The sequence below is a fragment of the Rubrobacter aplysinae genome, from assembly GCF_001029505.1.
GTDB classification, from domain to species: Bacteria; Actinomycetota; Rubrobacteria; order Rubrobacterales; family Rubrobacteraceae; genus Rubrobacter_A; species Rubrobacter_A aplysinae.
The window spans coordinates 57,672-114,523 of record NZ_LEKH01000008.1 but is presented as its reverse complement, the minus strand read 5'-3'; the positions used below and the strand labels follow the sequence as shown (position 1 = coordinate 114,523).

The window sequence follows — 56,852 nt, the reverse complement described above, 5'->3', positions numbered from 1 at the left end:
GACTAGGACGTACCCTGGGTACGCTGTTCGCGGTGTTTGCCGCAATCGCGGCGTTCGGTATAGGTAACGCCGTGCAATCTTTTGAGACCTCTTCAGCGGTAAACCAGGCATTCGGAGTCCCCCTCTGGATCACCGGACTTGTGCTAACTGTGGGCGCCGGAATCGTGATCCTGGGCGGCATACGCTGGATAGGAAGGTTCACCTCATTCTTTGTTCCTCTCATGGCAGTCCTCTACATACTCTCAGCCGCTCTGATAATTTTGCTCAACATAACCCAGGTTCCAGGGGCCATCGCGGTCGTGGTATCCGACGCTTTCACTGGCACCGCAGCTGTCGGCGGTTTTGCGGGAGTTAGCTTCGTCGCGGTGCTCTCTTCTGGTGTTGCCCGGGGCATCTTCTCCAACGAGTCTGGTCTCGGTACCGGCGGGATAGCTGCGGCGGCGGCCCAGACCACCTCGTCGGTGCGTCAGGGGGCGGTCTCGATGACCCAGACCTTTATAGACACGATAGTAGTCTGCTCGTTTACCGGTCTTGCCATAGTTACCGCTGGAGTATGGAGTGGCAGTGGCTACGAAGGCTCCGGTGCTAGGGTCACGCAAGCGGCGTTCTCCGAGTCGCTTGGGTCCTTTGGCACTGTGCTGCTCGCCGTCGGGCTTGCTCTCTTCGCCTTCTCTACACTCATCACCTGGGCCTACTACGGAGAGCGCAACATGGTGTACCTGTTCGGCCGCGGCGGCGTGCTACCTTACCGTCTGGTCTTTATAGCCGTTATCTTTATTGGGGCGCGGTTTGGCTCCACTGAAGGTGCCCTTAGCCCCGCTTGGCTTTTCGCCGACGTTATGAACGGCCTCATGGCGTTGCCGAACCTTGTAGGTCTCCTGATACTCGCCGGGGTCGTGGTTAGAGAGACGAGGAGCTACTTCAGAGGAGGTAACACGCTACTCTCCGAAACCTCGGGTGAAGACGGCCCCCGGGTAAGGTAGAGCCTCGAGCCCGCGAAAGGCCGTATCTCCGTGGGACGGGGCCGTGCATCCGCGCGCGGCTCCCGCTCCCCGCCGTCCACCGGGTTCCGCCTCCCGGAAAACGGGTAGAATGAGGCTCGAAGGAGGGCCCCGGGCGGACACCGGAGCAGGGCTTTGGGTTTGATTCACAGTCTGCGCTCGACGCTCTCGTATAATCTTGTAGTATATTTGTAACGAAACATTACGTGCGTGAGCGTCTTTTGAGGCACTAAACGGAAAAGCTGCGACCCAAAGAGCCGATGGAGGTCTCTAAATGAGCAAGTTGGTGAACACCGGTCTGGCGGTAGGCGGGACCGCGCTGGCATTCGGGGCTCTCAGGAGGGCTTTGAACCCGAGCCCCCGCTACGCGCCGTGGGAGAAGCCCCGGTATGATCAGTTCGAGGAGAAGGTGCTGGTCGTGGGGGGTGGCTTCGGGGGTTACTCGGCGGCCACGAAGCTCATGGAGAAGATCAAGTCGCGCAACGACGTGGGCGTCCTGGTGCTCGCTAAGGACAACTTCTTTACCTTCTGGCCGATGGTGCCGGGCATCGTCTCCAGCGACATAGATAGCCGGAACGTGGCCCAGCCCCTGAGACGGGCTCTGGTCTTCGCCGGGGCGAGCTTCCGGCGGGCCGAGCTGCAGAGCGTGGACACGGAGAACAAGACCGTGACCGCCGGGGGCCGGGACTTCCCGTATGACCATCTCGTGCTTTCTCTCGGTGGCCAGCCCAACTTCTTCGGCATACCGGGTGTGGAGGAGAACAGCCTGAAGATGAAGGGCGTCGAGGACGCAGAGCGAATCCGCAACCGCGTGATCGAGCGCTTCGAGGAAGTCTCGATGATGCGGGGCGACGTGCCGGACTCCAAGCTGACCTTCGTCGTGATAGGCGCCGGAGCGACGGGCGTGGAGACCGCATCCGAGATCCACTCCCTGGTCCACGAGGCGCTCGCCCCGGATTACCCGAACATAGACGCCAACCGGGTCAGGATCATCCTGCTCGAAGGGCTGCCGAACATCCTGCCGGAGATAGACCCCGCCCTGCAGAACGCGGCCCGGGGGCAGCTCGTACACAAGAGGATAGAGGTCCGTACCGGGACGCTGGCGCGGGAGATCACCGAGGACCGCGTAAAGCTCAACGACGACACCGAGATCTACACCGAAAACGTGGTATGGACCGCCGGAAACCGGCCAAACTCCGCGATCTCCGAGCTCGGCCTGCCTTACGACGAGCGCAACGGCATCAAGGTGGACGAGTACATGCGCGTGGAGGACACGCCGGGCGTGTGGGCCATCGGCGACTGCGCCGCCGTGCCGGACGGCAAGGGCAACTTCTCGCCGCCCACCGCGCAGGCCGCCAACCAGCAGGGCTACGCCGTCGCGGATAACATCCTGAAGACGATAGACGGCCGCGAAGAGGAGATGGCCCACTTCGAGTACAAGCCTATCGGTCAGCTCGTCGAGATCGGCGGGGATTTTGCCGTCAACGAGGTCATGGGCGTCCGCTTCACCGGCCTCTGGGCCGCGCTTTTCTGGAGGGCGGCCTACCTGTTCCGCCTCCAGAGCCCGCAGAGCAAGGCCAGAATCGCGGCGGACTGGATCCTCGGCCTCTTCATGCGTCCCGCTGTTACCCAGCTCCGGGGCTCCGACGAGTAGGTCGTGCCGGTTGTTTAACCCTCTACCGTAACCTTACGTCGAGGTTGATAAGGGCCGGATCCCATCCTCCGGATAGGGTCCGGCCTCTTGAACCTCTTGAGCGTTTCGGCCAAAGGTGCTAGCTTGGACATGTTCGACGCGTCCAAATAGTTTCGCAGGGCTAGCAGGGGATGGTTTCGAGACGGCTTTGAGAAGTGTGCGTGTTACGGGTGATACACGAGAGCCAGAGACGGCAGGGATAGGATGAATCTCGCCAATCAGCTAACGGTCGCGCGTCTTGTGGGAGTCGCGCCAATCATGCTGGCCATCTACATACCGTTCCCCGGCGCGTTGACGCTGGCGGTGGTTCTGTACGTCGCGGCTTTGATCACCGACTACCTGGACGGCGTGGCGGCGCGCAGCAGCGGCAAGGTGACCAACTTCGGTAAGCTGATGGACTCCATAGCCGACAAGGCGCTGATCGTGTCCCTGTTCTTCGTGCTCGTCGGTGAAGGAGTAATGGCGGCCTGGATGGCGGCGATCATGGTCATCCGGGAGTTTGGAGTTACCGGTCTCAGGATGGTCGCCCTGGAGAGCGGGGAGGTTATAGCGGCCAATAGCTGGGGCAAGGCCAAGATGAACTCCCAGAGCCTCGCGGTGTTCGTTCTGCTCGTCGGCTACGCCGGTATCGGACCGGCGGACACCCTGCTCACCGTAGGCTGGATCCTGATGCTCGTCGCGGTCGTGCTCACCGTGATCTCCGGCTGGTCCTACTTCAAGGACGCCCCGAGGATCTTCGCCGCTGCGGCTGGCGAGAGCCGCTAGGCGCTCCGGGTTGCGAGAGCGGCAAAACGGTTCCAAAAGTCCTAAAAGCCCTAAAAGCCCCGAAGATAAGGGCGTGCGCCTCGGACCGGCAGAGGCGGAGGCGGTTCTGCGGAGGGCCGTAGAGCTCAACGCCGTTGGTATGAGCGGTGGTCCACGCGGTGGCAGACGTTCCCGGGGCATTTCCCCGGAAGCTCTCGCCGAGGCCGCGGATCGCGCCGGAGTACCCAGAGAGCGCGTGTGGGAGGCCATATCGGAACGTGCCAGCGGGCGGTATGCGGAGGCTCAAACCCTGACGCACAGGCTTTACGGCCACTCCCGCGTGAGGATAGAGCGCCAGCTCGGGACGCCGCCTCAACTGGCACGCGAGCGCCTGGAGCATCTACTGCGTGCGGAGCAGGGGCTCAAGATGCGGCGCAGCACGGACTCCGGCTCCCTGTGGGACCCGGGCGACGCCCTGGGCATGCTACGGCGGGCCCTGGATCTCCCGGGAGAAAGACCCCTGCTAAAGGCCCGTTGCATAGAGCTGGTCGTGGACGAACGTCCGGGGGGATGCGGGGTCGAGATGACCGCCGATCTCTACGAGCAGCGGGGAGAATACCTTTCACTCGCCGGGATACTGGGCGCCACCCTTTCGATACCGGCGGCCATAGCCGGCGTCTACGAGCCGCTGTACCTCCTGGCGCTCCCGCCGGCGGTGGCTGTGCCCGGGCTGGGCTTCAAGCTGGCCTACGGCAGCGTCCGGGAGGAAGCCCGGAGGGTGATGAATACCCTGATTGAGACCTCGGAACGTCCGGTGGAGGCCCCGGTCGGCCAACGTGATAGGCACCGGGGCGGCACCCAGGAGCGCCGCCAGGCCCCGCGCTTCTCCAATAGCCGGCAGGCCGCGCGTCGGGAGCGTAACCGACAAGAGCGGGACTGAGGTATCGAGGCTCACCAAAGCCCGGATCTCCACGAGATGCACGGGGCACGTAGCACCGAGGATATGCCGCGCAAGGTCCTAAAAGAGGTCTTTGGCTTCGACTCCTTCCGAGAGGGGCAGGAGGAGGTAATACAGGCGGTACTCTCCGGCAAGGACACCCTCGGGGTAATGCCCACCGGAGGCGGCAAGAGCCTCTGCTACCAGATACCGGCGCTCATGCTGGACAGCCTGACGGTAATCGTCTCGCCGCTGATCTCCCTGATGAAAGACCAGGTTGACTCTCTGCTTCAGAGTCAGGTAGAAGGGGCGGCCGCGCTGCACTCCGGGCTAACCCCGGAGGAGCGCTGGGAGGTAGAGCGCCGTGTGCGCAACGGGGAGATCAAGATGCTGCTCGTGGCGCCGGAGAGGCTGCGTTCGATGGAGTTCGTGCTCTCGCTGCGGGGCGCGGCCTCCGGGGTGGGGCTTTTCGTCGTCGACGAGGCGCATTGCATCTCCGAGTGGGGACACGACTTCCGCCCGGATTACCTGTTTCTGCCGAAGGCGATAAGGGATCTTGGGAGCCCGCCCGTCCTGGCCCTGACGGCCACGGCCACCCCGCAGGTGAGACAGGACGTGCTGCGGGCGCTCGGGATGCGCGAGCCGGAGGTGGTCGTAACCGGTTTCAACAGACCAAACCTCACGTACAGGGTTATACCGGCAAAAAAGAAGGCCGAGAAGCTGCCGCTGGTGCTCGAAACGGCGCGGGCCTCGGGTGGCTCCGGGATCGTGTACTGCTTCACCCGTAAGGAGTGCGAGGAGCTGGCGGCGGAGTTGCGGCGGGCCGGGCTCGACGCCGAGCATTATCATGCCGGCCTCGGCGACGGGGAGCGCTCGGGGGTGCAGGAGCGTTTCATGACCGACGAGCTCTCCGTGGTGGTCGCGACGGTGGCTTTCGGGATGGGGGTGGACAAGCCCAACGTGCGCTTCGTAATACACGCCGCCGCTCCGCCCAGCCTGCCGAATTACCTGCAGGAGTCCGGGCGGGCCGGCAGGGACGGGGCCCCCGCGACGTGCGTCCTAGTCTACCGCGGCGAGGACCTGGGGAGGCGGAAGCGGCTACTGGGGGTGAGTGGCGGCGAGGACGAGGCCGGGGAGTTCTTTGCCGCGCTGGCCCGGGCCGCCGGAGACGATGGGCACGTGAGCCTGCCTCCCGGGTCGCTGGATGGCCTTGGCGGGGTGGAGCGGGACATGGCGGGCGTGCTGCTCGCGGGGCTGGAGGACGCCGGCCTCCTGCGGCGGGGCTATGATCTGTGGGCCGAGCTCGAGGTGCGCCGGGTCGAGGAGGAGCCGGGTGAGATGCGCCCCGAGATGTCCGCCGTACACGCCGCGATGCCCGGCGGCGGTGATATAGGCTTGCCAGAGCTCGCCCGGCGCGCCGGGGTCCGTCCGGCGGTTGCCCAGGCCTCCGTGTACCGGATGATGGCCTCCGGAGTCGCGGAGGCCGTGCCCCGCGGGGCCCTGGTGGACGTGAGGCTGCGCCGGAACCACCTCGACGGCCCGAGCCGGCGGGACGTTTCGAGCCGGCTCAAGCGCCGTAAAGGAAGAGCCTACGACCAGCTCGACGAGGTGAGAGCCTACGCCGAGCTCGATAGCTGCCGGCGGGAGCATCTACTGCGGCGCTTCGGGGATCAGGAAGAGGTCGCTCCCTGCGGCGGGTGCGACGTGTGTCTCGGAGAGAGTCGCGGAGGTGCCCGCACGGAGATACGTACAGAGGCCCGAGGAGAGGCGCTGGCCGCGCCGGTGGTGCCTGACGCGGTCCCCGGCGGTTCGGGGGCGGGAGGCGGCCCCGAACCGGACCCGGAGCTTTTCGAGCGGCTGCGGCGCTGGCGCTCCGAGCAGTCCAGCCGGCAGAAGGTTCCGGCGTACGTCGTGCTCCACAACTCTCACATAGAGGAGATCTCGGCCCTCAAGCCGCGAACCACCCACGAGCTCGGCGCGATAAAAGGTGTCGGGCTGCGCCGGGCGGCGCGATACGGCGAGGAGATACTGGCCCTCGTCCGGGGTGAGGAACCCGAGGAGCCCAAAGAGGCCGGAGCGGACGCCGGGGGCGGGGGTGATCCCCACAGTACCGGTAACGAGGTCAGAGGCTATGAGGTGCATCTAAAACGCGCCGGGAGTCTATTGTCCGAGGGTCTCGGCTCAGAGGCGGTTCCCGAGCTTGCCCGGGCGCTCGAGTCCGGGGGCGAGGAGGCGCGCCGGGAGGTCGACGCGTTGCTTTCCGGGGGTGTCAGGAGCGGTAGGGACGAGGAGAGGAGCGGGCGTGAGGCTACGGGGTAAGAGGGTGGCCGTCCTGGTGGCCGGGGGATTCGAGGATCTGGAGTACTGGGTGACGGTGATGCGTCTCCGGGAAGAAGGTGCGGAGGTCGTCTCGGTGGGGCCGGATCTCGAGCCGGTCTCCGGGAAGCACGGTCTCGAGGGACGGGCGGACGTTACCGCCGGTGAGGTAGATGCGGACGGGCTCGCCGGGCTCGTGATACCGGGCGGCTGGGCCCCGGACAAGCTGCGGCGTTACGAGGAGATCACGACCCTCGTTAGGATGGTGCACGAGGCGGGGAAGCCGGTCGGGATCATCTGCCACGGCGGGCTGGTCGGTATATCGGCCGGTATAGTGGGCGGCGGCCGGGCCACGGGGTCTCTGGGGATAAAGGACGACCTCGTGAACGCCGGAGCCGAGTGGGCGGACGAGGCCGCGTTCCGTGACGGCAACATCGTGTGGGGCCGGGTGGTGCCGGACATCCCGGACTTCTGCCGGGAGCTCGTCGCTGCGCTGGAGGAAGCCGGATAGTACGGGGCCGTGTGCGGCATCTTACCGGGCGGGGGCGGGGCCGCTGTTACAATCTCCCCAGATGAGAAGCCTTATCGCAATCGTGTTCGGTATGATCCTGGCGCTCGTGATCGGGGGCATCGTGCTGCTGGGTATCGTGGCCCCGGTGTTCACGGTCTTCATGGGCATCGAGGGCGCCCGCATGACGCCTTTCATCGGGCTCGTCGTGGCCGTGGTGGTTGGTATGGCTTTCTACTTCGGGGGGATGCTGGCGAGCTACCGGGCCCCTTTCTGGCGCAGGCTGCACGGCGTGGCGGTGGCGGTGATCTCGTTCGCCGTCTCTCTGGCGGTGAACCTCGGCACCCTCCTGTTTTTCGAGACAGAGCAGGACCCTCTCGCGAACCTCAGAACGGGCGGGGAGATACTCTTTACCGCCGCGCTCTTCGCGGTCTCAGTGGCCGCGGCCTACCTGGGGGCGCGGCGCGGGGAAGAGGTGTATACGCATAACCTGGAGGTCTCCCGCAAGAGAGAGGCCCGGGAGCGGGCCAAGTCCAAAAGAGAAGCCGCGAGGCAGGAGGCTTCAGAGGGGGCGGACGCCGAGGGCAAGTAGACCCTGCGCGTCGAGCCGGGCGTTGGGCCCCGGTTCCGGGAGGGGAGGCTGGTGGTCGCCCTCCCCGTATCCGGCGAGGTATACCTTTGGCCCGTCCGCTGCCCGGGGCTCCGACACGTAACGCCGCCAGTTCATGCCGGCCCAGAGGAGCGTTATTATCGTGGTTCCGGACCGGTCTTCCAGCGTCGCGTAGACCTCCGGCTCGCCGAGGGACTTGCAGATTGCGCGTATCACGTTTACGTGCTCGCTCTCGTTGAAGAGCGTGAGCCCTTCTCCGAGCAGGTCGCCGGGGGACCTGACCTCGCCCATCTCCCGCAGTTCCCGCAGAACTTCTTGCACCTTGTGTGTCCTGTATTGATTCTCGTCCCGCGGCCGTTCCTCTTTCTTCTCCAGCTCTCCCGCGGAGCCCGGAGAGCCGGGTAGCTCAGGGTGACGGTGCCCGCCGCGCAGGTAGCCGAGCTCCGCGAGCAGGCCTACCGTTATGGCCTCCTGTTCCTCCAGCTCTTCTTCCAGGACCTCGACGCGTTCCGCGAGCCGGGCGCGCTCCGCCTCATGCTTCTCGCGCAGCTTTGCGACGGCCTCCTCTAGCGAGGTGCGCACCCCGGCGCTATCCCGGGCCAGCTCCTCCAGGCGGCTACCGTAGACCCGGGTCTCGGAGAGCCGCCGGAGACGCAGGCTCTCCAGCTCCTCTTGCTTACGGGCCCTCTCGGTGGCGTGGGTCTGGGTGAGGGACCTGTTATCCGCCTCGCGCTGGGCCCGGAGCGCGGAGATCCTGCGCTCCGCGTCCCGCTTGGCCTCGGAGAGCTTCTCGGCGCTTGCCCGGCGTAGCTCGCTCTCGCGCTCGTAGGCGAGCCGCTTGACCTCTCGCAGTTCCTCGTCGCGGGCCGCACTGGACGTCTCCTCGGCCTCCGCGAGCCGCTGCTTGAGCGACGCTATCTCCTCTTGCTGACGCCGCGACTCCGTGGCGTGCTCCCGCTGGAGATCCAGCTCCCGCCCGGCGGCGGCGACTCGGAGCGTACGTAGCTCGGCGTCCTTCTCCGCCAGGAGCCTTTGCAGATGCTCTTCACGGTTCTGGTTGGGGCTTCGTGACCCTACGGGTTCTCCGGAGCCCCGGCGGACGAGATCCAACTCCCCGCTCCAGCGCCGGGCGGCGTCTCTGAGCGCCTCCGGCCCGTCCGGCTTCCGACTGTGCTCCTGCGACTCACCCGTAGCCTCTTCCCCGGACACCCCTTCCGCGAGGCCGCCGGCGGCCTGCTCTATCTCCCGGATCAACCGGACGAGCCTCTCCTCCCGGCTCAGGGCCTCGTGGTACTCGCCGGGCTCTGGAGCCCCGGAGGGTGGATGCGGCGGGTCTGTATCCTCTGCGGAAGACATGGCGCCGTTCAGGTTAACCCCGGCAAGATTCGGGGTAAAGGCGCGGCCTCGAACGTCCCGCGCAATCGGGGAGCGCGCCGCGTGTCGTGGGATTCTCTAGTGTGGGAGACCCGCCGGGGGGTTAGCTTTCCTTCTGGCAGGCGGGGCAGAGGCCCTCGATAACGAGCGAGACGTTCGTGACCTGGTAGTCCGTGTTCGCGTGCACGGTGTTCTCGAGCCCTCCGTACTCGACGCCGGGCACCTCGTCCACCGCGCCGCACTTCAGGCAGCGGACGTCGGTGTGGGGCACGGTGTTGACGTCGTAGCGAGTCGGGGAGTCCGACCAGCGCTTGGACTCTATGACCCCGACCTCTTCTAGGACTGAGAGTGCCTGGTACACGGTCCCGAGCGCGACTCGGGGGTTGCGCCTCTTGACCAGCAGGTACACGTCCTCCGCCGAAGGATGGCCCGAGGACGACTCAAGGGCGTCCAGTACGGCCCGGCGCTGGGAGGTCATCGTGTACCCCGAGAGCCGCAGCTTATCGCGCACATCTTGCTCGCTGACTACGGCCATCACAGGCTCCCGCGATTCTTGTGGTGTACCCGACTAATAATCATTCTTGAAAAGAGTCTACCATACGGCCTCTGCGATACGGCCTCCGCGCTCCCGCTCCGCCGGGAAGCAGCCCGTTACAACCAGTTACAGTCAGTTACACGGGGCGGGTGTAAGATAGGAGTCTATGTCTGTAATCTCTAGCTTCTTCGCGAACCTCTGGATCCTGCTCTCCAACGTGCGTCGCTCGCTCGGCCGTGCCCCGGAGTATGTGGTTATACAGGTCTCGGGCGCGTTGCCGGAGTTTGCGCCGGAGACGGGGCTTTTGAGGAGGCTCGGGGTTCGCGGCGCGCCGGTCCCGCCGAGCCTGGAGGAGGTCCGGTCCCGCCTGCGTCGCATCTCTGGAGACGGCCGTGCGCGGGGTGTGATCCTCCGGGTCCAAGAGCTCGACGCGGGCTGGGCTGCTCTGGAGGAGTTGCGGCGAGAGATCTCGGCCTTCCGCTCCGGCGGCGGGCGGGTGGTCGTGTATCTGCAGGAGCCGGATACCCGTTCCTACTACATGGCCTGCGCCGCAGACGAGGTGCTCGCATCCCCGCTGTCTACCGTGGGGGTCGTCGGGGTCGGCACGCGGGTCAACTTCCTCAAGGATGCGCTGGACAGGATCGGGGCCGAGGCGGAGGTGGTGGCCGTCTCGCCCTACAAGTCGGCCGGGGACACGTTTACCCGCAACGACTTCTCCCCGGAGGCACGCGAGCAGACCGAGCGGCTGGTCGAGCGCAGGTTCGAGAGCGTAATATCCGCGATCTCCGAGGGGCGCTCGGTGACCGGGGAGCGGGCGCGGGAGCTCGTGGACTCCGCACCTTACAGCGCGGCCGGGGCCGTCGAGGCCGGGTTGCTAGACGGCGCTGTGTACGAGGACGAGCTGCCCGCCCGTCTCGGCGACGAGTCCGGGGCGAGCGTCCGGGAGTGGGAGGCGGCACGGAAGGTACTGCGCAGGCCGTACCGGCGGCTCAGACGGGGTACGCGGGTAGGAGTGGTCCCGTTGTCGGGGGTGATCGTGCGCGGCAGGAGCCGGCGGCTCCCGGTGCCGGTGCCGTTCGTCGGCGGGGAGCAGGCCGGCAGCGAGACCGTGATCGGGGCGTTACGGCGGGCGGAGGCGGCGCGGTCGGTCGGGGCGGTGCTGTTTAGCGTGGACTCCCGGGGCGGCGACGCGCTGGCGTCGGACCTGATTTGGCGCGAGGTAGACCGCATCCGCCGCAAGAAGCCCGTGGTCGTGCTGATGGGGGAGTACGCGGCATCCGGCGGCTACTACGTCTCCGCCGCCGCGAGCAGGATACTCACCCGCCGCAACACCACCACCGGCTCCATAGGCGTGGTCATAACCCGCCCGGTGCTCTCGGGAGTCTACGGCAAGGCCGGGATCACGCCGGTCTCGGTCGAGCGCGGCGCTCGGGCCGGGCTGCTCGATACCACTCGGCGCCCGGACGAAGACGAGCTGTCCGTACTCCGCGCCCAGCTAGGAGGGTTCTACGAGGAGTTCAAGGACAGGGTCGCCCGGGGCCGGGACATGCCCGCTGAGGACGTGGAGCCCCTCGCCGGGGGACGAGTGTGGACCGGGGAGGAGGCTCTCGACAGGGGCCTCGTGGACGATATCGGGGGCTTCGAGGACGCGGTGGAACAGGCCCGCGAGCTCGCCGGGCTGGATGGGAAGGCGGGCTGGATAAAGATAAAGCCTCCCCGCTCCGCACGCCCTTCTCCGGGCACCAATCCGGCGGAGACCTTGTGGGATACCCTGGACTCGGCGCGGGATCTCCGGACGCCCCGGACGTGGACGATACTGCCGTATGAGCTTCTGGAGGAGAGTTGAAGGTGAGCCGGGTGAGCGCCGGGGCGCGTAAGGGTGCAAACGGCGTAAAGGGCGTGGACCGGCGGGCGATGAGCGTGCTGTCCGGCGGCCATCTGTTCACGGACGTGAATCAGGGGGCCGTGGCCGCGCTCTTGCCGCTGCTCGTGGCAGAGCGTGGCATCTCCCTGGCGGCGGCCGGCACGCTGCTGCTAGCGGCCACGATCAGCTCCTCGGTGGTGCAGCCGCTGTTCGGGTACTTCTCGGACGGGCGCTCGCTCCCGGCACTCATGCCGCTCGGGCTGTTGGCAGCCGGGGTCGGGATCTCGCTCGTCGGGGTGGTGCCCGGTTATCCCCTGATCCTGGCCTGTATCGTCCTCAGCGGGATCGGGGTCGCCGCCTTCCACCCCGAGGCCGCGCGCTTTGCGAACTACGTCTCCGGCTCCCGCAGGGCCACGGGCATGAGCTTCTTCTCCGTGGGCGGGAACGCGGGGTTCGCGCTCGGTCCCGTGCTCGCCACCCCGGCGGTACTCGCCTTCGGGATGCCCGGTACACTCCTGCTTTTCCTCCCGGCGGCCGTGATGTCGGCGGTAATGTTCCTGGAGCTCTCGCGCCTGAGGGCTTTCAGGCCCGCACTTGGCAACGGCCCGGAGGCCGCACTCTCGGCGGAAGACTCCGGCGAGAAGCGGGAGGAGTGGCGGCCCTTTACCGTGATGGTCGGGGTGGTGACGGCACGGTCCGTGCTGTACTTCGGGCTGGTGCTGCTCGTGGCCCAGTACTATACGGTGGTCCTCGGCGAGTCGGTGGCCGTCGGGAACGCCGCGCTCTCGGTGATGCTGTTCTCCGGCGCGGTAGGGACGCTCGCGGCGGGGCCGCTGGCCGACCGCTTCGGGCGGCGCACGATACTCGCGGCCTCGATGATCGTGCTCGGGCCGCTGCTCGTGGCTTTTACCTACTCCGGGACCGTCCTGGGCTTCGTGGTGATCGCGCTGACCGGGGCGGCGATCATCGGCACGTTCGGGACCACGGTGGTGATGGGCCAGGAGTACCTGCCGGCCAGGATCGGGCTCGCCGCCGGAATAACCATGGGATTCTCCATCGGGCTCGGCGGCCTCGCGTCGCCGCTGCTCGGGGCGGTGGCCGACGGCGCCGGGGTTCGCGGGGCCCTGCTCGCGATGGCCGTCCTGCCGGTAGTGGGCCTCGTCATGACGCTCACGCTGCCGCGCTCCGGCGACACCGGTGAGAGGCTGCGTAAGGAACCGCGTAAGAAACGAGCCTAGAGCCCGGTTCCGGCGGAACGTGTGATCGCGGCCCCTGTCACTCGTCCGGCTTTGGGTAAGATTACGGCCATGCGAACCTCGACGCCATCTCCGGAGGCCGGAGCTTGAAGGTCTTCGCCGGTCTGGGACACTTTACCTACCGCTACCGGTGGGCCGTCGTGGCGGTGTGGGCGGTGATCATGATCGCCGGCGCGTTCTTCGCGCCGAACCTGGCCGACCGGCTCAAGGGCGGCGGCTTCGACGGGGCGGGGACCGAGGCCGAGCAGGTGCGTGGTGCTCTGGAGGAGGACTTCGGCTTCTCCCCGGCCACCCTTACCGTGGTCTTCGAGGGCGGTGAGAATGCCGACGCCCGCGGCGAAGAGTTCCAGCGCCGAGCGCGCGAGGCTCTCGGAGGCGTGCGCGACATGGAGGAGTCTAGCTCCATTACCACCTACGCCTCCTCGGGCGACGAGCGCCTCGTCAGCGAGGACGGCACCGATTCCTACGCGCTCGTGGGCTTCGACGCCTCTGCAAACGAGACCCAGGACCTCGTCGAGGAGGTCCGTAGCCGGGTGGAGTCGGGGAACGACGGCGAGCTAGAGACCTATGTTACCGGCGCGCCCGCCGTGTACCTGGACATCCAGGAGGCGAGCAACGACGATATCCGCCGGGCCGAGGCCTACGCGTTCCCGCTGGCGCTCGTGATCCTGGTCGTGGCCTTTGGCAGCATCGTGGCCGCCGGGGTGCCGGTGCTCGTCGGCGGGGCGAGCGTTGTGACCACCCTGGCCCTCCTCTACTTCCTATCCGGCACCTACGACATGTCCATCTTCTCGCTCTCCATCGCCACGATGCTCGGGCTCGGGCTCGGCATAGACTACGCCCTGTTCGCCGTGAGCCGCTTCCGCGAAGAGCTAGAGGAGCACGAGCCGGCGGAGGCCGTGCCGCGGACGGTGGCGACGGCGGGACGCTCCATCTTCTTCTCCGGGACGGCGGTCCTGATCGGGCTCTCCGGGCTGCTCTTCTTCCCGTTCATGTTCATGCGCTCTATCGGGGTGGCCGGGGTTACGGTGGTGTTCGTCGCGGTTGCGGCGGCGCTCACCCTCCTGCCGGCAATGCTCGGAATCCTCGGACACCGGGTAAACGCGCTCTCCATTCGCCGCAGGCGCTCGTTCGAGGCCACGGAGGCGGGGTTCTGGGGCCGCAGCGCGGAGGCCGTAATGCGGCGGCCCGTGATTGTGATCGTGGCCGTTGGGGCCCTGCTCGCCGCGCTCCTGTACCCGGTGGAGCACATGAAGGTCGGCGTGCCGGAGGCGAGCGTGCTGCCCCAAAGCTACGAGTCCCGCGCCGGGGACGACCTTCTGAAACAGGAGTTCGACTACGCGGCTCTGAACCCGGTGCAGATACTCGCCGAAACGCCGGACGACCCCCTGAGCGCAGATTCCCTGGCCGCCACGCAGAAACTCGCCGGGCGCGTCGGCGGCCTCGGGGGTGTGGAGAGCGTGGACAGCATCTACGCCGTGGGGGAGGAGGGGGCCCGGGAGTACGCCAGAGAGGTCTCCGAGGCCCGCGCCGACGCCGAGGAACAGGCCGCCCAGAGGGTAGACGAGGAGGTCCAAAATCAGCTGGACGAGGTGGAGTCGCGGCTCGGTACCGTGCCGCCCGGCACGGAGGAGCGGATACGCGAGGAGGCCGAGAGCCGGGCCCAGGAGGGGATCGAGGGGCGGGTCCCGGATCTACCGCAGGGGATCTCGAACGAAGGCGATGGGATACAGGTCACCCCACAGGGCGTGGCGAACTTCTTCGATACTGAGCAGGCCCGGGACTCGGAGGAGATACAGCAGGCATTGGACACCTACGTGGGCGGGGACCGCACCCTGATACAGGCTGTTACCGAGTCGAGCCCCTACGATGAACAGGCCCGCCAGACCGTGGACGAAGTGCGGGACGTCGCGGCCCCGGCGGGCACGAGCTTCCTCGTCGGGGGGTTGTCCGCGGGCCAGGCGGACTTCATAAGCAGCCTTTACGGGACCGCGCCCTACGCCCTCGCCTTCGTGCTCGGCGTGACCTTCCTGGTCCTGTTCTTCACCTTCCGCTCCGTGTTCATACCGCTGAAGGCCGTGATCGTGAACATGCTCAGCCTGACGGCCAGCTTCGGGGCCGTTGTATGGGTCTTTCAGGACGGCCACCTCTCCGGGCTCTTGAACTTCACGCCCCTAGGGTTCGTGGACTCCACCCTACCCATCCTGATGTTCTGTACCATCTTTGGCGTCTCGATGGACTACGAGGTGTTCCTGCTCTCCCGCATGCGCGAGGCCTACGAGAGCGGTGAGCCGAACTCCGTGAGCGTGCGCAAGGGGCTGGTCTCCACGGCGGGGATCATCACCTCGGCGGCGGCGATACTGGTCGTGGTCACCGGGGCGTTCGCGTTTGCCGAGATCATCATTACCAAGGCCATCGGGCTTGGGCTCGCGGTCGCCATCCTGGTGGACGCGACCATAATCCGCATCATGCTCGTACCGGCCCTGATGCGCATCCTCGGAGACTGGAACTGGTGGCCCGGCGGCCGCAAGAAGATCTTCCACGGCGCGAAGCACGACCCCGAGGAGTAGCCGGTCTGGAGCCGCAACCCGGCCCGAGTCCTTCTCGTTTAAGATTAATTCTTGATATTGTTACGCCCTGCGGCTAGACTAGCGGCATGGTCGAGTTCGAGCAGCTACTCAGGGAGAAAGGCTACCGGCTCACGAACCAGCGGCGTGTGATCGTGCGCGAGCTGGAGGGTGAGCGGCACCTGTCGGCGGAGGATCTGTACGACCGGGTAAAGGGACCGCACCCGGAGCTCGGGCTCTCCACGGTTTACCGGACGCTGGACCTCCTGACCGAGCTCGGCGTCGTGCGCAAGGAGGACTTCGGAGAGGGATACTCCCGCTACGAGCTCGCCACCGAGCGCGTACACCACCACGCCCGCTGCCGCGAGTGCGGGCGCGTGATCGAGTTCAACGAAGAGCTCATGGAGTACCTCGCCTTACAGGTCGAGCGCGAGACCGGTTTCGTCACCGACTGGCACGAGATCACACTCCACGGCCATTGCCGCGAGTGCGCCGGACTAACGGGCCAATAGCCCCAGGCGACCCCCTCGAGGAAAGCACCACCCCAACGACGCCCGCCCTGAATGCCCGACGCAACCGGGCTCCGAATACCGCAAGTGTTTGACACTAAAGTTTCCTATATAAGATAATAATGTCTCCGGAGTGGCCGTCCCAAACGGGATCGGCCCCTGGTCGTTACGATAACGAATGACGCTGGTTGATATTGATTGACGTGTCAAGAGTTATGCGAGGTTCTGTATGTGTGCGAGGGTTACACCCGAATTGAGCCCTGTGTTCATGGTAGAAGGCTCCCGGTTTGAGTGAGGCTCACCGGCAGGTGTCGTTGGGGCACCGGGCGAAGGCGAAGTTCGTCGAGGTCTTTAGCGCGGATCTGAGGTCACTCGCCGTGTTCCGCGGCGTGCTGGCGTTGCTGGTGCTCGCCAGTCTCGCCATTCGCTCCACCAGCCTGACGGCTTTCTACTCCGACCGGGGGATCCTGCCCCGCTCCGAGCTATTGCAGAACGACGGGTTCTTTAGCTCGTATTCCTTCTCGTTGAACCTGTTGAACGGTACGCCCGAGTTTCAGGCGGTGCTGTTTGGCGTCACGGCGCTGGCGGCGCTATCTCTGCTACTCGGCTACCGCACGCGCCTCTCTACCTTCGTCGTGTGGTTGCTGGTGCTCTCGATCCAGCTCCGCAACCCGCTGACGCTCAACGCCGGGGATCACCTCCTGCATTTGCTGCTCTTCTGGGGCATCTTCCTGCCACTCGGGGCCGTGTGGTCCTTGGACCGTATCAGGAACAGGGCACGAGAAACGCGTGAGAGGCCCGCGAGGCTCTCTATGCGGTTCTTCTCGATGGGTGTGGTCGCCCTGTTTTTGCAGATAGCCTTTCTGTACTGGTTCACGGCGGTCCTGAAGACGGGTGAGGAGTGGCGGGACGGCACGGCCTTGTACTACACGCTGAGTAACGACCAGCTAACCACACAGCTCGGCTCTTACCTGCTCAACTTCCCCGGCTTACTAATGGTCCTGACGTTCGCCACGATCCTGCTCGAAGCCTTCGGACCTCTACTGCTGTTTAGCCCGCTCTTCAACGGCCTGGCGAGGATGGCGGCCATAGTGTCCTTCATGGGCCTTCATTTCGGCATCTGGCTTACCATGGAGGTCGGCATGTTCCCGTTCGTTAGCGCGTTCTGTATGGTCTGTTTCCTACCGGGAGCGTTCTGGGACAGAGTCCTTCCGTGGTTACGAAGCCTACTTTCCGGACGGCTCGCCCCTGCGCGCTTTGGAAAGCCTCCCGGAAAGCGTCTCGCCGGGCACCCGCAAGCCGGGTTCCTCCGCGCGGCCCGGAGCTATCTCGACTCCCTCTGGAACTGGATCTCCTCACCGGTGGGGATGAGAAACTCGTACGTCTACAGCCTGGCGGGACGAAACGGCCTGGTTGAGGACGCCGCCGGCCAGGGCCCGCACGCTTCAGAGGACTCTCGCTCTTTAGACTTTTCAGATTCGTCGGGCTCGTCCGGTTCAGATGAAGCGGGCGATAGGAATCCTGACGAACGGTGTGGGCGGGACGGAACGGCGTCGGGGGATTTGGCGGTCTCGCTAAGGTCCTCGCTCGCAACCAACGTACTCGCGCTCTTGCTCGTGGTCTACGTTTTCTCTTGGAACGTTAGCACGGTTTCTTCGTTCTCCATGCCGACGCCCGCATACCCGCTTGGTCCCTTCCTAGGACTGTCACAGAGCTGGGGGATGTTCGCCCCCAGCCCTCCCAGGGACGACGGGTGGTGGGTGATCCCCGGAGAGCTCGACAACGGAGGGCAGACGGACTTACTCTCCGTCGTCCGCGGAGATTACGGTATCCAGAAGGTCTCATACGATAAACCCCGGGATATCGCGGGCTCGGTAGGGAACGAGCCGTGGCACAAGTATCTGGAGTTCCTGACCATCACCGGATACGAAGACTCCTGGAGGAGTCAGAGCCTACAGAGAGAGCAACGCGAGAACTTCGCCAGTTACCTCTGCGGCTCGTGGAATACGCGACACTCTGGCGGAGATACACTGGAGAGCCTGCGACTGGTGTACATCAAGGAGACGACTCTACCGCGTGGCCAGACACCGACGACCGAGAGGCTGACACTGGACGAGCATTCTTGCGGGTGATCTCCACCCGTAACCACGCTGGGCTGGATGACACGTGCGGAGCAAAGAGGCAGGCGTTAGTAACGTATCGGGCTCGGGCCGCTAAAGCGTCGCACGAGATACTTACCTCAAGCTCCTCCAATACAGTCGAGCCCCGGTACAGTCTGAACCTTCTCCGGCTTCCAGCGACTCTATAACCCTTACCTAGAGGGTTAGCTCTAGGCCGTCGCTCGCGACGATCACCTCCCCGGCATAGCCCCGGCCCACCTCGGATACGAGGTCCAGCTCGTCCGCCGGGGGGAAGATGTGGGTGAGCACTACCCGGCTTACGCCCGCCTCGCGGGCCATCCCGGCGACTCCTTTGGGGGTAAGGTGGCCGGGCACCGGTGAATCGTCCGGGAAGGAGCACTCTACGATCATGGTGTGTGCCCCGCGTGCCAGATCGACTACCGACTCCGAATACTCCGTGTCGCCCGTGTACACTAGGCTTTCGCCGCCCGGCTCTTCGATACGGTAGGCGATGCTCTCGGGGCGGTGCTGCGCCGGGGCCCAGCTCAAATGGTAGCCGCCGAACTCTCTCTGTTCGGAATGTTGTACCGGTAGTTCAAGCGTGGCCTGGTAGTCTCCCGAGAGCCAGCCATTGTAGGCTTGGCCAATAAGGTCCCAGAACTTGGCAAAGCCCTCGGGACCGGCTAGCATTAGAGGCCGTTCTCTGGGGTTGGCGGGGTCGCTGTAGTTCGTGGAGAAGAGTAGCGGGATCAGTTCCGAGGTGTGGTCGGGGTGGAGGTGGGTAAAGAAGATCCGGTCCAGGCTGAAAGGGTCTAGGCCGGCGTGAAGCATCCCGTGTATCGCCCCGGCGCCCAGGTCCAGGGCTATGGTCTCACCACCGCAATTCACCACGACGCAGCTCTGGCGCCGGTCCAATCGGGGCACCACCGTCCCCGAGCCCACCACGGTTACTCTCACCTTACACGCTCCTTGTGCTGGATTCTAGAATCGGCTCCGCTCCCCCGACTGTACCGGCCAAGCGCCCAGGCCAGGGCTGCGGCCCCGAGGAGCGCGCCGCCCACGACGTCCGAGGCCCAGTGTACGCCGAGGTACACCCGGGTAGCCGCCATCGCTACCACGAGCATTACCGCCGCCGTCCGCACCGGGCGTGAGGGCCACAGCGACGCGACGGCCCCGGCCAGAAAGACGCACCTCATCATGTGGCCGCTCGGATACGGGTTCGGCAGGCTTACTATAAGGTCTTCCGGGCCTGCGCGTAGATACTGTAGCGGGAGGGGCGGCACGGGCAGATACAACTTCAGGGCGACCTCGATCACGCTCGCCGCCACGAAAGCCGCCGCGAGCCGGCTCGCGAGCGCTCGTCTACCGCGCACGTAAAGGACCGTGACCAGCGCGCCGGTGAGGGCTACTGTCACGAAGATCCCGCCGGCGAGCGAGAAAGCCTCCGAGATCGCGTCCAGCAAAGCGGAGGCCGGAGCCTGGGACGCCCTCAGGACCAGCATATCCACGCCGCGCATCCAGCCCGCTCCGGTCACGGCGGAGAGCAAGATGAACGCCGCGATGGAGCCCCGGAACGCTTTGCGGTAGGATCGTGGCAAGATCCGGCGAGACTATCAGAGTCCGGGTGGAGAGACACGAGAGGGACCGGAGATGCCTCCGGCCCCTCTGATGGCGGAAAATGTTGGTTCTATCTAGGGTTAAGCTATATCTAAGCTACGGCGTCGCGCAGGATGCGCCCGTACTCGCCGCCTTTCAGGATGCGCTCCGCCTCGCGCTGGAGCTGGCGTACCCGCTCGCGGGAGATGTCCAGCTCGTCGCCGAGGTCTGCGAGGGTGGCCGGATCGCGGTCGTCGAGGCCGTATCGGCGGACCAGCACGTAGCGGGCACGCTCGGGAAGTCGCTCGATGGCCTCCTTGAGCTGCACGGTCTCCATGTCCTTCATTACCGTGTCCGGGGTGTCGGAGACCTTGTCGTCCTCTATGAAGTCCCCGAGCTGGGAGGCCGTATCCTCACTGGAGACCGGCTGGTCGAGGCTCGTGGCGTCCGGCATCGCGCTCATGGTGATGCGGACCTCGTCCATGCTCCACTCTAGCTTCTTGGCGACCTCTTCCTCGGTGGGCTCGCGCTCGAACTCTACGGAGAGCTCGTTGTAGGCGCGGCCAACCTTGCGGATCTTCTCCGTCATGTGTACCGGCACCCGGATCGTCCGGCCCTTATCGGCGACGGCGCGCTGCACGGCCTGCCGGATCCACCACGTCGCGTACGTCGAGAAGCGGTAGCCCCGGTCGGGGTCGAACTTCTCGACCGCCTTCATCAGGCCAATGTTACCCTCCTGTATAAGGTCCTCGAAAGGCAGCCCGTAGCCCCGGTACTTCTTGGCGACGCTCACCACCAGCCGGAGGTTCTTCTCGATCAGGCGCGCCCGGGCACGCCCGTCGCCCTGCTCGGCCCTCTGGGAGAGGTCGATCTCCTCGGCGTGGGTCAGCAGGTTGCCCTGGCCGATGTGCGCCAGGTACTTCGCGAGCAGCTCGGGCGTCTCGGCCTCTCTGGCCGCTTTCAGGCTCTCCATCTTCTTCTCAAGGCTCTTCTCCGTGCTACTCTTAGTACTCAACCCAGGCCTCCCGTGGCTGAAAACCCCTGGCCCGCCTCCCGGCGTTCCACGTTACCGAAATCAGTTTCAGGAACTACTATTAACTTTACCACCGCTACTCCGCTCCTAAACCACCTTGGCGCTCGTTTTACCGGGCTTTTGGGTTGCGGATCACATTTACCGCACATTCTTTCTCACATCGCTTTCTCACATCCCGCGCGCCCGGAGGCGTTATGCTCGTTATCTTCAACTACGCACGGGCTTATACGCATGGATCATCACGAAGGTTTCCTGCAGTCTCTCTGCAATCTTTCGCGACAGCCGCCGCTGCCGAGGCTCCCATAAGGGGCACCCTCCGGAGGAAGATATACTAAAGGTCGGAGGACGGCTAGTCCAGGTTAGTCTAGAACCCGCCTGACCTGATTTTCAGGATTTTATAAAGTCTATACTTTCACCAGCATCTTTGCGGCCCAGAATCACACGGCCGCGCCGGGCTGGAGGCCAGAGAAGGAGTTTGGATGATAGCTATTACCAACCGTTTGCCGGTAAAAGAAGGCAGGGCCGACGAGGTGGTGGAGAGGTTCTCGGGAAGTCGGGGCGACGTGCAGGATTTTCCGGGGTTCGTCTCGATGGAGGTGCTCCGCTCGCAGGACGAGACCGAGGTACTCGTGATCACCCGCTGGCAGACCCGAGAAGACTTCGATGCCTGGGTCCAGAGCGACTCTTTCCGGGCCGCCCACAGGGGGAGCGGAGACTCCGGATTTCTCTCCGGACACCCGGAGATGGGCTCCTACGAGATCGCCGTGGAGCGTGAGCCGGGCGGCGGCTCAGTCTAGAGAGGCCGGGGCCACCAGCGCAACCTCCGGACCCGTACCCGACATACCTTCCTCCGAGGTCGGAGGCTGGTACTCTCCCTTGCCCAGTATCGCGAACACGAATGCGATGAGGAAGATCAGCACGCCGACCAGTATTCCGATTGATAGCCGCTCGCGCACCCTGTAGCTCCCCTTTAGCCGTCGCCTGTGTGGACCTTTGTAGACTAGATACCTATTATAGACTACTCGCCGTCTCTCTGGCGGGAGTGTGGTTGGTAAATTCGTATCTTGCGTTTCTTGGAGCCTTGGAGTCCCACGGTCCTCGCAGGGGCTGGCGAGGGACCGTGCGCGAGGCTCGCCCGTAGTTGGCTCGTAATGTACACTACCCTCTTATGCACCGATTTATGTATCAAATCTACTCCGCACGTCATGCGAGTCATGCAGCCTCCGGCTGCCCGGCCCCGAACGCGTCCAGGGGAGGACGTCTTGGAGGCTGAGTTCTCCTGGCCGGAGATCAAGGAGCTGCAGGAGCAGGAGTGTCGCGGGCTCCTGGGGCTGCTACAGGAGATGGGGGTCGCCTCGGCCGACCGCACGTATCCGCCGGGGGAGGCCATATACCGGGAGGGAGAGTACGGCGACGCGCTGTACATCCTCACCTCCGGGGTGGTGAAGCTGTTTAGTCCCTACTCCGGCACCAAGGAGGCTACCCTGCGCCTTTTGAAGCCGTGGGACATCTTCGGTCACCTGGCCTTCGCCGGAGAGACCGTACAGCTCGCCTACGCCGAGGCTATTACGGAGAGCAAGATCACCAAGGTGCCGAAGGTGTTCATGGAGCGGGCTATTCGTCAGGAGCCGCAGGTCGCGCTCAAGGTCATGACGCTGCTCGAGTTCAGGCTCGTACAGTACGAGGAGCTGGTCAAGTGCCTGCTGCCCCGGGAGACTGAGGTCCGGCTCGCGAACCTGCTCCCGATACTGTCCCGCAAGTTCGGCGAGGGAGATGGCGGGGGGCCGGTGACCATAGACCTCAGGCTCACCCACCAGGACCTCGCCGCCATGGTCGCCTCGACCCGGGAGTCGGTGACCAAGGTGCTCAACGAGCTGCGCAACCGGGATGTGATCTCCATAGAGAGCGGGCGCATAACCCTCAAGGACCATCAGGCCCTCTCCGAGCTCGGGAAAGCCTAGCCCGCGAAACCGCGTGTCTCTTGCCTCGTTTCGCCTCGTTTCACCTCGTTTCACCCTGTTTTGACTGGCGGGGATAACTCTGGTAGCTTCCAGGTTCATGCCAGACTTTGTGGCGACTTTGCGTTTCAGGATCGCGGCGGAGACGCCCGAATGTCCCGGGTGTCTCGGGTGAAAGCGGCCCGGATAAGGCGATTTACCCGGGAGGGATGAGCCCGCGCCGGCCTTCCCTCCGGAGCCCTGCCACGACCGCTGCCGCAACGATTTCTACCACCGGGGCCTCCCGGGTTCCGGTTCAGAGACAGGAGACCTCAGAGTATGACCACCGAGCCCCCGAAGCACGAACCGAGCCACGAACCGAGCCACCAAGAGGGCTACCCCGAGACGGGCTCATCCGAAGAGGCATCTCCGGCGGAGATGGAGGGGCTCAGAGAGGGCATAGACGAGGTGGACGGCGAGCTCGTGCGGCTGCTCGACCGGCGGGCGAGGCTGGCGCGGCGCGTCGGGGAGGTCAAGCATGCCCGGGGGCTTCATGCCTACGCCCCGGACCGCGAGCGTAAGGTCTTCGACCGGGTGGCGAGCCTTAGTGAGGGAGACTTCCCGCGCCGGGGACTGGAGAGCGTGTTTCGGGAGATCATCTCCAGCTCCATCTCGCTCGAAGCCTCGCTGAAGGTCGCCTATCTCGGACCGGAGGCGACCTTTACCCAGGAGGCGGCGCGGCGCTCGTTCGGGCGCAGCGTGGAGCTAGAGCCGGAGTCCACTGTGGCGGAGGTCTTTGCCCGGGTGGAGAGCGGCGACGCCCAGCACGGCGTGGTGCCGGTCGAGAACTCCATGGAAGGCACGGTATCCCACACTTTCGACGAGCTGATGTCGAGCCCCCTGAAGATCTGCGGCGAGGTCTACCTGCCCGTCTCCCAGAACCTGCTCGCCAGGGGCAGCTCGCTTGAGAGCATAGAGACGGTGCGCTCGCACCCGATGGCGCTGTCCCAGGCAGCGGCCTGGCTGCGCCGGGAGTTGCCCCGGGCTAACGTAGAGGAGGTCGAGTCCACCGGAGAGGCCGCCCGTCGGGCCGCCGAGGAGCCCGGCACCGCCGCCGTGGGCAGCCTGCTCGCCGCGGAGTCACACGGGCTGGCGGTCCTCGCCCGCAACATCCAGGATTCCCGGGCGAACGCGACGCGGTTTATCGTGATCGGGCGCGGTTGGGCCGGGCGCACGGGCCGGGACAAGACTACCGTGGTTTTCGCGTTCAAGGATCGTCCCGGCGGCCTGATAGACGCCCTCGGGGTATTCTCGGCCGAGGATATAAACCTCACCCGCATCGAGAGCCGCCCGAGCCGCCAGCGGGCGTGGACCTACGTGTTCTTCGTGGACCTGAAAGGACATCCCGAGGACGAGAAGGTTACACGGGCGCTCGCCGCCCTGGAGGAGCGGTGTACCTACGTGGGCCTGATCGGGGCCTACCCCGAGATGCCCGCCGGCGAGCCCGAGTAGCCGCCGGGGCTTGGACTTCAAGTCCGCGGCCGCCGAGGTGCTGCGCGAGGCCGGCCGCCCTCTGCACTACGCGGATATAACAGAGATAGCTCTGTATCAGGGCTACCTCGACAGTGCGGGGGCGACGCCACAAAACACCATGCGCGCCCGCCTCTCGACCGACGTCCGCGACAATCCCGAGACCCCTTTCCGGCGCACCGCGCCCGGCATCTTCGGTCTTGAAGAGCTTCTGCAGTAGGCTTGTGGTGGGCCCGCGGCAGAGCCGGTAGGGGAGAGGCGGTTGGGGAAGATCGGGCCGGGTTGCTCCGGGGTGCCGTCCGAATGCTGTATATTTACGGCGATTAGTTTACGGTGGCCCTCACGGCGGTTCGTTTACGATGATCCGTGGATTTTGAGGATTTTTAGAGGACTGCAAGCGTACCTGATGGAGAGATTTTGTCGGAGAAGTCTGAGGCGGTCGGGGTGGACCGGGGACTCGAGACCGCGGCCTCGAAGCTAAAGAACCTCGGCGACTACGAGCGGCGGCTGGAAAGAGCGGCCCGCCGGGTAGACGAGGAGATGTCGGAGCACGATCAGGCGTCGCTCGTGATCTACGAAGCCGCGCTCATGCAGGGTGAATGGCCCAGGGATGAGGTGCGTGAGATGGTGCGCGAGTTCCGCCGGACCTACGACGACCCCGAGGAGGAGCTCACCATCCCGCGCGTTAGCGGGCTGATGAATGCCGAAGGCCCGGAGTGGTTCTTCGGCGACGAGGGCCTCCGGCGGCTCGCCGGCAGGCTGCTGGGGCAGTTCCAGCACCGCGTCGCCCAGTACAATTACCTCGAAGAGAGAGAGGTCCTGCGGCGCTGGGCCGACTCCTACGATACCCGCCTCTTTATCCGCCGTCGCATCTACGGTACAGAGCCGGTCGTCGGGGTGGTCTCGGGATTCGACCTGCCCAGGGTCCAGTTTCTGCGGGTCGCCGCCGGGGGCAACACTCTGGAGCCCACGCCCGAGGTCTCCGGGGCGCTGTCCGCGCTGGGTCTGACTATGACTGATGAGTACGAGACGCTGGCGGCCGGAGAGGGCGTCGCGCTGATCCTCGACCTCCCGGCCCCGGTAGTCGGAGCCATGCTGGAGGACCTGTACCGGGAAGGTGTGACGGACTTCCCGGAGCCCGCCAGGGAGGAAGAAACTCCCGTCGAGCCGGATCCCGGAGAGACCGAGGGAGCCGACTGACGCCCGCCGGGCTCCGCTCCGGGCCCGGCCACTTGCCATGCTATTACCCGAAAGTCACCTAGAACATTTTTCGGACTCCCCGGCCCGCCCTGCAACTCGAGGCCCGGGATATGCGTAACGTCAGTCGTCATGTATTACGGCGCATACTGAAAAGGCATGCTTCGGAGTAATTGTTACTCTCCATTTTACGCGGCATTACGGTGTTTGAGGGTGTATGGTGAATGGTAAGATGTAGAAAGAACAAGACGATATTCTGGAGTACCGAGAATTCCAATCGTTTCGAAAATCCGGGGTTCGGATAAAGCCAGGTTAACAGAGGAGTCGGAAAAGTTATGGCAGATTCCAAAAAGCGCATAGCACTAAAACCGCACATGAAGCAGATCCGGGAGTGGGTAGACGCCGGCAAGACGGACGACTGGATCGCGGATGCACTCGGTACGAGCGCCTCCTCGGTACAGTCTTTCCGGTCCAGAAACGACATCTACCGCCGAGAGCGGGGCTCACGCGAAGGGCTGCCCGGCAACGTCTTCGAGGGCGTTCTGGATCACGGCGACCGCGACGGCTACGGCCTCTGGCTCGACCCCTCCATCTCCGAGGATCCCGTCTGGCAGGAGTACTGGGCCGGTGTGGAGTCCGTACTGGTCAAGATCTCCGAGGACTCGATAGTCCTGGAGATCGACAACGACTCTACCCCGGAGGCGGCGTCGGGCGGTAACGGGGAGGGGATCTCTCTGGCTTCCCTGCTCGGCTCGGCCGGTATGGGTGAGAGTACGGGCGGAGCCGGCTCCGACGGCGGACAGACGGACCCTGCCGGGGAGAACGGCAGGATCAAGTGGTTCGACCCGGACAAGGGCTACGGTTTCATCATCCGGCCGACCGGGGAGGACCTCTTTTTCCACCACTCCGAGGTCAAGGGCGACTCCTCCGCGCTAGAGCCCGGCAGCAAGGTCGGTTACGAGGTCGGCGAGAACGACCGGGGCCCGAACGCCCGCCGCGTGCGCCAGACCGAATAAACCGCATAAGGCCGGGCCTCCAGGGTCAAGGGAGCCCTAACAGGGACTAGCCGCCTGTATTGCCTAGATCATCCAGGTGTGAGGTGTCCGCCAGCTCCAGAAGCTCCGGCTTGTCCTCGGGATCTCCCGGGTTCTTCCAGAAAACCCGGGTGAGGGAGGCGTTCGGCGCCCGGGTATTGGCGGGCAGGACGTCGCCGCCGAAGGTCGCCCGGAGAAACGCCCGGAGCACGCCGCCGTGGGCCACGACGACCGCCCGCGACCCTCTCCCGGCCCCGGAAATGCCCCGTATACTCTGGACGGCTCCGCCGAAACGCTCCATTAGTTGGCGGTCGGTCTCCGCGCCCACGAGAGACCACGCCTCCTCTTCGGGCAGGCCGCGGAACTTCTCTACGAGCTCCGGCCTCTCCGTCCGGGTCTGCTCGAACGAGCGGCCCTGGAGGATACCGCCGTGGCGCTCGGTCAGACCCGCTAGCTCCACGACCTCTCCAGAGAACCCGCCGGACTGCCGCATCTCCTCCGCGATAATATGGGCCGTGTCGGAGGCCCGGGCGAGCGGGCTCGCGTAGACGGCCGAGAAAAGGCCCGTGCGGGCGAGCGCCGCTCCGGCACGGCGCGCCTGCTCCCGCCCGAGCTCCGAGAGCGGAAACTCCAGTTGGCCCTGCCACACGCCCCCGGCGTTCGCCGTGGACTGGCCGTGGCGCACGAAGAAGATCTCCAGGGTGCCGGGCCCGCCAGGGGTGGCCATCAAATGCGTACCGCCCCGGCCGCGCCCGGAAACCTGGGATATTCGGGGTGTGGAGTACCGCTAGCTATAACGCTTGCGCAGCTCGCGCACGATGTTGCTGGAGTCCACGAGCACCTCGTCGCCGATGGTCAGGATCGGTATCGCCCGCTGCCCCGAGAGCTCTATGACCGTGTCCCGGCCGTCGGCGTCGGCGTCCACGGACTCGTAGCCCAGATCCAGCCGGTCTAGCTCTTTCTTCACGACCCGGCAGTAGGGACAGTAGCTCCCCGTGTACAACTTTATGGAACCTTCGCTCTGCTGTGCGACCGCCATCTCCGGCCTCCTCTGCTAATGGTTACGACGTATTTACGAGATATTGCAAAAAGAGTATAACTCACGCCGCCAGGGCCCTGGAGCAGCTCCGGTCTCGAACCGGGGGCCGGGCCCGGAGCGCCTGTATAATATCCTCGCGCCGCCGCTGCAGCCCACGACCGGCCGGAGGGTGTTTTGAGGCTCGGGGAGAGAGCCGTGAGCTATAGCAAGGAAGGCATACCGGCGGGCTTTCTCGCCCGGGGTGAGGCGGAGAAGCCCGGCCGCGTAATCCCCGGCCGGGTGGCCGTCGCAGCCGGTATCTTCGCCGCGCTGCTGTGCGCCCTCGTGGCGGCGGATTACCTGCTCAACTCAAACGAGATACATCGGGGAGTGAGCGCCGGAGAGGTGGATCTTGGCGGCATGACCCGGTCCGAGGCCCGCGCCGCTCTGGAGGATCACGCCTCGGAGAAGCTGAATGAGATAGCCCTGAAAGGCGCCGGAGAGCGGGCGGTGATACCGGCGGGCGAGATCGGGCTCCGCCTCGACGCCGCGACGACCGCCGGGCGGGCGTACGCCGTCGGGCGGGAAGGCGGCGTGTTCGCCCGGCTCCGGCAGCGTGCCGGGGCGGCGCTCGGGCTCACGCAGATACCGCCCGCCGTAGACTACAGGCCGGATGATCTGCGGGCCGAGGTCGAAGGAGTCGCCTCACGTCTCGGGGGCGGCTCTCCGGCCTCTCCGGGTGCTCCAGGGTCTGGAGGCGGCTCCGCGGTCCGGTTGGCGGGCTCCGGTGTCGAGCTTGTCGCATTCCGGGAAGGATACGAGGTGGAGGTAGGCGCGACGGTCGAGAGCGCGGAGCGGGCGATCCGGGACCTCAGCCCGGATGCGGAGCTTGCCGGGCAAAAGACAAAGTCCGGTCTCGACGCTTCCGGTAGGGAAGAGGCCCTGCAGAGGGCGCGCCGGGCGGTGGGGGAGCCGCTGGTGCTGGCCCGGGGCGACAGGCGGTGGACGCTCTCCTCGGAACGGGTGGCGGGCTCTCTGCGGCTCTCGGACGGAGATCTGGAGCTCGACCGTAAGGCTCTCGGCGGAGAGCTCTCCGCCGCGCTCGGGACGCTGGAGCGGGAGCCCGTGTCGGCCCGGCTCGTAAGCGGCGAGCGCGGCGGCGTGGAGGTGGAGCCGGCGGAGAGCGGGCAGGAGGTCCAGACGGAGCGGCTGCTGGATGAGATCGGGGCCGGAATCTTCGAGGGCCGTCACCGCTACGAGGTGCCGGTCTCAACCATGGCGCCGGACTTCACGACGCAGGAGGCGGAGGCCGCGAGGCCGAACACGATGCTCGGGGAGTTCAAGACGAGCTACCGGGTCTACGACGAGCCGCCCCGGGTGGAGAACCTCCGCACCGCCTCCGGCGCGGTGGACGGCACCATCCTGGCTCCCGGCGAGACCTTCTCCTTCAACGCGGCGACCGCCCCGATACAACGCTACGAGCCCTCTGCCGTGATCGTGGACGGCAAGATAGACACCGCCCTCGGCGGCGGACTGTGCCAGGTCGCCTCCACCCTGTACATGGCCGCGAACTACGCGGGTCTGGAGGTGGTGGAGCGTAGCCCGCACTACGCGGAGCTGCCGTACATCCGGCCCGGCTTCGACGCCACGGTGTGGTTCGGGTCCCTGGATCTCAAGCTCCGCAACAACACCGGCGGCTATCTGCTCCTCGAGGAGAGCGTGGAAGAAGAGACCGGCGAGGTCGTCTCCCGGGTCTATGGGCAGCCGACAGACCGTGAGGTGGAGATGTCCTCCCGCAAGCTCTCGGATAACGGTGAGACCACCCGCTGGCGGTCCACCCGGAAGGTAGTGGAGGACGGGAGCGTGGTCGAGAACGGCGCGCTGAACACGGACACCTACAAGCCCCTGGAGCCGGAGGCCCCGGCCCCGACCGGACGCGGAGCCTAGTTACCGGGAGCCGCCGGGCCTTACGCTCAGTCCCCGGAGATCTCCACGACAAGCTCCACCTCTACGGGCGCGTCGAAGGGCAGCTCGGCGACGCCCACCGCGCTGCGGGCGTGTAACCCGGCCTCACCCAGCGCCTCACCGAGCAGCTCGGAGGCTCCGTTCAGCACGGTGGGCTGCCCGTTGAAGCTTGGCGCGGAGGCGACGAACCCCGTTACCTTGACCACGCGCCGTATCCGGTCCAGCGTGCCCGGCCCGGCGGACTCGACCGCCGCCAGGGCGTTCAGGGTGCAGATCTCCGCCGCTTTCTGCGCTTCCTCGGGCGAGACGTTAGAGACGCCGTCGCCCACCTTGCCGGTGTAGGCCGGAGTCCCCTCGACCAGCGGGAGCTGGCCCGCGGTGAAGATCAAGTCCCCGGACCTCACGGCCGGCACGTAGGAGCCGGCGGGGGTGGGGGCCTGCGGCAGCTCGTGCCCCAGCTCTCGCAGACGTTGCTCGACGCTTCCGGAATTGCTCTCGGACATCTAGTTCAGCGCCTCCTCGTACTCGTCGGGGTCGTAGATGAGCTGGGGCTCGTCCGTGTACAGCGTCTCGGCGGCGGTCACCTCGCCGACGAAGACCGTGTGGTCCCCGGCGCGGACGGTGTCCAGCACGCGGCAGTCGAGATATGCCAGGCAGTCCAGGAGAAACGGGGCCCCGGCCGGGGTCTTGCCGTAGGGTATGCCCTGGAACTTGTCGTGGTACTCGCCGCTCGTGTCCCCGAAGTAGGTGGCGACGTTTACCTGATCCTCGCGCAGCACGCTCAGGGAGAACACGCTGCTCTCGGCCACGATGTCGCGGGTGTAGCGGTCGTCTCTAACCGCGACGGCGACGCAGGGCGGCCTCTCCGAGGCCCGGGTCACCCAGGCGGCGGCCATCGCCGTCACCTCGCGGCCGCGCCGGGAGCCGAGCACGTACACGCCGTGGGTGAGATAGCCGAGGGCCCCCGCTATGGATTCGTCGTCTCGAAGATCTTTCTCCACTGTATCCGTCCTATCTAACGCCCCTCACGCTGATCCCGTGGGCCAAGCGTGAGGCGAGCGGGTCGTGGACACCGTTGGTCGGGGACAGACTTCTCTAAATTTCTCTGAACTTCTCCGAGTTTCTCATAAGAGTATACTCCTCCGGGTGGCCGGTTTGTCCCTGAGTCTCGTTATTGGTCCTCGTGGTCCCCGCGGGGGCCGGGTGCCGGCGGGGGCCGGGTGGCGATAAACCTCTCTCTGGCGGGCGCGGGCGTGCTACAGGCGCTCGTGTACCTCTTGTTTATCCGGTCCGTGGACCTGTACGAGCGCGAGGCCCTGCGATACGTGCTGCCGGTTTTCATCTGGGGGTTCTCGGTCGCGGTGGTGTTCTCGCTGCTGTTCAACACGCTCTCCGCCGTCACGCTGACCGAGGTGGCGAGCGTGGACCAGAGGGTGGTGAGCTTCGTGACCGCCGTTTTCGTGGCTCCGGTGGTGGAGGAGTTCTGGAAGGGACTCGCGGTGTTCATAGTGTTCCTGGTCTCTTTTGTGGTGCACCGGCGGCGGGGGGTAGTCGAGTTCTCCGGCGTGATGGACGGGATCGTGTACGGTTCGGCGGTCGGCTTCGGGTTCTCTATAGTTGAGGACCTCCTCTACTACGCCCAGGCCGGGCCGGAGACTTTCGTGGTCCGCCGGCTCTTCGGCGGCTTCGCCCACGCCGCGTTTACCTCGCTCACGGGCATCGGCGTCGGGCTCATACCGTGGGTGCGCTACCGTTCCCTGAAGGTGCTCCTCCCGCTCGTCGGCCTCGGCGGAGCCATGCTCTTGCACGGGACTTTCAACTTCATGGCCTCGGTTTTCGGGCCCGCGGCCTACGTGGTGCTGCTCTTCGTGCTGGCGGGATACGCGGTGCTCATCGCGGCGTGGCTCTGGGTCGAGCGCCGGGTCATAAGAAACGAGCTCCGGGACGAGGTGGGGGGATCTATCAGCGCGGCGGAGTACGGGATATTGCCGACGTACTTCCGCCGCACCCTGTACTACGCGCGGCTCTTTTTCACGGGACACCCGATCGAGTGGCACCGTGCGCGCCAGGTTCACGCGGCGGCCGTGGACCTCGCTTTCACAAAGCGTCTATCGCGCATCTCGCACGCCGCGCCCCAGGAGTACCGGCTCCGGTACCTCAGAGGCCGCATCGCGGAGCACCGGGGGGCCGGCGCCTCCGTGTATGAGCCATGACGCGTGAGACGCGTGAGGCTCGTGAGAAGCGGGCCTCGGGCGTGGTGCTCGCCGGCGGCCAGAGCCGCCGCATGGGCCGTGACAAGCTGGCCCTTACCGTGGACGGCGTGCCGATACTCCGCCGGGTCTACGACGCCCTCGACGAAGTCTGCGAAGAGGTGGTAGTCGTGACCGTCGGAGACGAGGAGCCCGTCGGGTTGCCGGACGGGGCGCGGCTGGCCCGTGACATGCGCCCCGGCGGCCCCGGCGGCGGCGCTGCGGGCGCGGGGCCGCTGGCCGGTCTGGAGGCTGGTCTGCGCCAGGCCCGGTACCCGGCGGCGTTCGTGGCCGCGGGCGACATGCCGTACCTATCTCCGGGTCTCGTCCGGGAGACGCTGCGGCGGCTGCGTGCGGGCGGGGCGCACGCCGTCTTGCCCCGGTACAGAGGGCGTCGGGAGCCGCTGTGCGCCGCCTACGACGCGGGGGCGCTCGTCGCCGTGGGCGAGGCGCTGGATGCGGGGGTGAGCGCAATGCGGGAGCTCATAGAGCGGCTGCCGGAGGTGGAGGAGATCGCCGAGGACGAGCTGCGCCGGTTCGGGGAGCCGGAGCTGCTCCTGATGAACGTGAACTCGCCGGAGGATCTCGCCCGCGCCCGGGCCGTGACCGGGGAGAGAGATGGGTAAGGAGACTGGTAAGGGCTCTACAGGCGGCAGGATCGTCGGCGCCGGACGGGATCTTCTGCTCCTGCTGCGCGTTTACCGGGGCGGGCTGACGGCGCTCCTGCGGAGCAGACTTCCCGGATGCCGTACCCTGACCGTAGTTCTCGGAGCCCAGGTGCGTCCCGGAGGCGTGCCGAGCCGGACGCTGGCCTCGCGGGCCCGGCACGCGGGCAGGATGTACGCGCGGGGGGAGCTTGACGAGGAGGGGTGGATCGTCGTGAGCGGCGGCCTCGGGGACCATCCGCCGAGCGAGGCCGAGGTAATGGCCGGGATACTGGCCGGTGAGGGCGTGCCGGAGGGCCGGATCATCCGGGAGGCCGCCTCGCATAGCACCCGTCAGTCGGCTCACCACGTGGCGGTTATCGCGCGGCGGCTGGCCGTTGAGGAGGTCGTACTGGTCACGGACCCGTTGCACTGCGTGCGCGCGGCCGCGGCATTCCGGGCCGAGGGTCTGCGGCCCCGCCCGGAGCCCGTAACCGGGAGTCCCATGTGGCGGCAACCCGCCAAACGCCGGGCGCAGCTCGTCCGGGAGGCCGGGGCCGCGATCTGGTACCGTCTGTGGCGTCCATCCGGGTAGCGTCCGGCCCGCGCCACGCACAATCAGCCACGCGGCGTGAAAGCTCACAAACCCCCGTGACGGCATGGTGTACCCTGCGCCTGTCGCCGGTGGCGGCTAGAGACTTTCGCAGACGTTCTAGATTTCTGTTAGGAGCTGGAGAAGCTTTTGGGACCGTTCAGGACGGGGATACTCTACGGGATCGTAGCGGTGGTCGTGGCGTTGGCAGCCAATCTTCACTTCCTACTGCTCGACGCCTCGGGGACGCCGGGTTGGATCCTCGCCGTAATAGAGGACTTCCGCACCACGCTCGCGTTGGCCGCGTTCCTGATCATCGGGATACTGGCCGCCTTGCGTACCACCCCCGAGAGGCTGGATGAGGGCGTTTCCTACCGGTCCCTGCTGCTCCGTGACTGTACGCTGGCGGCCACCCTCGTTGCGGTTATAGTCGGCATCGCCCTGATAATCATGGTGTTCTTGCAGGCAACCGTGCTCTCCGGCCCCATGCAGACCTACGCCTCTGACGCCGCGCCGCGCATCGTCGCCTACATAGAGGAGCTCGGCGACCGGTTCTCCGACCCCGCAGAGCCCGTCACAGCGGCCCAGATCGAAGAGGATCTCGCCCCCCCGACGCTCGGGAGCCTCGGCCAGTCTATCTCCAACTTCGTGCTGCGCGCCCTGCTCCTCGGTGTCGCCGGAGCCCTGGTCGGACTACTCCGGGGCCGCCGCCTGGCCCGCTCCGAGGAGGCCGCCCGGAGGCCGTCGCCCGAGGAAACCAGGGACGAGAAGCAGTACCCCTACGAGTACCCCCACGGAGACAACGGTGCCGTCAGCCGTGATGGCGAGGAGGATGGCCGGAAAGAGTAGCTGAGGGGCGAGGGAGGCGGTTATAGAGAGGCCCCGGGGTTCTCCCCCGGGGCCTCAAGTTCTCCGGTTGCGTTCGCCGACGAGCCTACGAGGAGAGGTGATCCCCGGGGTTCAGGGCGTGCATGTCGACGCCGGGTGCGATGGCGTCTAGTTGCTTGCGGAACTCCTGCGGGGTGCCGGTAAACAGCGGGAGCACGTTCGGGTCGTAGTGGACCGGGACGGTGTGCCGGACGCCGAGCAGCCTCGCCGCGTGCGCCGCCTCGTAGGGGCCCATCGTGAGCCGGTCGCCTATCGGGAGTATGGCGAGGTCCGGGCGGTACAGCTCTCCGATCAGACGCATGTCGCCGAACAGGGCGGTGTCGCCCGCGTGATACAGCCTGAAGCCGCTCTCGAACTCGATAACGTATCCCACCGGCTCGCCGCCGTATATCAGGGAGCCGTCGTCATCTTGTATGGACGAGGAGTGGAAGGCGTTTGTCGCCGTGACCTTTATGCCGCCGGCCTGGGCGGTGCCGCCCTTCTGGATGGGCTCTGCGGCCTCTACGCCCTTGCCCTGCAGGTAGGTGTAGATCTCGAAGTTCGACACCGTCCTCGCGCCGGTCTCCTGGGCCAGCGATACGGCGTCGGCGAAGTGGTCGAAGTGGCCGTGGGTGATTAGCATCGTGTCCAGCTCGCCGATGCTCTTGAGCTCCTCCGGCGTGGTCGGGTTGTCCTGGATAAAGGGGTCCACGATGATCTGCTCGTCCCCGGGCGTGGTCAACCTGAACGTCGCGTGCCCGAGGTACGTGATCCTGACCCCGCCAAGCATCTCTTCCACGTGTTACCTCCGTATCGTGGCTGCCATACTCTACCTGTCTTGAAACCTCTCCCGCACGGACCAGACATACCGGAGCCCGGCGTGTGGGCCGTCGCGGAAGTCTGGGCTCCGCCGAATAGCGTACCGTACATTTACAGGCGTTGTGTGGAGCTCTGGTTATCTGGAGCCAGATACGGAGCCGGATGCACCGCCCGGCGGTCTCATCCTCGCCCGGTCTCTGGAGCTCGACGCTGCCTTGCTACACCTTCGAGCGCGCTCTAAGGCAAGTAAAAGTCAAGTGAGGCAAATCTTTGTGCAGCCTGCACAGGGAACTCGCGCAACGCCTCGTCTAGCATGAGCATTATGGTGAGGAGCTCCTATACACGGGACCGGCGCGGCCGGAGGATGCCGGTGCCCGCCGGTGCCCGCCGAGCGGTGATGCTGCTGGTCCTTGCGGTCTGCACGCCGGCCTTCGCGGCGGGGTGCGGGGGCTCTGCTTCGGGGCAGCCCGCCGGGGAGAAGACGCTAACCGTGTTCGCGGCGTCCTCGCTCTCGGACGCCTTCGGTGAGATCGCGGGGGACTTCGAGCGGGAGAATCCGGGGGTGGAGGTGAGGCTGAACTTCGCCGGGAGCTCGACGCTGGCGGCCCAGATCCGCCAGGGCGCGCCGGCGGACGTGTTCGCATCGGCGGATGGTCCCCAGATGCACTCCGTACGGAGTACGGGGTTTACCCGGACCGAGCCGGTGACCTTCGCCACCAACCGTGAGGTCGTGATAGTGCCGGAGAGTAACCCGGCGGGCATAGAGAACTTTGGAGATCTCTCGCAGCCCGGCACGAGGCTCGTGCTCGCCCAGGAGGAGGTGCCCGCCGCCGAGTATGCCGAAGAGATAGTTTCCAGAGCCGCCGGGGAGCCGGAGTATGGCGAGAGCTTCCAGAGGAGCGTACAGGGCAACGTGGTCTCCAGAGAGGCCGACGTGCGGGCCGCGGTGGGCCGGGTGGCCACCGGAGACGCCGACGCGACCTTCGGATACGCCTCTGACGTTACGCCGGAGATCCGGGACGACGTGCGGGTGGTCGAGATCCCCCCCGGTCTCAACGTCCCGGCTTCCTACCCGATAGCCACCCTCGAATCCTCCGAGAGCCCGGCTCTGGCCCGGAAGTGGGTGGAGTTTACGATCTCCGAGAAAGGCCAGGACTCCCTCGATAGCTGGGGCTTCGAGACCGTTGACGGGTAGCTTCGCCCGGCTGCCGGGGACTGAAAGACTTTGAAAAAAGGCGAGAGGCGCGAGCGGGACAATCCACGAAAGCTGCGTAAGCGGCGGAAGCGGGGGCTGTCCGGGGCTCTCTTACGGCGTGAGGGGATCGCCGGCGGGCTCGCGATAGCCGCGCTCGGGCTGCTGGCGGGGTTCATAGCGCTGCCGCTCGTGAGCCTAGTGGTGTGGACGGTGAGCGAGAACGCGTGGGGCGCGATGGCCTCGCCCGTCGCGCTACAGGCGCTGGCCCTGAGCCTGAAGACCACGGCGGCCACGATGGCGATCCTGATCCTACTCGGAACCCCGGCGGCGTATCTGCTTGCCCGGTACGAGTTCCCCGGAAGCCGGGCCCTGAACGCCCTTATAGAGCTCCCGATAGTCCTGCCGCCCTCGGCGGCCGGGATCGCGCTGCTCCTCGCCTTCGGGAGGTTCGGGCTCGTGGGGGAGCCGCTCTCGGCCCTCGGGATAACGGTCAGCTTTACCACGGTCGCCGTCGTGATGGCCGAGCTCTTCGTCGCCGCGCCGTTCTACGTGCGGCAGGCCGCCACGGGCTTCGCCGGGGTCGAGCGCAGCGTTGAGGAGGCGGCGCTCGTGGACGGGGCCGACCGGCTAGCGGCCTTCTTCCGGGTGACGGTGCCGCTCGCATTCCCGGCGCTGGTCGCGGGTGCGATCACGGCCTGGGCCAGGGCGCTCGGGGAGTTCGGGGCGACTATAGTGTTCGCGGGCAGCCTTCCGGGCGTTACCCAGACGGTGCCGCTCGCGATCTACGCCGTGTTCCAGGGCGACCTGGACGCCGCCGTCGCGCTATCCGTGCTGGTGCTCGGGTTCGCCTTCGCCGTGATCTTCACCGTCAGGTATCTGCTCAGGGCCGAGACGACCCGGCTATAGCCTTTGCTTCAGGCGGTGTCTTTAGGCCGTCTCGCCATCCTCGGTCATGAGCATCACGTCGGTGGCCTTTACCAGCGCGACGACCCGCTGGCCGGGCTCGAGACCTAGCTCGTCGGCGCTCTCGCGCGTGATCAGGGACACGATGTGGTTGTCCCCGACCTGGAGCGAGACCTTCGCCGTGGTGTCTCCCTTGACCACCTCGTTTACCGTCCCGGGCATCCGGTTTCGCGCGCTCATCCTGCTCATTTGTCCTCCTCGTCGGTCTCTTCGTGCAGCGCCAGCAGAGCCAGCCTCAGGGCCAGCCTGTCCAGGTTGTCCCTGTAGTCTAGCCCGGTAAGCTCCCGGACGCGCTCCAGCCGGTAGGGGACGCTGTTGCGGTGCAAGAAGAGCCTGTCCGCGGCCTCGCTGGCGTTCTCCGAGCACTCGAAGAAGACGGTGAGGGTCCGGAGGAGGTCGCCGCCGCGCTCGCGGTCGTGGGAGATCAGCGGGTCCAGAAGCCTTTGGAAAGGCTCCAGGCTCGGAGAGCGCGCGAGCTCTTGCAACAGGGAGCCGATATCCGGCAATCGCTCTCCTCTACAGGTCCGGGGACATTCTGAGACCGCCTCCGCGCCACGTCAGCCATAACAGCCGCATCAAGCTACATTAAGCCACATTATATGGGAGCTACGGGAGCCTGCGAGAGGAGTGAGATCCGGGCTCCGGCCGCAAAACGCGGGCCGCCGAGCTAATATGTGCCCCAGGGACAGAATCGGGATACGAGCGGGGGGACCTTGGGTTATCTGCCGATAGAGGATCACGGAGTGATAGGGAACTTGCACACCGCCGCGCTCGTCGGGGCGGAAGGGACCATAGACTGGCTGTGCCTGCCGGCCTTCGACTCCCCGAGCGTGTTCTGCTCTATCCTTGACGACGAGAAGGGCGGGCATTTCTCCCTGCGGCCCACCGAGTACGCCCGCAGCCAGCAGCTATATCTGCCGAACACGAACGTGTTGCTGACCCGCTTTCTCTCACCCGAGGGCGTGGTCGAGATACTGGACTTCATGCCCGTACCCGAGCGGGAGGATGACCGGCACCGCCTGATCCGCAACGTGCGCTGCGTCCGGGGCGAGATGACGCTCGACGTCGAGTGCAGCCCGGCCTTCGACTACGCCCGCGCCGACCATAGCCTCACCTCCGGAGAGAGCGGGCTCGTGTTCGAGGGGGCCGGGCTGCGCCTCGGGCTCTCTGCCGACGTACCCCTCTCGGAAGGCGGAGGTGGCGATACAGGAGGCAGCGCCCGGGCCCGGTTCTCCCTGAAAAGCGACGAGAGCGCGACCTTCGTTCTTTCAGAGCTAGAGGACGGTGAGGGGCCGGAAGCCGCGCTTTTGGAGCAAAGCTTTGAGGAGCTACTGCAGGATACGCTCGACTACTGGCGAGGTTGGATCTCCAAGTGCACCTACCACGGTCGCTGGCGCGAGGAGATATACCGTTCCGCCCTCATGCTGAAGCTCATGGTCTACGCGCCGACCGGCGCCCTGGTTGCCGCGCCCACGATGGGCCTACCAGAGAGCCTCGGAGGCGAGCGCAACTGGGACTACCGCTACGCCTGGCTCCGCGACGCGGGATTCGCGTTGTACGCCCTGATCGCGCTCGGATTCAACGAGGAGGCCGGGAGCTTCATGAACTACCTCCGCGACCGCTGCGGCGACGGCTCCGCGGAGGGGCTCCTGCAGCCGCTATACGGCATAGACGGCCGCTCCCAGATACCCGAAGAGGAGCTAACGCACCTCAAGGGATACCGGGAGTCCAGGCCCGTGCGGGTCGGCAACGACGCCCACGGTCAGCTCCAGCTCGACATCTACGGCGCGGTCCTGGACGCGGCGTATCTGTACAACAAGCACGGCGCGCCCCTGGACTACGACCTGTGGCAGCGGCTGCGTCGGCTGCTGGACTGGCTTTCGGAGAACTGGGACCAGCCGGACGAGGGGATGTGGGAGGTCCGGGGCGGCCGCCAGCACTTCGTCTCCTCGAAGCTCATGAGCTGGGTCGCCCTGGAGAGGGCCGGGCGTATCGCGCGCCAGCGCGGGCTCCCGGCCGGAGAGGGAAACTGGCTAACGGAGCGGGACAGGATCTACGAGCAGATCATGGCGGAAGGCTATAGCTCGGAGCGGGAGAGCTTCGTCCAGCACTACGACACCGACGCCCTGGACGCCTCACTGCTCCTGATGCCGCTCGTGAAGTTCGTCGGCCCGACCGACCCGCGCTGGCTCTCGACCCTGGACCGCATCCAGGAAGAGCTCGCCCACGACAGCCTCGTCGATCGCTACGAGGTGGGTGACTCGGCTCCGGACGGCCTGGAGGGCGAGGAGGGCAGCTTCAGCCTGTGCTCGTTCTGGCTGGTCGAGTGTCTCACCCAGGCCGGCAGGCTCGAGGAGGCCCGGCTCGCCCTGGAGAAGATGTTCTCCTACTCCAACCACCTCGGGCTCTACGCGGAGGAGGTCGGCAGCTCCGGCGAGGCCCTGGGCAACTTCCCCCAGGCCTTTACCCACCTCGGTCTCATAAGCGCCGCCACCAAGCTCGACCGGGCGCTCGGGTAAAAGGCGGAGGTAGCTGATGGCGGAAGGGCAGCCGCGCCTGTTCGAGGCGGTCCCGAACTTTAGCGAGGGCCGGGACCCTGCAAAGGTGGAGCGCATCGCCGGAAGGGTGCGCGCCGTGCCCGGAGTGCGCGTGCTCGGGCTCACGAGCGACGCGGACCACAACCGGAGCGTGCTCACCCTGGCCGGGGAAGAGGAGCCGCTCCTGGAGGCCGCCACCGCGCTTGCCCGGGCCTGCGCCGAAGAGATAGACCTCTCCACCCAGACCGGCGAGCACCCTCGGGTCGGCTCGCTGGACGTGCTGCCCTTCGTGCCGCTCGAAGGCGCGACGCTGGAGGATGCGGCCCGGCTCGCCAGACGGGCCGGGGAGAGGATCGGCGGGCTCGGCTTCGGCGTGTACCTGTACGAGTCGGCCGCCACCGCCCCGCACCGTCGTAACCTGGCCGAGATCCGGCGCGGTGGCTACGAGGGTCTCGCGGCCCGTGCCGGGGAAGAGGGCTGGAGGCCGGACTACGGCCCTGCCGAACTGAATCCCGCGCTCGGCGCCGTCGTCGTCGGGGCCAGGCCGTTTCTCGTCGCCTACAACGCTTTTCTCGACACCGCCGACGTGGGGGTGGCGCGGGACATTGCGGCCCGCCTGCGCGAACGCGACGGTGGGATGCTCGGGGTCAAGGCGATCGGCCTCCCGGTCGCCGGAAAGGCCCAGGTCTCGATGAACCTCGTGGACCTCTCCAAGACCTCGCTCCCGACCGCCGTAGAGCGCGTGCGGGAGCTCGCCGCCGAGCGCGGGGCGCGGGTTGAGTCTACAGAGCTCATAGGGCTCATGCCCCTGGAGGCGCTGCTCCAGACGGCCCGCCACCATCTCGCGCTCCCCGCTCTGGAGCCCGGGGACGTGCTGGAGTACCGGATGCGCCTCCCCGACCGTCCCTCCGGAACTACCTCCGGGGAGTAGCGTAAGACGGTAACCAAAACGGTGGCGTAAACGTTCGAGGGCGTTCATCAGGTTACTGATCCCCCGCATTCCGCGTAACGTATAGACGTTGCGGGTACGTTAGGGGAGCAAGCGGGGACGGTCTCATTGCTCCAGTAATATCTACCACACCCGAGGTGTACGTCCCCGATTACGGTGGAAGACATCGTGCATGACCGTTTTGCGTGGAGGATCGCCGGTTTTATGCTCTATAGAGCTCGCAGAATTAATGTGAAAAGCCTCTCGACGCGTGCCGCGGCGTGCCCTCTGGGCTGGCTAGAGTCCGGCGGGCGTCGTGAGTAGAGAGCTTGAGAGCGGGGTCTGGGACCTCGTAACGGTCGTTGACGCCAGCGGTATCGTCGTGGCCCAGAGCGCCGGAGCCGAGAGGGTGCTCGGTATCCCGGCCGACGGGATGGTCGGCTGGAGCGTGCTGGACTTTATCCACCCTGAAGACATGGCGGCGGGCGAGAGAGCTTTCCGCGAGTCCACGAGCGAGCCCGGTGCGAGTCTCCCTTTAGAGCTCCGCTGGCTGCGCCGGGACGGCTCCTGGCGCTGGCTGGAGACGGTTTGCACCAGCGCCATATCGGGGTCCGGGGCGACGGAGATAGTGTGTAGCTCGCGGGACGTGACCGGGCGCTTAGAGGCGCGCCGGGCCCTTTTCGAGAGCGAGCGGCGGTTCCGGGCCATCGTGGAAAGCTCTCTCGAGGTAGTCAAGTTGGTCTCCACGACGGGCAAGTTGCTGTACGCGAACCCGGCCTTCAAGGAGGTCTACGGCTACGATCCGGCCGAGTCCGTCGCCGCCGGGATGAACGTCCTGGACTACATTCATCCCGAAGACCTACCCCGGGTCGTAGAAGACACCCGGCGGACACTCGTCAGGTTGGACTCCGGCGAGGCGGTTGGCGAACCGCCGGACGGTCCGGCAGACGACCCGCCAGACAGACCCTTCGGGCATACGACGGAGTATCGTTTCCTGGGGGCCGACGGGTCTTATCGCTGGATAGAGGGCGTCGGGACCTACCTGCTGGACGAGCCCGGCGTGGAGGGCGTGATCGTGCACGCCCGGGACATCACAGAGCGCCGGGAGGCGGAGAGGAGCCTGCGCGAGAGCGAGCAACTGCGGCGGGTCGTCGCCAGCGGGGCGCCCGTGGTCCTGTTTGCCCTGGACTCGGAGGGTGTTTTTACCTTATCCGAGGGTCAGGGGCTCGCGGCGCTCGGAGCCGGACAGAACGAGGTCGTGGGCCATTCGGTCTTCGAGCTGCACCGCGACGAGCCCAGGATACTGGAGAACAACCGGCGGGTGCTGGCGGGCGAGGAGGTCGCGGATACCGTCGAGCACCACGGCTCCTACTTCGAGACTCGCTACTCCCCGTTACTCGGGGAGTCCGGCAGGGTCGAGGGGGCGGTTTGTATCGCCATCGACGTTACCGAGCGCCGGTTGGCCGAGGCCCAGAGCCGGATGAAGGATCGGGCGCTAGAGGCCAGCTCTAACGGGGTGCTGATCACGGATCCCAGCCTGGAAGACAACCCGATAATCTACGTAAACCCCGCCTTCCAGAGGTTGAGTGGCTACGAGCCGGAGGAGATACTCGGGCGCAACTGCCGGATCTTTCAGAGTGAAGACCGGGAGCAGCCGGAGCTAGCCGCCCTGGCCGAGGCCATAGCCGCCGGCCGGGAGTACTCATGCACCATTCGCAACTACAGAAAAGACGGCACCTTTTTCTACAATGAGCTCTACGTCGCCCCCGTCCGGGACGCTGCGGGGAACCTGACGAACTTCGTCGGCATCCAGAACGACGTGACCGAACGCCGGATGCTCGAAGAGGAGCTTTCTTACCGGGCCTTTCACGACTCTCTGACGGAGCTGCCCAACCGGAGCCTCTTTATGGACAGGCTGGATAATGCCCTGGCCCGCGCCAGCCGTCGCGAGGAGCCCGTCTCCGTACTCTTCATGGACCTGGATGACTTCAAGAAGATCAACGACAGTAGCGGCCACGAGGCCGGAGACAGGCTTCTCAGGGCAGTCGCCGGACGCCTGAGCGAGTGTTTGAGGCCGGGAGACACCATCTGCCGGCTGGGCGGAGACGAGTTCGTCCTGATGCTGGAAAACACCGGCGAGACCGAGAGCGCGGCCCTATCGGAGAGGATTATCGGAGCTTTGCAGGGGCCGCTGGATCTCGGGGAGGATGCCGGGCGGGCCTCGATCACGGTCAGCCTCGGGGTCGCCGTGGTCCCGCCAGGCCGCGCCCAGAAGTATCTCCCGGAGAATCTGTTGAGTGAGGCCGACGCCGCGATGTACAGGGTCAAATATCGGAGCAAGGCGGGGTATGAGGTCTCCGTGCTCGGCGAGCCGGACCCTACGACGCCAGCGTAACGCCGACTACCTAACCGGCGCTTAATTTCCAGAGAAGCGCCGGAGTCTGATACCGTGGGTTACCGTAGGTAACAAGGTTTATAGGTAACAAGGTTTAGTGTGGATCACCAGGGAGGCTGGATGCCGGATACGCCGGATACAGACAGGGGACTCAACATGCTGACGGCGGCCATACAGATGTCGTCCACCCCGGACAAGGAAGAGAACAAGGCGACCGCGGAGGCCCTGATCCGGTCCGCCGCCGCCTCCGGTGCGCGGCTCATCGCCCTCCCCGAGTTGTGGAGCTGTCACGGCCTCGAAAATGCCTACCTGGAGGCCGCCGAGCCGGTCCCCGGACCCACGACCGACTTCCTCGGCGGTCTTGCCCGAGAGCTTGGCGTGTACCTCCTCGGGGGCTCGATCCTGGAGAGCGTCGGCGGCTCGGAGAAGATGTACAACACTTCCACGTTCTTCGCTCCTTCCGGCGCGTTGACCGCCGTGTACCGCAAGGTCCACCTCTTTGACGTGAAGGCCCCGGACCGGGAGTATCTTGAAAGCGCCTCTATGGCCCCCGGCTCGGAGGTGGTGACGGCGGACGCCGGAGGCGCGAGGCTCGGGCTCTCCGTCTGCTACGACGTGCGCTTCCCGGAGCTTTACCGCTCGCTCGCGCTGGACGGGGCGGAGGCGCTGGCGGTACCGGCGGCTTTCACCCTCCAGACCGGCAAGGACCACTGGGAGCTACTGCTCCGCGCCCGGGCCGTCGAGAACCAAGCGTACGTGATCGCCCCGGCCCAGTGGGGACAGAAGGCCGACGGTCGCTGGACCTACGGGCGGTCCATGATCGTGGACCCCTGGGGTACGGTGCTCGCCACCTGCCCGGACCGCGACGGCTACGCCCTCGCGGACCTCGACATCGAATACCTGCGGCGCTTCCGCACCGAGTTCCCCTCGCTCCTGAACCGCCGCCCGGAGGCGTACCCCGGCGGGGCCTAACCCCGCGGCTACGTCACGAGCCCCAGAATAGCCAGTATCCCGACGCAGACGGTCACCGGCGGCAGGGCGGAGCGTACGATCTCACCCTCCCGACCTACCAGTCCCGTTGCCGTGGCGGCCAGCACGACGCGCTGGGGCGCCAGCATGCTCGCCTGACTCCCCGCGACGTTCTGCACGGCGGCCACGAGCCCGACCGGCTCTCCGAGGGCGCGGGCCGACTCCGCCTGCAGAGGCATGAAGAGCGCGTTCGAGGCGGCGTTCGATCCGGCTAAAGCCCCGCCGAGCGCCCCGAACACCGGGGCCGCGAGCGGATACAACGGGCCCAGCGAGGCCGCGCCCGAGGCCAGCACTCCCGCCGCCCCGGAGGCGGCGACCACCTGACCGGCCAGAACGAAGGTCAGCACCGCTCCCGCCGTCGGCAGCCACTGCACCAGGGTGCCCCTCAGCGCCCGTAGCGCCCGATCCGGGCCAACACCCAGCAGCATTGCGGCGAACGCCCCGGAGAGTATGAGCGGGGTCCCGGGCCCGGCGAGTACGGGCCCCATCCGCTCCAGGTACCCTGCTGCGGGACCGGCGCTAACCGCCGCGAGCAGCGCGACCAGCAGAGCGTAGGGCAGGAGCGGCCGGACCGGCGGCGCGACGCCCGTGAGCCTGGCCCGCCGCCGGGCCACGAACAAGGCGGCGGCGCAGATTCCCCCGGCCGCGCCGGAGAGCTCCGGCACGAGAAAAAGGCTGTTGACCAGCGTGGCGACCCCCGCCACGCCTCCGAGCACCGCCGCCTCGGGCCACGCCCGGCGCAGCCCGCCTTTACCGCCCGCGAGCAGGGCCGCCGAGACGGCGAAGACCACGAACAGCGGCAGGCTCAGGAACGCGCTCGCGTCGGATAGCTCCCCGAAGGTCATCCCCGCGAGATCCGCCCCGATCACGGTCCCCACCCCGAGCGCGCCCCAGGGCACGGCGCACTGCCCCCAGCTCGCGAGCACCGCCGCCCGCAACGGCGAAAACCCGGCCGCCAGCAGTATCGGGGCGCTGATAACCACCGCGACCCCGAAGCCGGTGACCGACTCGAAAAAAGGCCCGACCCCGACCACCACCAGCACCGCCAGCCGCACCCCGTCCGGCTCCAGCCTCCCCAGATACCGCGAGACCTCGTCCACGGCCCCGCCCGCGCGGAGCAGGTTGTAGAGCAGCAACCCGCCAAAGAGCACGTACAGTACCCGCATAGACGTGTACCCCCCGTCGGCGAGAGCCCCGACCATCGCCCGGAGGAACTCGCCGCCCCCCGGCCCGGACCACAGATACACCCCGGCCAACGCCGCCAGAACCGCCGCCGCCAGCGTCGCGACGCCGGAGAGCGTGGCCGAGCGCCGCAGCCCGACGAGAACGACGCCCGCCACCACGAAAGGCGCGGCCGCAACAGATAGCCGGAGAATATCTACCATGATAGAATAACTTCTACCAAATGCAGGAAGAGACTACAAGCGGTGCAGTGAGCGGCGGGGCGGCGGAGGCCGTGTCCTCCGAGAGGCTCGGGGGGAGGGTAAAGGCCCTGCGGCGGGAGGCCGGGCTTACCCTGGACGGGCTCGCGGAGAGGGCCGGGGTAAGCCGGGCCATGTTATCCAAGCTGGAGCGAGGCGAGAAGAACCCGACGCTCGTGGTGGCGGCCCGGGTCGCCGAGGGGCTGGGCGTTACCCTGACACGGCTCATAGAGACGGAAGAGCGTGGGGCCGTGGTCGTGATCCCACGTGGGGGGAGGCGGGTAATGCGCGACCCGCAGACGGGGTTCGAGCGGCAGGCGATCTCACCGAGCACCGCCGGGAGCGGCGTAGAGCTCGTGTACAACGTGATACCGGTGGGCTCGACCTCCGGTGAGTTCCCGCCGCACCGCAAAGGGGTCGAGGAGCACGTCGTGGTCGAGCGGGGACGGTTGAGGGCGGTGCTCGGCGGCGAGGAGCACGTGCTCGAAGCGGGAGACGCGGTCTACTTCGAGGCCGACGTGCCGCACCGCTTCGATAACGCGGGCGAAGGAGAGTGTGGGTACTATCTCGTGATCCACACTGGCGGCGCGTGATCCTCGGCTCGGCCGGAGAACGGCACAAGGCCCACTGTGATCTCCGCTTACAGGGTGTACTCGCCCGTGGCGAGCTGGGAGAGCACCCTGTCGCGCTGTGTTTCCACCGAGGTCTCCCGGCTCGGGTACAGCTCTCCGAGCGGGGTTAGCAGGTCCGTGGCGGCCTCCGGGACGTCCGTGGCCGCGGGCACCGTTCTGCGGGAGCCGTCCGGCATGTTTAGTAGCCGCTTGCGGCCGCCGCGCTTGCCGCGCTTGGAGCGATCCTCGCCGGCGACCTCGACGATGTCCAGGGAGTAGTCGACCATCGGCGCGGAGGCTATCGCGCCGCCGACCCCGTAGGCGTCGCAGATCGGATTCAGGTGGAGGATGTCGTCCACGCCGATGCCGCCGGAGGCGAACATGCCGACGTGGCCGTAGCCGTGGCGGTCGAGCTCCCAGCGCACCTCCTGCATCAGGTCCCGGAAGTCTCCCCGGCGGTTGCCCGGCGTGTCCAGGCGCACGGCGGAGATGGAGTCCGGTATGGCGTCGGCGGCTATCAGCGCGCCGAACTTCTCGTCGTCGTAGGTGTCTATGAGGATGGTGCGCGCCACGGAGGCGTGTATCGCCTCGTCGAAGGCCCGGGCGGCCTCGGCGGTCGAGCCCAGGACGAGGGCGAGCGCGTGCGGTACGGTGCCGGTCGCGGGGATGCCCAGACGTCTGGCGGCGAGGTCCACGGCCACCCCGTCGCAGCCGCCGAGATAGGCGGCGCGCTCGATCATGGGCGTGATCGCGGGGTGCATCCGGCGCGCCCCGAAGGAGGTCACCGGGCGGTCTCCGGCGGCGAGCTTGCAGCGGGCCGCGCCGGTCGCCACCCCCGAGGCCTGGCACAGAAAGCCCAGGATCGCCGTCTCGTGCTCGGCGAAGGCTCCGTAGGGACCGGAGAGGGTCAGGACGGGCTCGTAGGGCCGGCAGACGGTGCCCTCCGGCGCGGCCCGGACTTCCACCTCGTCCTCATCCTCGAAAAGCCGCGCCACCTCGTCGAGGCCGGCGAGCACGAACCAGGCGTCGGGGTCGCTGGTCTTGAGGCTTACCTCGGCGTGGGTCTCCACGTCCGCAAGTCCCCGGGACCCGAGCACCTCCATCGTGCGGTGAAAGTACACGTCCGCGACGTTACCCTCCATTATCTCCTCGTCGGAGGCGGTGTTGAAGCGCGGTCGCGGCGTCTGTCCGGCATCCTCTGTCGGCAATCTGGCTCCTTCTCGGTTAAACGCCGGGCGTGTGCCTCCGGCTGTGGGTATGATAGCCAACTATGGAAGACAACGAGACAGTGGGCGCAACACGCTTCGCCGCCGCGGCGGGCACCCCGTACGCCGCCGGGGCAGCCACCGAGATCTACCACGCCGGGGGCAACGCAGCCGACGCCGCCGTTGCCGCCGCAGCCGCCGTAGGCGTGACCGAGCCCCTGATGAGCTCCATCGGCGGCGGCGGGTTCGCGTTGGTCCGCCCGCCGGGCGGCGTTGGGAAAAGAGCGGAGCTCGTAGACTACTACGACGCGATGCCCGGCAAGGGGCTGCCGCAGGAGAGGTTCGGTTCGGGCGGCTGGGCGGAGACAAAGATCCTGAAGTACGGCGCCGGGATAAGATCCACCGTCGGCGCCGCCTCCTGCGCCGTGCCGGGGGCCCTGCGGGGCTGGGAGACGCTGCTACGGCGCCACGGCAGGCTCACTCTGAGGGAGACGCTCGCGCCCGCGACCCGGCTCGCCCGTGAGGGGTTCTACCTGTGCAGGACGAGCGCCCTGTGGCTCGTGGTTGCCGAGGAGGTGCTGCGGCTTACGGATGAGACCCGCAGGACCTTCTACACCCGGGATTCCGGTAGTGACGGCGGCGAGCGGGTGTACCGTGAGGGCGAGGAGGTGCGCTTCCCGGAGCTCGCCCGGACGCTCGAAGCGGTGGGCGAGAGGGGGGCGGACTACCTGTACCGGGGCGAGCTCGGGCGGCGCGTGTCGGAGTACGTCCTCGGGATGGGCGGCATCATCACCCAGAGGGATCTCGAAGAGTACGAGGCCGTCGTCCGCGAGCCCCTGACCGTCGGGTACGGGCGCGGTGAGATCCACACCAACGGACCGCCGTCCGCCGGAGGGCCGACGCTGGCCCAGATGCTGCGGGTGCTCTCGGGGCAGGAGATCTCCACCCTCCCCGACGAGGACTACGCCGCGCTCGTGGCCGGGGCCATGCGGCTCGCCCTCGCGGATCGGGCCACGGCGTACACCGACGGCGCGGAGAACCTCCGCGTCGCCGGGCGGCTGACCGGCGAGGAATACGCCGAGGCCCAGCGCCGAAAGATATCGGAGGGCTTCGGCTCGCCGCACACCACGCACCTCTCCTGCGTTGACGAGAGCGGCCTCGCCGTCTCCATAACCCAGAGCATGGGCTATGGCTCGGGGCTAGTGGTGCCCGGAACCGGCATCCCGATGGGCAACACGCTCGGAGAGCCGGAGCTGAACCCGCGCGGCTTCCACGCACTTTCGCCGGGCGAGAGGCTTATATCCAGCATGAGCCCGACCGTCGTTTCCTCGGAGGCGGGCGGCATCGTCGCCCTCGGCTCACCCGGCGCATCGCGTATCCCCACCGCCATACTCCAGACGCTGGTCGGAGTCCTGGATCACGATTTGCCGCTGGCCGAGGCTGTGCGGGCGCCACGCTTTCACGCCGAGGATCTGCCGGAGGGTAGCCTCCTCGCGTACGAGGCCGGCTCCCGCGCAGCCTCCGCGACCGCCGGGTACGACCGTATCCTGTCCTACGACGGCCCCGACATGTACTTCGGCGGCGTGAACGCCGTGCGGCTTACCCCCGAGGGCGAGATCGAGGCCGCCGCCGACCCCCGTCGCAGCGGCGGTACGGCTTTCGTCTGAGCCCGGAAATCTAGCGCCGCCAGAAGGCCGGGGTAAGCACGACGAGCAAGGTGAAGAGCTCCAGCCTGCCGAGCAGCATGAAGATGGTCAGCTCGACCTTCGCGACCGCCGGGAGCCCGACGTAGAACGCGGTGTCCCCGACGGGTCCGAGCGCCGTGCCGGTGATGTTCAGGCACGCGAAGACCGCCCCGAATGCCTGCCCGGACGTGGGCACGTAGGGTGAGATCAGGATCGTGCCGATCACCAGGGTCAGGGCGTACAGGAAGAAGAACCCGAGGAACGCCGTGCGTAGCCGCTCCGGGATCACCTGCTGGCCGAGGCGCAGCGGGGTAACGGCCCGGGGGTGGATGATGCGGAACACCTCCTGGGCGGCGTGCCGGGCCAGCAGGATTACGCGCACCACCTTGATCCCGCCGCTCGTCGAGCCGGCGCAGCCTCCTATGGCCATCAGGACCATCAGCACGCTCGCCGAGAGCGGGTCCCAGCTACCCCAGTCGGCGGTTGCGTACCCCGTGCCCGTTAGCAGGCTTGCGCTGTGGAAGACTGCGTCGAGCGCCGCCGCGCCGAAGGTGTCGCGCTCGTTGTTGGTCAGGAGCCCGGTGCCCACCACCACCGCGCCCACGACGAAGAACGTGAAGTAGGCGATTATCTCCCGGTTTCCCGCCACCCGCCGCAGCCGGCCCTGCGCGGCCAGAAAGTAGACCACGAAGCTCGAACCCGAGAGCAGCATGCCGCCCGTTATCGCGAGCTCGACGAGCACGGAGTCGAATGCTCCTATGCCCTCCGAGCGGGTGGAGTAGCCTCCCGTCGCGACGGTCGTGAGGGAATGATTCAGGGCGTCGAAGAGCCCCATACCCGCTACCCAGAGCGCGGCGACCCCGCCCGCGGTCAGGACCAGATATATGTAGGCCAGACCCTTTGCGGTGTCCCGAATCCGCGGGGTGATCCGCTCCCCGACCGGGTCCGGCATCTCCGCGGAGTAGAGTTGGCTCGACCCGAAGCCCACGAGCGGCCCGACCGCGACGAACAGCAAGACGATACCGATGCCGCCGGTCCACTGGGTGAGGCTCCGCCACAGGAGCAGCGCGGGCTCGACCTCCTCGATCTGAACGAGATTCGAGGCCCCGGTGGTCGTGAAGCCCGCCATGGCTTCGAAGTAGGCCTCGACCGGGCTCAGGGTCCCGGACAGGATGTAAGGCAGTGTCCCGACCATCGCCACCCCGAACCAGCTCAGGACCACGATCAGGAACACGTCCCGGATCGAGGTGTACATTGCCCGCGACCGGGGCCGGAGGACGGCGAAGGTGGCGATCCCTATCGTGACCGCCGCCAGGGCGGGGACCAGCAGGATCAGTACGGAGCCGCCCGTGAGCAGGGCGTAGAGGGCGGGCACCAGCATCACGGTCCCGCCGGACGCGACGACTATCCCCACGGCGCTGGCTATGAGGCGGGGATGCATGGGCTCCCCCTACGAAGGGGAAAAGAGCCTCTCTACCTCGTCCACCGCGGCTTCTACGGTAAAGACCACCACGTCGTCGCCCGGCATCAGCACGTCCTCGCCGCCCGGAATTATCACCTCGCCGTTGCGGAGAATCGCGCCCGCTATCACGCCTGGAGGGAAGCGGATCTGGGCGAGCTGCCGGCCCGCTACCCGGCACCTGTCCGGGACCCTGAGCTCGATCATCTCGGCCCCGGTCTCCAGCAGCGTTACCGCGACCACGTCGCCCTCGCGCACGAAGCGCAGAATAGCGCCCGCCGTCAGGAGCCTCGGGGCGATGGGCACGTCCACCCCGAGCGCCTCCGAGAGCGGCGAGAACTCGGCGCGGCTGTTTATGGAGACGGTGGTGCGCGCCCCGAGCTGGCGGGCGTACAGGCTCGCTAGCAGGTTCGCCCGGTCGTCGCCGGTCGCGGCCACGAAGGCGTCCGTCTGGTTCACGCCTTCCTGTAAGAGGAAGTCGCGCGAGACGCCCTCGTCGTGCAGTACCAGGCCCTTTCGCAAGCGGGTCGCGACGTACCGGGCGCGCTCGGCGTCCTTCTCTATGACCTTTACGGAGACGCCGTCGCTCTCCAGCGCCAGCGCCAGACGCAGCCCGATGCGGCCGCCACCGAAGATCATCACCTCGTCTATCTTGCGCGTGTTCTTCGTCACCGCCGCCACGACCTTGTGGATGTGACGCCGCTCGCTGATGAGGAAGATGTGATCCTCCTCCTGTAGCACGGTGTCGCCCTTCGGCACGATGGCGTCGCCCTTGCGCACGACGCCCACGATCAGGCTCCGCTGCGGAAACTTTACCTCCCGGATCGCCCGCCCCACGACCGGTGAGTCGCTCTTGATCGCGACCTCCGCCACCTCGATACTCCGCCCGGCGAAGGTCTCGACGTTGACCGAGCCCGGCACCCGGAGGGCCTCCCGGATCTCCTCGGCGGCGGCGCGTTCGGGGTGGATGACGAAGTCTATCCCCAGTATGTCCGTGGCGAACGGGTCCCTGGTATCGTAGTAGTCGTTGTTTCTTATCCGGGCGACGGTGCGCTCCACGCCCTGGGTCTTGGCGACCACGCAGGCGGTGATGTTCACCTCGTCTGAGTCGGTGACGGCTATGAGGAGATCCGCCCTGCTCGCGCCATTCTCCCGGAGTATCTTCGGGCTCGCGCCGTTGCCCTGGATCACCAGCGCGTCTAGCTGGTCCCCGACCCGCTCCACGAGGCTCTGGCTCTCCTCGATCATCGTGATCTGATGCCCCTCGCGGGAGAGCATGTGGGCCGTGCTGAACCCGACCTCTCCCGCCCCGACTATAAAGACGCGCACGGCGTACTATTCCCCGAAATACCCGAGAGAAGCGGCTGTATAGTCCACGAAGCTCACAAGGCCGATAGTATACGCCTCTCCCGGGCGATCAACGAGGAACAGTGAGCATCAACGAGGAACAGCGAAAAGCCGAAAGAGGGCGCGCCCGGTACACGCGCCCTCTTTCTATACAAAACCCGCCTCGCTCTAGATGAGCTTGGTGAGCTACGTGGCCGAGGAGACTCCGAGGGCGTCGGCGACCAGCTCCGCAACCTCGGAGGGATTCTCGGCGGCCTGGATGCCGGAGCGCCTCAGCGCCTCGCTCTTTGCCTCGGCGGTGGAGTCGCCGCCGGAGACTATCGCCCCGGCGTGGCCCATCGTCTTGCCCTCGGGGGCGGTGAAGCCCGCGATGTAGGCGACCACCGGGGTCTTCATCTCCGACTGGATGTACTCGGCGGCGAGCTGCTCGGCGTTGCCCCCGATCTCGCCGATCATGACCACGCACTCGGTCTGCGGGTCGGCCTCGAACTTCTCCAGAATCTCGACGAAGTTCGTCCCGATGATCGGGTCGCCGCCGATGCCGACCGCCGTGGACTGGCCAATGTCGCGTTGTGTCAGCTCATTGACCACCTGGTAGGTAAGCGTTCCGCTGCGGCTCACGACGCCGACGTTGCCCTGCTTGAAGATGTCCTGGGGCATGATGGAGACGTTTGACTGCTCCGGGGAGATCACACCCGGACAGTTTGGCCCGATAAGCGTGGCGTCCTTGCTCGCGATGTAGCCGGAGACGCGGAGCATATCCTGTACGGGCACGCCCTCGGTGATACAGCAGACCGTCTGTATCCCGGCGTCTAGCGCCTCGAAGATCGCATCCCCCGAGAAGGCGGGCGGCACGAAGATGACGCTGGCGTTGGCCCCGGTCTCGCGGGCGGCCTCGCTCACGGTGTTGAAGATCGGTACGCCCTGCGACTCCTGGCCGCCCTTGCCCGGCGTTACCCCGGCGACGACCTGGGTGCCGCCCTCGACCATACGGCCGGTGTGGAACGCGCCCTCCCGGCCGGTGATGCCCTGAACCACCAGGCGCGTGTTCTCGTCTACGAGTATCGGCAACTCTGCCTCCTCTGGCCTTCTCTGGCTTTATCTAGTTTCTGTTAACGCGTTCCGTTAACCGTGCGCCAGCTCGACGGCCCGCCGGGCCGCGTCGAGCATCGTCGTCTCGGTGTAGACGTTCTGCGGGGTGTTCTCCGCCAGGATGTCACGGCCCTCTTTGGCGTTCGTCCCGTCCAGGCGCACGACTATCGGCAGGTCCAGGTTCGACCGCTCAAGCGCCGTCAAGAGGCCGCGGGCGACCTCGTCGCCGCGGGTGATGCCGCCGAAGATGTTGAACAGGACGCTCTTGACCGCGGTGTTCGAGGTCACGATGTCGAGGGCCTCGGAGATCTTCTCCGCGTCCGCGCCGCCGCCGACGTCGCAGAAGTTCGCCGGCTCGCCGCCGGCCTGCGCCACCACGTCCAGAGTTGACATAACGAGCCCGGCCCCGTTGCCGAGGATACCGACGTCGCCTTCGAGCTTGACGTATTGCAGGCCGACCTCCTGGGCCCGCTGCTCGCCTGGATCGGCCGAGCGCGTGTCCTCCTCGGATACCAGGTCCTGATGCCGGAAGAGGCTGGAGTTGTCTATGGTCACCTTGGAGTCCAGGGTGAGCATCTCGCCAGACTTGGTGGTGACGAGCGGGTTGATCTCGACGAGGCTCGCGTCCGACTCCTGGAAGGCCCGGTACAGGTCGGAGATGACCTTGCTAACGCCCTTTGCGGTGTCGCCCGAGAGGCCGCTGGAGAAGACTACCTCCCGCTGCTCGTAGGGCACGAGGCCCACGAGCGGGTCCACGTGCTGGCGCACTATCGCCTCGGGGTTACGGTCGGCGACCTCCTCGATCTCCACGCCACCCTCGGTGGAGAACAGGATCAGGGGCTTCTTCTCGGAGCGGTCCACCATTATGGAGAGGTACATCTCGCTCTCGATGTCCGCGCCGCCCTCGACGAGCACCTTGTTTACGGTGTGGCCCTTGATGTCCATACCGAGAATCTGCTCTGCGGCCTTCTCGGCCTCCTCGGGGCTATCCACCACCTTTATACCGCCAGCCTTGCCCCGCCCGCCGACGAGTACCTGGGCCTTGACCGCGACGGTGCCGCCTATATTCTGTGCCGCCTCCTTCGCCTCGGCGGGCGTGGTTGCCACCATCCCGTCGAGCGTCTTCAGCCCGAAGCTCCTCAGGAGCTCTTTACCCTGATGTTCGTAGAGATCCAACTTACCAGCTCCCCGCGTATCTAGTCTTCTAACAGTCCCGACAGAGCCTCCAGAGGTCCAGAGGGACCGTCCATGCCGGTGGATGATTATACAGAGGTGCGGTACAGAGGTGTAGGCGGAGCTTGCGCCGTTATACTGCCCGCGATGCGTCGCTCCGAGTTACCCCACGGGCTACCCTATGTACTCTCCGGGCTCCAGTGGCCTTGACGGGGACCGTGCTGAACGTGGCGACCGTCCTCGTGTGCGGCGGACTCGGGACTCTGGCGGGTGCGCGCCTGCCGGAGGGTATGCGGCAAACCGCGCTGCACGCCATCGGCATCGTTACGCTGCTGGTCGGGGTCTCCAACTTTCTGGAGCACGATAACCCTCTAGTGCCGCTGGTTAGCGTGGTCGCCGGGCTCATCGTGGGCGAGGCTATCGGGATAGACCGGGGCCTCAAACGGTTCGGGGATTATCTGGAGCGGCGGCTGTCCGGGGGCGGAAGCCCGGTCAGCCGGGCGTTCGTGACCACGAGCCTGCTCTTCTGTGTCGGGCCGCTCACCGTGCTCGGTTCCATCGAGGCCGGGATAACGGGAGATTTCAGCCTGCTCGCCCTCAAGAGTACCCTCGACGGCATCGCGGCGCTCTCCTTTGCGGCGGTGCTCGGATGGGGGGTGTTGCTGTCGGCGGGCACGGTGCTCGTGGTGCAAGGCTCGATCACGCTCGGCGCCGGGCTGCTCGAAGGGGCGGTTACCGGGGCCATGATCTCGGCCACCACCGCCACCGGCGGCGTCCTCATCTTCGGCCTCGGGCTCGGGCTCCTGGAGCTGCGCGAGGTCCGGGTGGCCAACATGCTACCGGCCCTGTTGTTCGCCCCAGTTCTGGTAGCGGCGGCCCCGCTCTGGCCCTTTTAGAGGCTTTAGAATCCTCTGGAGGCTCTGCGTAAGCTCCTTATAAGCTCTTGTTAGTAATTTAGTAACATAGCGGGGCCGGTCTAGAGGCCGGAAAAGACCGGGCGGAGGGCGACGAGTCGAAGGGAGCCGCAAACGTGACGATATTCCCGGGCATGATACTGGTGGCGACGGACGGTAACCGCAGCTCGGAGTCCGCGGTCCTCGCCGCGGCGGAGTTGTCGGAGAAGACGGGGGCCGAGATACACCTGATCTACGTCGGAGAGGAGATAACCGAGACCTCCACTCCCAGGAGTCAGGGCTCCGACGCGGATGTCGGGAAGAAGGCCCAGGATCTTCTACAGGAGAAAAGCCAGACCATAGACTCTGCCGGGGGCAGCGTCGGGCGGTCCAGCGTGGTACCCGGCAAGAACCCGGCCCGGGAGATAGTAAAACTTACCCGGGATGAGGGCGTCGGAATGGTGGTGGTGGGGAGCAGGGGGCTCGGGCCTCTGCAGTACGCCCTTCGGGGCAGCGTCTCCACGTACGTCGTGCGCGAAGCCTTCTGCCCGGTGCTGGTGGTCCGTGGAGATTAGTCGCCCCGGGACTTGTAGAGGCCCGGCGGGCATGGTGTGTACCGTTAGCGGGCCGTTCGAAAGAGAGGAAGTAAGGCTTTGACAGAGGAACCTTTGACAGAGGAATCCCGGAACTGGCAGGGGACGCCGCTGGATATGGGGGAGAATCTGGACCCCCACGGAATACGAGAACTCTGCATAGAGTACGACACCGGGGACGAGGATATATTCAGGCCCCGGCTGCGCCGGGAGTTCGGCTCCTACGAGCTGCAGCAGGCCTCCGCCTACCTCGAAACCATAGTGTACCGGTTGAGCAGCGAGTAGACGCGGCCAGCAGAAGAGTAAGACGAGAAAAAGGGGGTAGCGGATGCACGGCATAGAGCGTAGCCGCAGGCTGACAGAGGGCGGTCCACCTCCCCAGGGAGCCGGGGTCAAACGCATAGTGTTGCGCTACTCGGACGGCCGCGAGTACGTCTTCCTGCCCGAAGGCGGCCGACGAGGGTTTAGCGGGGACGACGCGCTGCAGATGGCCGAGATCCTTGACATGGCCTCCGGCCGCTCCGAGTGGGCCGAGGTCACCGAGCAGAGCGGCTTCTAGCAACCGCGGGCCGAAGAAGAGGCCCTGAAAAGGCTCTGGAAAGTCTGGGGGTTTTGGGATTGTTGCAAAAGATTCACCATCTGGGTTACGCGGTCCGGAGCCTCGAAGACGCCGCGGACTTCTACCAGGAGCACTTCGGCGCAAAGGCAAGCGAGCCCGAAGAGGTCTCCGATCAGGGCATCCGTACCGTGATGTTCGGCGTCGGCGAGTCCCGGATAGAGCTCCTGGAGCCCACCGGCCCGGATACGCCGGTTGGCAAGTTCCTCGACAAGAACGGAGAAGGGTTCCACCACGTGGCTTTCGAGGTGGAAGACCTGTCTCGCGTGCTAGAGGATCTCACCCTTGAGGGAGTGGACCTCATAGACGAGGAGCCCCGGATAGGAGCCGGAGGGGTCCGTATGGCGTTTATCCACCCCAGAGGAGCCTTCGGCGTCCTGACCGAGCTCTGCGAGCATCCCGCGACCAACCCCCAAGAGGGAGAAGAATAACGTGGCCGATAGGAAGTCTGGTGGCGGTAAGACCGGTAGCGGCAAGGCCGGAGCGGAGGACAGGCGCTACAAGGAGTCCGGTGTCGAGGTGGATCCCCTCTACCGCCCGGAGCACGTCTCCGACCTCGACTACGACGAGCGTCTCGGAGATCCTGGCGAGTACCCCTACACCCGGGGTCCGTATCCCTCTATGTACCGGGGCCGACCCTGGACCATGCGCCAGTACGCCGGGTTCGGCTCGGCCAAAGAGACCAACGAGCGGTTCAAGTACCTCATAGAGCAGGGTCAGACCGGGCTTTCGGTGGCCTTCGATCTACCAACCCAGATGGGCCGGGACTCCGACCACTCCCTGACCGTCGGCGAGGTCGGCAAGGTCGGCGTCGCAATAGACTCACTGCTCGACATGCGCGACCTCCTCGACGGCATCCCCTTGAAAGACGTCTCTACCTCCATGACCATAAACGCCACCGCCTCCACGCTCCTGCTGCTCTACACCCTGGTGGCCGAGGAGCAGGGCGCCACTGCGGCCGACGTGTCGGGCACCACCCAGAACGACATCCTCAAGGAGTACCTGGCCCGCGGCACCTACATCTACCCGCCCGCGCCCTCGATGCGCCTCACCACGGACATGTTCGCCTACTGCGCCGCCGAGTCGCCGCGGTGGAACACGATCTCCATAAGCGGCTATCACATCCGTGAGGCGGGCTCGACGGCGGTGCAGGAGCTCGCCTTCACCCTCGCAAACGCCATAGCCTACGTCGAGG

General features: G+C 66.4%; 56 protein-coding genes (2 of these 56 cut by a window edge). 37 read left to right on the top strand and 19 right to left on the bottom strand.

Going from position 1 to position 56,852, the window contains the following annotated elements; translation table 11 throughout:
- From ABD53_RS09875 to ABD53_RS09845, 7 genes are all read left to right on the top strand, one after another.
- Window positions 1-983: the 3' portion of an alanine/glycine:cation symporter family protein gene (locus tag ABD53_RS09875; RefSeq protein ID WP_047865657.1), read on the top strand. 445 nt of this gene lie to the left of the window's left edge; 983 of the gene's 1,428 nt are visible here — the last part of the coding sequence; its start codon lies beyond the left edge, outside the window; the stop codon is at window positions 981-983.
- A 292-nt stretch (window positions 984-1,275) separates the two neighbouring features.
- Window positions 1,276-2,655, top strand: coding sequence for an NAD(P)/FAD-dependent oxidoreductase (locus ABD53_RS09870; RefSeq protein ID WP_047865602.1), 1,380 nt, complete (start codon window positions 1,276-1,278; stop codon window positions 2,653-2,655).
- A 243-nt stretch (window positions 2,656-2,898) separates the two neighbouring features.
- Window positions 2,899-3,459: a CDP-diacylglycerol--glycerol-3-phosphate 3-phosphatidyltransferase gene (pgsA, locus tag ABD53_RS09865; protein ID WP_047865601.1), complete on the top strand. Its 561-nt coding sequence runs from the start codon at window positions 2,899-2,901 to the stop codon at window positions 3,457-3,459.
- Between the two features lie 73 nt (window positions 3,460-3,532).
- Entirely contained in the window at window positions 3,533-4,378 is an 846-nt protein-coding gene (locus tag ABD53_RS09860) for a hypothetical protein (protein WP_047865600.1), read from the top strand.
- 36 nt (window positions 4,379-4,414) lie between these two features.
- The gene (locus tag ABD53_RS09855; protein WP_053057901.1) at window positions 4,415-6,694 is read left to right on the top strand and encodes a RecQ family ATP-dependent DNA helicase; all 2,280 of its coding nucleotides are present in this window, start codon (window positions 4,415-4,417) and stop codon (window positions 6,692-6,694) included.
- Complete coding sequence (locus ABD53_RS09850) at window positions 6,678-7,202, top strand: type 1 glutamine amidotransferase domain-containing protein (RefSeq protein ID WP_047865599.1); 525 nt, start codon at window positions 6,678-6,680, stop codon at window positions 7,200-7,202. The genes ABD53_RS09855 and ABD53_RS09850 overlap by 17 nt, the downstream gene beginning before the upstream one ends.
- A 61-nt stretch (window positions 7,203-7,263) precedes the next feature.
- On the top strand, window positions 7,264-7,791 hold the full coding sequence (locus ABD53_RS09845; RefSeq protein WP_047865598.1) for a hypothetical protein: 528 nt from the start codon (window positions 7,264-7,266) through the stop codon (window positions 7,789-7,791).
- Here the strand turns inward: ABD53_RS09845 and ABD53_RS09840 are convergent.
- Window positions 7,762-9,165, bottom strand: a complete 1,404-nt coding sequence (locus ABD53_RS09840; RefSeq protein ID WP_047865597.1) for a coiled-coil domain-containing protein — start codon at window positions 9,163-9,165, stop codon at window positions 7,762-7,764. The genes ABD53_RS09845 and ABD53_RS09840 overlap by 30 nt on opposite strands.
- Window positions 9,166-9,286: 121 nt before the next feature.
- Entirely contained in the window at window positions 9,287-9,718 is a 432-nt protein-coding gene (locus tag ABD53_RS09835; protein ID WP_047865596.1) for a Fur family transcriptional regulator, read from the bottom strand.
- A 166-nt stretch (window positions 9,719-9,884) separates the two neighbouring features.
- Here ABD53_RS09835 and ABD53_RS09830 point away from each other — a divergent pair, with 166 nt between their 5' ends.
- The 5 genes from ABD53_RS09830 (at window position 9,885) to ABD53_RS15965 (ending at window position 18,046) form a co-directional block, all read left to right on the top strand.
- Window positions 9,885-11,564, top strand: coding sequence for a S49 family peptidase (locus tag ABD53_RS09830; RefSeq protein WP_047865595.1), 1,680 nt, complete (start codon window positions 9,885-9,887; stop codon window positions 11,562-11,564).
- A gap of 2 nt (window positions 11,565-11,566) precedes the next feature.
- A complete protein-coding gene (locus ABD53_RS09825; RefSeq protein WP_053057900.1) occupies window positions 11,567-12,820 on the top strand; it encodes an MFS transporter in 1,254 nt (417 codons plus the stop codon).
- 104 nt (window positions 12,821-12,924) lie between these two features.
- The gene (locus ABD53_RS15970; RefSeq protein WP_053057899.1) at window positions 12,925-15,408 is read left to right on the top strand and encodes an MMPL family transporter; all 2,484 of its coding nucleotides are present in this window, start codon (window positions 12,925-12,927) and stop codon (window positions 15,406-15,408) included.
- An 86-nt stretch (window positions 15,409-15,494) separates the two neighbouring features.
- Window positions 15,495-15,917: a Fur family transcriptional regulator gene (locus ABD53_RS09810; RefSeq protein ID WP_047865594.1), complete on the top strand. Its 423-nt coding sequence runs from the start codon at window positions 15,495-15,497 to the stop codon at window positions 15,915-15,917.
- 284 nt (window positions 15,918-16,201) lie between these two features.
- Window positions 16,202-18,046 carry an HTTM domain-containing protein gene (locus ABD53_RS15965; protein WP_053057898.1) on the top strand — a complete coding sequence of 615 codons (1,845 nt, stop codon included), beginning with the start codon at window positions 16,202-16,204 and terminating at the stop codon, window positions 18,044-18,046.
- Between the two features lie 183 nt (window positions 18,047-18,229).
- Here the strand turns inward: ABD53_RS15965 and ABD53_RS09800 are convergent, their stop codons facing one another.
- From ABD53_RS09800 to ABD53_RS09790, 3 genes are all read right to left on the bottom strand, one after another.
- A complete protein-coding gene (locus tag ABD53_RS09800; RefSeq protein WP_047865593.1) occupies window positions 18,230-18,991 on the bottom strand; it encodes an MBL fold metallo-hydrolase in 762 nt (253 codons plus the stop codon).
- Window positions 18,988-19,632: a phosphatase PAP2 family protein gene (locus ABD53_RS09795; protein ID WP_053057897.1), complete on the bottom strand. Its 645-nt coding sequence runs from the start codon at window positions 19,630-19,632 to the stop codon at window positions 18,988-18,990. The genes ABD53_RS09800 and ABD53_RS09795 overlap by 4 nt, the downstream gene beginning before the upstream one ends.
- A gap of 110 nt (window positions 19,633-19,742) precedes the next feature.
- Window positions 19,743-20,645, bottom strand: coding sequence for a sigma-70 family RNA polymerase sigma factor (locus ABD53_RS09790; RefSeq protein WP_053057896.1), 903 nt, complete (start codon window positions 20,643-20,645; stop codon window positions 19,743-19,745).
- A 497-nt stretch (window positions 20,646-21,142) separates the two neighbouring features.
- Here ABD53_RS09790 and ABD53_RS09785 point away from each other — a divergent pair, with 497 nt between their 5' ends.
- Window positions 21,143-21,460 carry an antibiotic biosynthesis monooxygenase family protein gene (locus ABD53_RS09785; protein WP_047865592.1) on the top strand — a complete coding sequence of 106 codons (318 nt, stop codon included), beginning with the start codon at window positions 21,143-21,145 and terminating at the stop codon, window positions 21,458-21,460.
- On the opposite strand, the gene ABD53_RS17290 is transcribed toward ABD53_RS09785, so the two are convergent.
- Window positions 21,452-21,619 carry a hypothetical protein gene (locus ABD53_RS17290; RefSeq protein ID WP_160309668.1) on the bottom strand — a complete coding sequence of 56 codons (168 nt, stop codon included), beginning with the start codon at window positions 21,617-21,619 and terminating at the stop codon, window positions 21,452-21,454. The two genes, ABD53_RS09785 and ABD53_RS17290, sit on opposite strands and share 9 nt — an antisense overlap.
- A gap of 306 nt (window positions 21,620-21,925) precedes the next feature.
- Here ABD53_RS17290 and ABD53_RS09780 point away from each other — a divergent pair, with 306 nt between their 5' ends.
- The 5 genes from ABD53_RS09780 (at window position 21,926) to ABD53_RS17700 (ending at window position 26,343) form a co-directional block, all read left to right on the top strand.
- Window positions 21,926-22,624, top strand: a complete 699-nt coding sequence (locus ABD53_RS09780) for a Crp/Fnr family transcriptional regulator (RefSeq protein WP_047865591.1) — start codon at window positions 21,926-21,928, stop codon at window positions 22,622-22,624.
- 315 nt (window positions 22,625-22,939) lie between these two features.
- Window positions 22,940-24,112, top strand: a complete 1,173-nt coding sequence (gene pheA / locus ABD53_RS09775) for a prephenate dehydratase (RefSeq protein ID WP_235401516.1) — start codon at window positions 22,940-22,942, stop codon at window positions 24,110-24,112.
- Window positions 24,113-24,122: 10 nt separating this feature from the next.
- A complete protein-coding gene (locus ABD53_RS09770; protein WP_047865590.1) occupies window positions 24,123-24,350 on the top strand; it encodes a winged helix-turn-helix domain-containing protein in 228 nt (75 codons plus the stop codon).
- Window positions 24,351-24,547: 197 nt separating this feature from the next.
- Complete coding sequence (locus ABD53_RS09765; RefSeq protein ID WP_047865589.1) at window positions 24,548-25,330, top strand: hypothetical protein; 783 nt, start codon at window positions 24,548-24,550, stop codon at window positions 25,328-25,330.
- Window positions 25,331-25,662: 332 nt separating this feature from the next.
- Window positions 25,663-26,343 carry a cold-shock protein gene (locus tag ABD53_RS17700; RefSeq protein WP_053057895.1) on the top strand — a complete coding sequence of 227 codons (681 nt, stop codon included), beginning with the start codon at window positions 25,663-25,665 and terminating at the stop codon, window positions 26,341-26,343.
- Window positions 26,344-26,389: 46 nt separating this feature from the next.
- On the opposite strand, the gene ABD53_RS09755 is transcribed toward ABD53_RS17700, so the two are convergent.
- Window positions 26,390-27,088 carry a histidine phosphatase family protein gene (locus ABD53_RS09755; RefSeq protein ID WP_235401522.1) on the bottom strand — a complete coding sequence of 233 codons (699 nt, stop codon included), beginning with the start codon at window positions 27,086-27,088 and terminating at the stop codon, window positions 26,390-26,392.
- 60 nt (window positions 27,089-27,148) lie between these two features.
- The gene (locus ABD53_RS09750; protein ID WP_047865587.1) at window positions 27,149-27,400 is read right to left on the bottom strand and encodes a glutaredoxin family protein; all 252 of its coding nucleotides are present in this window, start codon (window positions 27,398-27,400) and stop codon (window positions 27,149-27,151) included.
- A 195-nt stretch (window positions 27,401-27,595) separates the two neighbouring features.
- Here ABD53_RS09750 and ABD53_RS09745 point away from each other — a divergent pair, with 195 nt between their 5' ends.
- Entirely contained in the window at window positions 27,596-29,326 is a 1,731-nt protein-coding gene (locus ABD53_RS09745; RefSeq protein WP_152670716.1) for a VanW family protein, read from the top strand.
- A gap of 26 nt (window positions 29,327-29,352) precedes the next feature.
- On the opposite strand, the gene ABD53_RS09740 is transcribed toward ABD53_RS09745, so the two are convergent.
- Window positions 29,353-29,847 carry a RidA family protein gene (locus ABD53_RS09740; RefSeq protein ID WP_047865585.1) on the bottom strand — a complete coding sequence of 165 codons (495 nt, stop codon included), beginning with the start codon at window positions 29,845-29,847 and terminating at the stop codon, window positions 29,353-29,355.
- Window positions 29,848-30,345, bottom strand: coding sequence for a flavin reductase family protein (locus ABD53_RS09735; protein ID WP_053057894.1), 498 nt, complete (start codon window positions 30,343-30,345; stop codon window positions 29,848-29,850). It abuts the gene before it with no gap.
- 219 nt (window positions 30,346-30,564) lie between these two features.
- Here ABD53_RS09735 and ABD53_RS15955 point away from each other — a divergent pair, with 219 nt between their 5' ends.
- From ABD53_RS15955 to ABD53_RS09715, 4 genes are all read left to right on the top strand, one after another.
- On the top strand, window positions 30,565-31,557 hold the full coding sequence (locus ABD53_RS15955; RefSeq protein ID WP_053057893.1) for a PrsW family intramembrane metalloprotease: 993 nt from the start codon (window positions 30,565-30,567) through the stop codon (window positions 31,555-31,557).
- The gene (gene mobA, locus ABD53_RS09725) at window positions 31,554-32,219 is read left to right on the top strand and encodes a molybdenum cofactor guanylyltransferase (protein WP_047865584.1); all 666 of its coding nucleotides are present in this window, start codon (window positions 31,554-31,556) and stop codon (window positions 32,217-32,219) included. Before ABD53_RS15955 ends, mobA begins: the two co-directional genes overlap by 4 nt.
- The gene (locus ABD53_RS09720) at window positions 32,212-32,832 is read left to right on the top strand and encodes a YdcF family protein (RefSeq protein WP_053057892.1); all 621 of its coding nucleotides are present in this window, start codon (window positions 32,212-32,214) and stop codon (window positions 32,830-32,832) included. The genes mobA and ABD53_RS09720 overlap by 8 nt, the downstream gene beginning before the upstream one ends.
- A 147-nt stretch (window positions 32,833-32,979) precedes the next feature.
- Window positions 32,980-33,678, top strand: coding sequence for a hypothetical protein (locus tag ABD53_RS09715; protein WP_047865583.1), 699 nt, complete (start codon window positions 32,980-32,982; stop codon window positions 33,676-33,678).
- 85 nt (window positions 33,679-33,763) lie between these two features.
- Here the strand turns inward: ABD53_RS09715 and ABD53_RS09710 are convergent, their stop codons facing one another.
- The gene (locus tag ABD53_RS09710; protein WP_047865644.1) at window positions 33,764-34,486 is read right to left on the bottom strand and encodes a metal-dependent hydrolase; all 723 of its coding nucleotides are present in this window, start codon (window positions 34,484-34,486) and stop codon (window positions 33,764-33,766) included.
- Between the two features lie 399 nt (window positions 34,487-34,885).
- On the opposite strand from ABD53_RS09710, the gene modA reads away from it, so the two are divergent.
- Together modA and ABD53_RS09700 are read left to right on the top strand one after the other, a co-directional pair.
- Window positions 34,886-35,710, top strand: coding sequence for a molybdate ABC transporter substrate-binding protein (modA, locus tag ABD53_RS09705; protein WP_160309667.1), 825 nt, complete (start codon window positions 34,886-34,888; stop codon window positions 35,708-35,710).
- 30 nt (window positions 35,711-35,740) lie between these two features.
- Complete coding sequence (locus ABD53_RS09700; protein WP_235401513.1) at window positions 35,741-36,616, top strand: ABC transporter permease; 876 nt, start codon at window positions 35,741-35,743, stop codon at window positions 36,614-36,616.
- A 21-nt stretch (window positions 36,617-36,637) separates the two neighbouring features.
- Here the strand turns inward: ABD53_RS09700 and ABD53_RS09695 are convergent, their stop codons facing one another.
- Window positions 36,638-36,862 (bottom strand): TOBE domain-containing protein, encoded by a 225-nt coding sequence (locus tag ABD53_RS09695; RefSeq protein ID WP_084709485.1) that lies wholly within the window; start codon window positions 36,860-36,862, stop codon window positions 36,638-36,640.
- Complete coding sequence (locus tag ABD53_RS09690) at window positions 36,859-37,179, bottom strand: PucR family transcriptional regulator (protein WP_047865582.1); 321 nt, start codon at window positions 37,177-37,179, stop codon at window positions 36,859-36,861. Before ABD53_RS09690 ends, ABD53_RS09695 begins: the two co-directional genes overlap by 4 nt.
- Before the next feature lie 237 nt (window positions 37,180-37,416).
- Between ABD53_RS09690 and ABD53_RS09685 the strand changes: the two genes are divergently transcribed.
- The 4 genes from ABD53_RS09685 to ABD53_RS09670 all read left to right on the top strand — a co-directional run bounded on the left by ABD53_RS09685 (window position 37,417) and on the right by ABD53_RS09670 (window position 43,505).
- Complete coding sequence (locus ABD53_RS09685) at window positions 37,417-39,192, top strand: glycoside hydrolase family 15 protein (protein ID WP_235401511.1); 1,776 nt, start codon at window positions 37,417-37,419, stop codon at window positions 39,190-39,192.
- A 16-nt stretch (window positions 39,193-39,208) separates the two neighbouring features.
- Complete coding sequence (ftcD, locus tag ABD53_RS09680; protein WP_047865580.1) at window positions 39,209-40,141, top strand: glutamate formimidoyltransferase; 933 nt, start codon at window positions 39,209-39,211, stop codon at window positions 40,139-40,141.
- 313 nt (window positions 40,142-40,454) lie between these two features.
- Complete coding sequence (locus tag ABD53_RS15950) at window positions 40,455-42,533, top strand: sensor domain-containing protein (protein WP_053057889.1); 2,079 nt, start codon at window positions 40,455-40,457, stop codon at window positions 42,531-42,533.
- A gap of 120 nt (window positions 42,534-42,653) precedes the next feature.
- Window positions 42,654-43,505: a carbon-nitrogen hydrolase family protein gene (locus ABD53_RS09670; protein WP_235401509.1), complete on the top strand. Its 852-nt coding sequence runs from the start codon at window positions 42,654-42,656 to the stop codon at window positions 43,503-43,505.
- 8 nt (window positions 43,506-43,513) lie between these two features.
- On the opposite strand, the gene ABD53_RS09665 is transcribed toward ABD53_RS09670, so the two are convergent.
- Complete coding sequence (locus ABD53_RS09665; protein WP_084709484.1) at window positions 43,514-44,947, bottom strand: L-lactate permease; 1,434 nt, start codon at window positions 44,945-44,947, stop codon at window positions 43,514-43,516.
- A gap of 20 nt (window positions 44,948-44,967) precedes the next feature.
- On the opposite strand from ABD53_RS09665, the gene ABD53_RS09660 reads away from it, so the two are divergent.
- Window positions 44,968-45,576 carry a helix-turn-helix domain-containing protein gene (locus tag ABD53_RS09660; protein ID WP_047865579.1) on the top strand — a complete coding sequence of 203 codons (609 nt, stop codon included), beginning with the start codon at window positions 44,968-44,970 and terminating at the stop codon, window positions 45,574-45,576.
- 47 nt (window positions 45,577-45,623) lie between these two features.
- On the opposite strand, the gene ABD53_RS09655 is transcribed toward ABD53_RS09660, so the two are convergent.
- Window positions 45,624-46,802, bottom strand: coding sequence for a nicotinate phosphoribosyltransferase (locus ABD53_RS09655; protein WP_235401507.1), 1,179 nt, complete (start codon window positions 46,800-46,802; stop codon window positions 45,624-45,626).
- A 62-nt stretch (window positions 46,803-46,864) separates the two neighbouring features.
- Between ABD53_RS09655 and ABD53_RS09650 the strand changes: the two genes are divergently transcribed.
- On the top strand, window positions 46,865-48,466 hold the full coding sequence (locus ABD53_RS09650; protein ID WP_047865578.1) for a gamma-glutamyltransferase family protein: 1,602 nt from the start codon (window positions 46,865-46,867) through the stop codon (window positions 48,464-48,466).
- A gap of 10 nt (window positions 48,467-48,476) precedes the next feature.
- Here the strand turns inward: ABD53_RS09650 and ABD53_RS09645 are convergent, their stop codons facing one another.
- From ABD53_RS09645 to sucC, 4 genes are all read right to left on the bottom strand, one after another.
- Window positions 48,477-49,925: a TrkH family potassium uptake protein gene (locus ABD53_RS09645; protein WP_047865577.1), complete on the bottom strand. Its 1,449-nt coding sequence runs from the start codon at window positions 49,923-49,925 to the stop codon at window positions 48,477-48,479.
- Between the two features lie 9 nt (window positions 49,926-49,934).
- Complete coding sequence (gene trkA / locus ABD53_RS09640; protein ID WP_047865576.1) at window positions 49,935-51,272, bottom strand: Trk system potassium transporter TrkA; 1,338 nt, start codon at window positions 51,270-51,272, stop codon at window positions 49,935-49,937.
- Window positions 51,273-51,476: 204 nt separating this feature from the next.
- Window positions 51,477-52,361, bottom strand: coding sequence for a succinate--CoA ligase subunit alpha (sucD, locus tag ABD53_RS09635; RefSeq protein WP_047865575.1), 885 nt, complete (start codon window positions 52,359-52,361; stop codon window positions 51,477-51,479).
- Between the two features lie 54 nt (window positions 52,362-52,415).
- The gene (gene sucC / locus ABD53_RS09630) at window positions 52,416-53,558 is read right to left on the bottom strand and encodes an ADP-forming succinate--CoA ligase subunit beta (protein WP_047865574.1); all 1,143 of its coding nucleotides are present in this window, start codon (window positions 53,556-53,558) and stop codon (window positions 52,416-52,418) included.
- A 203-nt stretch (window positions 53,559-53,761) separates the two neighbouring features.
- Here sucC and ABD53_RS09625 point away from each other — a divergent pair, with 203 nt between their 5' ends.
- From ABD53_RS09625 to ABD53_RS09605, 6 genes are all read left to right on the top strand, one after another.
- Window positions 53,762-54,451, top strand: coding sequence for a DUF554 domain-containing protein (locus ABD53_RS09625; RefSeq protein WP_047865573.1), 690 nt, complete (start codon window positions 53,762-53,764; stop codon window positions 54,449-54,451).
- Window positions 54,452-54,585: 134 nt separating this feature from the next.
- Window positions 54,586-55,023, top strand: coding sequence for a universal stress protein (locus ABD53_RS09620; protein ID WP_047865572.1), 438 nt, complete (start codon window positions 54,586-54,588; stop codon window positions 55,021-55,023).
- A 93-nt stretch (window positions 55,024-55,116) separates the two neighbouring features.
- Window positions 55,117-55,326, top strand: coding sequence for a hypothetical protein (locus ABD53_RS09615; RefSeq protein WP_047865571.1), 210 nt, complete (start codon window positions 55,117-55,119; stop codon window positions 55,324-55,326).
- 43 nt (window positions 55,327-55,369) lie between these two features.
- Window positions 55,370-55,600, top strand: a complete 231-nt coding sequence (locus ABD53_RS16980) for a hypothetical protein (protein WP_152670715.1) — start codon at window positions 55,370-55,372, stop codon at window positions 55,598-55,600.
- A gap of 62 nt (window positions 55,601-55,662) precedes the next feature.
- The gene (mce, locus tag ABD53_RS09610) at window positions 55,663-56,088 is read left to right on the top strand and encodes a methylmalonyl-CoA epimerase (RefSeq protein WP_047865636.1); all 426 of its coding nucleotides are present in this window, start codon (window positions 55,663-55,665) and stop codon (window positions 56,086-56,088) included.
- Window position 56,089: 1 nt separating this feature from the next.
- Window positions 56,090-56,852 carry the 5' portion of an acyl-CoA mutase large subunit family protein gene (locus tag ABD53_RS09605; RefSeq protein ID WP_047865570.1) on the top strand. The gene runs 872 nt beyond the window's last position, so the window shows 763 of its 1,635 coding nt (coding positions 1-763); its start codon is at window positions 56,090-56,092; the stop codon falls past the right edge of the window.

What these genes read in the sequence shown, in the direction of transcription:
- ABD53_RS09870 (WP_047865602.1), top strand. Translation starts at nt 1,276, where the DNA reads ATGAGCAAGTTGGTGAACACCGGTCTGGCGGTAGGCGGGACCGCGCTG.
- pgsA (WP_047865601.1), top strand. Translation starts at nt 2,899, where the DNA reads ATGAATCTCGCCAATCAGCTAACGGTCGCGCGTCTTGTGGGAGTCGCG.
- ABD53_RS09855 (WP_053057901.1), top strand. Translation starts at nt 4,415, where the DNA reads ATGCACGGGGCACGTAGCACCGAGGATATGCCGCGCAAGGTCCTAAAA.
- ABD53_RS09845 (WP_047865598.1), top strand. Translation starts at nt 7,264, where the DNA reads ATGAGAAGCCTTATCGCAATCGTGTTCGGTATGATCCTGGCGCTCGTG.
- ABD53_RS09840 (WP_047865597.1), bottom strand. Translation starts at nt 9,165, where the DNA reads ATGTCTTCCGCAGAGGATACAGACCCGCCGCATCCACCCTCCGGGGCT.
- ABD53_RS09835 (WP_047865596.1), bottom strand. Translation starts at nt 9,718, where the DNA reads ATGGCCGTAGTCAGCGAGCAAGATGTGCGCGATAAGCTGCGGCTCTCG.
- ABD53_RS09830 (WP_047865595.1), top strand. Translation starts at nt 9,885, where the DNA reads ATGTCTGTAATCTCTAGCTTCTTCGCGAACCTCTGGATCCTGCTCTCC.
- ABD53_RS09810 (WP_047865594.1), top strand. Translation starts at nt 15,495, where the DNA reads ATGGTCGAGTTCGAGCAGCTACTCAGGGAGAAAGGCTACCGGCTCACG.
- ABD53_RS09785 (WP_047865592.1), top strand. Translation starts at nt 21,143, where the DNA reads ATGATAGCTATTACCAACCGTTTGCCGGTAAAAGAAGGCAGGGCCGAC.
- pheA (WP_235401516.1), top strand. Translation starts at nt 22,940, where the DNA reads ATGACCACCGAGCCCCCGAAGCACGAACCGAGCCACGAACCGAGCCAC.
- ABD53_RS17700 (WP_053057895.1), top strand. Translation starts at nt 25,663, where the DNA reads ATGGCAGATTCCAAAAAGCGCATAGCACTAAAACCGCACATGAAGCAG.
- ABD53_RS09755 (WP_235401522.1), bottom strand. Translation starts at nt 27,088, where the DNA reads ATGGCCACCCCTGGCGGGCCCGGCACCCTGGAGATCTTCTTCGTGCGC.
- ABD53_RS09750 (WP_047865587.1), bottom strand. Translation starts at nt 27,400, where the DNA reads ATGGCGGTCGCACAGCAGAGCGAAGGTTCCATAAAGTTGTACACGGGG.
- ABD53_RS09740 (WP_047865585.1), bottom strand. Translation starts at nt 29,847, where the DNA reads ATGTCCGAGAGCAATTCCGGAAGCGTCGAGCAACGTCTGCGAGAGCTG.
- mobA (WP_047865584.1), top strand. Translation starts at nt 31,554, where the DNA reads ATGACGCGTGAGACGCGTGAGGCTCGTGAGAAGCGGGCCTCGGGCGTG.
- ABD53_RS09720 (WP_053057892.1), top strand. Translation starts at nt 32,212, where the DNA reads ATGGGTAAGGAGACTGGTAAGGGCTCTACAGGCGGCAGGATCGTCGGC.
- ABD53_RS09710 (WP_047865644.1), bottom strand. Translation starts at nt 34,486, where the DNA reads ATGCTTGGCGGGGTCAGGATCACGTACCTCGGGCACGCGACGTTCAGG.
- ABD53_RS09695 (WP_084709485.1), bottom strand. Translation starts at nt 36,862, where the DNA reads ATGAGCAGGATGAGCGCGCGAAACCGGATGCCCGGGACGGTAAACGAG.
- ftcD (WP_047865580.1), top strand. Translation starts at nt 39,209, where the DNA reads ATGGCGGAAGGGCAGCCGCGCCTGTTCGAGGCGGTCCCGAACTTTAGC.
- ABD53_RS09670 (WP_235401509.1), top strand. Translation starts at nt 42,654, where the DNA reads ATGCCGGATACGCCGGATACAGACAGGGGACTCAACATGCTGACGGCG.
- ABD53_RS09665 (WP_084709484.1), bottom strand. Translation starts at nt 44,947, where the DNA reads ATGGTAGATATTCTCCGGCTATCTGTTGCGGCCGCGCCTTTCGTGGTG.
- ABD53_RS09660 (WP_047865579.1), top strand. Translation starts at nt 44,968, where the DNA reads ATGCAGGAAGAGACTACAAGCGGTGCAGTGAGCGGCGGGGCGGCGGAG.
- ABD53_RS09650 (WP_047865578.1), top strand. Translation starts at nt 46,865, where the DNA reads ATGGAAGACAACGAGACAGTGGGCGCAACACGCTTCGCCGCCGCGGCG.
- ABD53_RS09645 (WP_047865577.1), bottom strand. Translation starts at nt 49,925, where the DNA reads ATGCATCCCCGCCTCATAGCCAGCGCCGTGGGGATAGTCGTCGCGTCC.
- ABD53_RS16980 (WP_152670715.1), top strand. Translation starts at nt 55,370, where the DNA reads ATGCACGGCATAGAGCGTAGCCGCAGGCTGACAGAGGGCGGTCCACCT.